Source organism: Anoxybacillus kestanbolensis (assembly GCF_001996285.1).
Lineage (GTDB): Bacteria > Bacillota > Bacilli > Bacillales > Anoxybacillaceae > Anoxybacillus > Anoxybacillus kestanbolensis_A.
On the sequence record NZ_MQAD01000001.1, the window covers coordinates 1 to 55,603 of the forward strand.

Here is a 55,603-nt window from a genome sequence, read left to right on the forward strand (position 1 = left end):
ATGCAATAAGATGTAAAGATAATCACGAAAGAAGTGGGATCTCAAATATATTTTATCAAAATTTTTAATATATTTTTACGATTGGATGAAAAAACAGAACCATATCACGCAACGACAAAAAATGCAGAAATGTGGTACGATAAAAAAGAACAACGTCGTAAAAGGATGGGAGAACATGCAAGAGTTAAAACTTCACAGCCAACATTTAAACGAAGAACTGGCGCTACCTGTGTACTGTTCAAAACCTGTTACACCGCTTTATAAACATCTCGTCATCATCGCACAAGATGGTCAAGATTATTTTATGTTTGGAAAAATCGGGCGCGTCATTGACGAGCTTGGCGTGCGCGCTGTCGTGATCGGCGTGCCGTATCGCGATGTGTCAGATCGCTATGAAAAATATCATCCGAACGGAAAAAAACGCGAAGCGTACATGCGCTTTCTCGCCAACGAACTCGTGCCACTCGTTGATGAACATTTTTCAACATATCAAATGGGATCCACTCGCATTCTCGTCGGTGATTCGCTTGCGGGAACCGTTTCGCTTCTTACTGCGATGACATACCCACATACGTTCGGAAAAGTCGTCATGCAGTCGCCGTATGTGAACGACGATGTGATGGCACATATACAATCCTTTTCAAATTGGCATTTGCTTGCGCTTTATCATTCCATCGGCATAAAAGAGACCGAAGTCAAAACGACAGACGGTGCTGTCCGTAATTTCATTGAACCAAATCGTGCGCTTGCTCACGTTCTTCAAACAAAACAAGTTCGCTATCATTACCACGAGTTTGACGGCGATCATTCATGGACATACTGGCAACCGGATTTACCGATCGGATTAAAAAAAGTTATTGAAATGTAACAGTATTTTCCGAAAATTTGTTATAATATATAAATATAATGACGAAAGGAGGAAATCGCATGAAATGTGGCATCGCGATTTTTCCATCAAAAAAAATTCAAGATTTTGCAAATTCGTATCGTAAACGGTACGACTCTCACTACGCCTTAATCCCACCGCATATCACGTTAAAGTATGCGTTTGAGGTGGAAGAGGACAAGCTCAATGAGCTCGTTCAACAACTTCGCAACGTCGCGCGCGAAACAGAGCCATTCACGTTGCGCGTCACGAAATTTAGTTCGTTTTATCCAGTCAACAATGTCATTTATTTAAAAGTGGAAAAAACAGAGCCGCTCATCAAACTACATGAAAAATTACATCGTCCACCGTTTATCGAACAAACGGACTATGCGTTCGTACCGCACATTACGATCGCACGCGATTTATCAAACGACGAATATTCCGACGTATTCGGACGCTTTAACATGCAGTCCGTCCATTTTGAAGAACAAGTCGACCGCTTCCATCTGTTATATCAGCTTGACAACGGATCTTGGTCGGCATACGAAACATTTCATCTCGGAAAGGAATAATCATATGTACGTCAAATACGGACAAGAGGAAACGCTTTGGCGCGACGCCCTGATCGTTCGCCGCGCCGTCTTTATTGACGAACAAGGGGTGTCGGAAGAAGAAGAGATTGACGCATTTGAACAAACGTCCATTCATTTCGTACTATACGACGATGACAAACCGATTGCGGCAGGACGCTTCCGAACGATTGACGACGTCGGTAAAATTGAACGCATTTGCGTCCTCCCTGCTTATCGCGGACGCGGCCTTGGCAAACGCATCATGGAAGCGATCGAGCAATACGCAACAAAGCACGTTACAAAAGTAAAATTAAACGCGCAAACCCACGCCGAACCGTTTTATAAACAGCTCGGCTACGAAACGGTATCCGACGTCTTTCTTGATGCCGGCATTCCTCATGTGACGATGGTAAAAACAATCGACATGCGATCATAACGGTCGCATGTTTTCTTTTTCCTTTGGCATACTAACAAAAGAAGCGACAGAAGAAAGGATTAGCGTGATGAACGAATTTGGACAAATTGCAGTCGAACTCATTGTCGGTTATATCGCCTTGTTTATTATGGCGAAAATACTCGGACGGACACAAATTACGCAAATTACACCATTTGACTTCATTTCCGCCCTCGTTCTCGGAGAGCTTGTCGGAAATGGACTATACGATGTAAATGTCGGACTTGCGCAAGTATTGTTCGCAATCGCTCTTTGGGGACTTTTAATTTACGCAACTGAAATGATTACGCAAAAGAAAAAAGAACTGCGTGAATTGCTCGAAGGAAAACCGGTAATCGTCATTTCGAAAGGAAAAATTTTATATGACGCATTGAAAAAAACGAAGCTTGATTTAAACCAACTGCAACATTTACTTCGCTCTCGCAACGTCTTTTCCATTCGCGAAGTCGAATACGCCATTTTAGAAACAGACGGAACCGTAAGCGTCATGAAAAAAGCCCCATACGAACAACCGACGCGCCAAGACCACAACATATCTGCATCTGAAGCGGTATTGCCTGTGACGGTCATTATCGACGGGGAAGTCATTTGGGACAATTTACGTGAAAACGGCTGGGACGAACAATGGCTGAAAAAACATATGCGCCATGCTGGCTTTGAAAACTATAGCGACATTTTATACGCCGAATGGCAAGACGGCAAAGGCATGCACGTACAATCATACTAACGCTTTTTTAAAGAACGATCTTGAGGTCGTTTTTTCTTTTGGGACGTTTGTTGTTTTTTCTCGTTTGTTGCTCGTTGTATGTTTGTGACGCGCGGAACATGAAGCGGGTTTGAACGAATCGGTGGGATGTGCATACAAATCGCCTCCTTTGTTTATATATTCGCCAACCAACAAAAAACTCCTTTTCTCTTATTGTATGTTTTGTTAACATAGACGTTGACGTTACACAAAGGAGTTCAAGCGATGAATAAGGCGCAATATAACGGCAAGTTGTTTGACATTCATACGTTACCAAGGGAAAAATATGAGCTCGTGTATGAACAAAGTTTACGCAACAAATGGACGTGCCCGATGTGCGGTGGAGTCGTTCGCTTTCATTTAGCGATTGAACATGCCCCGCACTTTTATCATGTGTCAAATGCTTGTATAAAAGAAGAACGAAAACAAGCGAACATCATCTCGATTCGCCCAACCGAACCGTTTCAAACGAAAGAAAAAAAACAAATGACCGTATGCGGTATCCCGCTCGATACAGAGCAATACGAAGCCGTTCAACACGTGGAAGGTCCACTTCTTGTGCTTGCGGGTGCTGGAAGCGGAAAAACGCGCACGTTAACGACGCGCGCTGCCGCCATGATCGCACATCATCGCATTCAATCGAAAAACATGATGATCGTCACCTTTACGACAAAAGCAGCAAAAGAGCTAGTCGACAGACTGCAGTCGTACAACCTTGACAACATCCCGACCGTCGGCACATTTCATAGCCTATTTTATCGCATGTTGCAACATGCCGATCCGTTCCGTTGGCGACACGAACGGCTCATTCGCGACTGGCAAAAAGAAAAGATGATGAAAGAAATCGGCCGCGACATCGGCATCGATGAACGTGATTTTCCGTACGACGAAGCGATGCAACGTATTTCATATTGGAAAAATACGCTGACGCCCCTTCACACCATCACCATTGAAAACGAATGGGACGAGCGCGTTGTGCAATTGTACAAACAATATGAAGCGAAAAAACAACAGCTCGAATTGTTTGATTTTGATGATATGTTATACGCGTGCTATGACATGTTACGGACGGACGAAAGACGATTGCGACAATATCACGAACGGTTTCATTACTTTTTAATCGACGAATTTCAAGACATTAACAGCGTGCAATACGAGACGATGAAACTACTTGCGTCCCACACGCATCATATTTGCGCCGTTGGCGATGATGACCAAGCGATTTATGCGTTTCGCGGCTCCGATTCATCGTTTATTCAGCAATTCCAACAAGACTTTCCGAACACGAAAATCGTCAAGCTTACCGAAAACTATCGTTCACCGCATCCGATCGTATCGTTCGCCAACCGTATCATTGCGAAAAGTCGCACGCGCATTCCGAAACAAATGAACGCTCAAACCGATAGCGTACATATGCCGACGTTGTTCTTTCCGTACGATGAAGAAGAAGAGGCAACGATGATCGCCTGTGACATCGAAGAACGAATGAAACAAGGTGTGCACCCAAGCGATATCGCCATTTTATGTCGCACGAACGCATCGGCGCGTGCCGTCTTCGAACGGCTTTCACAACTGCACATCCCCGTCACGACAGACGGCGATTCGTTTTACAATCGTCGCATCGTGCGCTATTTGTTAAGCTTTTTTCAACTTGCGCTCGATCCAAACGACGAACAAGCAATGACCGACGTCGCCACCGTTTTGTTTTTAAAACAAACGATTATGAACGACTTAAAGGCGAACGCCATTTTACAAGACTGTTCGCTCGTTGAAGCGCTTGCTAAACTTGACGGCATTCCGCCGTTTCAAAAACAAAAATTACGCACAATCGCCCCGCTTTTCGCGAAAGTGAAAGAGATGAAGCCGTTTGACGCGATCGATTTCATCGAAAAAGAGATGGGCCTAGGCGAATTTTTAAAAAAGCGCGGCAACGAAGGTAACGCAATTGAAAAAGGATCCGACGACGTGCGCGATATGAAAGTCGTCGCGCGGAAATTTAAAACGATTCAAGCGTTTCTATCTCACGTCAAACGCGTTCAAGCATACGTCAATAAAACGTGCGACGATGGCGTTCAACTCATGACGATTCATCGCTCAAAAGGGCTAGAATTTCCAATCGTCTATATCATCGGGGCAGTCGACGGGCTATTGCCGCATGACTATGCGCTTGAAGCATACCGAAATGGCGATGTCGCTCCGCTTGAAGAAGAACGTCGCCTTCTATACGTTGCGATCACGCGCGCGAAACAACGTCTTTTTATTTCCGTTCCGTCCATGCGCCGATTAAAAAAAGCAAACGCCTCGCGCTTGCTTTCCTTTCTTCAAACAAAAGCGAAAGGCCTCGTCTAAGGCTTTTCGCTTTTTTCTTATTTTTTATTTAACATGTTGGCAATCGTATTAAAATCGATCTGTTTTCCGTTATTGACGATCGATTGCACAATTTTATCTTCCAATTCTTTCGGTACGTTACGATTCGCAATTTGAGCGACGCGCTTGACGATGCCGCGCACCGTTTTTTCATCTTTAAAGTTCGCATGTTGCAACGAATTGGCGAGCGCAAAAATATCTTGCATATTCACACCCGTTTTCTTTTCAATGTTTTTAAAAAAATGTTGATCCATCTTCGCTACCTCCTTCACTTTTCTTTTTCAGCATATGAAAAACATAAAAAAAACGTTCCAAAGGTATGCCCTTTGGAACGTCTCTTCTTAGTGAACGAACGCTGCACCAACGATAATCAACAAGATGAACAACACAACGATCAACACGAATGTTGAACCGTATCCGCCGCCGTAGCCGTAGCCACCGTAACCATATCCGCAATATCCGTAACCCATAAGACTGCACCTCCTTCAACGTTGTCGCTTACATCATATGCATCGAAATGGATTTGGTATGGGCGCTCCTATAAAAATTCCCCTCCTTGCCGAAACATGCGGGCGAACTGCTTTTCTTTTTTCGCAAAAAACGCTTCCGCATCGCCCATATTTGCTTGAAACTGTTGAAATAGCGCCCCATTTATTTTTTCAAGTTTGTTTAGCGTCATCTCCATCTCTTTTCCCCATGTGTCAAACGCTTTCATTAATGCATCGTGCTTTTGGTGTTTGGCGCGCGTATACGATTGCAGTTCTTTTTCCAATCGATCCATCGCTTTCCCCCCTTGCTTTTTCATACGTAACGAACGTAAAAATGTGCTAAAATAAAAGACGAAATCAAAAGAAAGGACGTGTCATATGGAACGACTACAAGATGCACAACAATTTGAACAAGCGATCGCCTCAAGCACGCCCGTTGTCGTAAAGTTTTTTACAACATGGTGCCCAGATTGCGTGCGCATGGATCAATTTATCGGCGAAGTGATCGCTAGTTATCCACAATTTACATGGTATGACATCAATCGCGACGATGTGCCAGACATCGCCGAAACGTACAACGTTATGGGCATTCCAAGCTTGCTTGTATTCCAAAACGGCGAAAAAATCGCCCACTTGCATAGCGCCAATGCAAAAACACGCGAACAAGTCGAGGAGTTTCTGCAAACAATCAGCTAATTTAGCTGATTGTTTGCACATATAAATCAAAAAATTACGTTGAAGGGGATAACGAACACCAAAAAAGCCACGTACGTGTCGTGGCTTCACATAAGAAACGGCTGCAGTTTTTGAATAAGCTGTTGCATTTGTTTTGCTTGTTGTTCATACATTTGCTTTGCGTCATCGTCATTCGTTTGCAAGGCGAATAGTTCAAAGTCCGCTTCTGCTTTTTTCATCGAGGCGAGCAATAGTTGCTTTTGTTGCGGTGCTGGTACTTGAATGCGGTCGTCATATAAATCGACGGTCAGCTGGCCGTACGAATCGACTTGCGCTAAAAAGACGTTTTCGATAGCGACGCCCATTTGATCGAGCTGTTTTTTTAACCAGCCGCGGTTTAAGCGCGCAGTTGCGAGCGGTTCGTCTAAAATTTTGCCGTCCATAATGACCGTTTGGGGTTCTTTTTCTTCTGGCACATACGGTTTGATGTCTCCGAGCGTCAACGGCTGTTTGTCGCGTTTTAATAAAATACTTAAATCACCGTTCGCCTCAAGCGTCGCAAATTCCACATCGGCAACGCGAAACACATCTTTTTTCCGCAACTGCTCAAGCAATTCATCGGCTGTATATTTTTCTTTTTTCAAATTATCTTCTAAAATTTTGCCGTTTTTAATAAAGACGGTGGAATTGCCTTCAACGAAATCACGAAATTTTTTACTGCGTAGCGAAATGATCGAAATGGCGACAGGAAAAAGCGACCAAATTAAAATGCTCGTTATCCCTTCCGTTAAGCGAATGTCTAAATCCATCGACATCGACCCGGCAATATCTCCGATCGTAATGCCGGCGATATATTCAAAAAACGACAGCTTCGATAATTGTTTTTTTCCTAACAATTTTGTAATGACAAACAGTCCAATTAAAATGCAAATCGAGCGAATCGCAACTTCTAACCATGCTGGCATACTTACATCCCCTTATATTGCGGCTCTTCGCGCTCAAGCGTCGCGATGCGTCCTTTTAATGCCGCGATCATTTGTTCCGTCTGTAACATCGCTTCATGAAACGCTCGTTGCGCCTCCTCATTCGTTGACGTCAGCGCAAGCTCTTGCAACGTCGCATGAATCGCTTTCATGTTCGCTAAACTTTGTTTCACTTGTGAACCAATCGTCATGTCCCTCTATCCTTTCGGTTTAAATAATAATGCTCCGATAAAACCGAATACGATGGCTGCTGAAATGCCGGAGCTCGTCACTTCAAACATGCCCGTCAACACCCCGACAATGCCATGTTTTTCTGCCTCTTGCATCGCCCCGTGCACGAGCGCATTACCGAAACTTGTAATGGGAATCGTTGCCCCTGCACCTGCAAAATCAATAAGCGGCTCGTACAATCCAAATCCGTCTAAAATCGCACCAGCCACGACAAGTGCACTTAACGTATGCGCAGGCGTCAACTTAAACACATCAAACATCACTTGTCCGATGACACAAATGAGCCCTCCGACGACAAACGCCCAAAAAAACATCGCTATCATGAATGATCGCCTCCATATTCAATCGCCACTGCATGAGCAATACAAGGAATCGTTTCCCCTTGTTGAAACGTCAGCGGTGATAAAAGCGCTCCTGTCGCCACGACGAGCATGCGCTTTATCTCTCCTCGCTTCATACGATTCAACAAATGACCGTACACGACCGTCGCAGAACACCCCGCTCCGCTCCCTCCCGACAACACCGGCTGTCCTTCGCGATAAATGATTAACCCGCAATCTTGATATCGCTCTTCTTCAAGCTCCATTCCGTTTTTTCGCAACAAATCGAGCGAGACGGTGCGGCCGATTTTTCCTAAATCGCCTGTGACAATTAAATCGTAATACGACGCATCGACTTGCATATCGCGTAAATGCGCTTCAATCGTATCGACTGCGGCTGGCGCCATCGCCCCGCCCATATTAAACGGGTCGGTCAATCCCATATCGACGACGCGCCCAATCGTCGCCGATGTAATGCGTGGGCCATCTCCTTCACTTCCGACGAGCGCTACCCCTGCCCCGGTCACCGTCCATTGCGCCGTCGGTGGCTTTTGCCCACCGTATTCGGTCGGATAACGAAACTGCTTTTCGACGGCAGCGTTATGGCTTGCAGCACCTGTTAATATGTACTTCGCTCCGCCGTAATTGACGATAAATGCGCTTAACGCGAGTGCTTCCATCGATGTCGAACAAGCGCCAAATACACCTAAATACGGAGTGCTAAGCGTGCGTGCTGCAAAGCTTGACGGCGTCATTTGATTAATTAAATCGCCAGAAATAATGAATTGCACTTGTTCCTTTTCGATGCGCGCCTTTTTCATCGCTTGAAAAAACGCTTCTTCAAACAGCACTTTATGCGCTTTTTCATACGAATCTTCCCCAAGCCAAAGGTCTTCATGAAGCAAATCAAAATCATCGGCGATATTTCCGTTCGCTTCAAACGGGCCGCCGACTGCCGCGGTGGCGACGATGACCGGACGGTTTTCAAACACCCATGTGCGATGTCCTTTCATCATCCGAGCCCACCCCATTTCACCGCGATCGTTTTAATGAGCGCCACGACGAAAGCGGAAAACGTACCGAACAAAATGACTGAACCGGCAAGCTTAAACATATTTCCACCGACACCGAGCACAAACCCTTCCGTCCGATGTTCAATCGCAGCCGAAATGACGGCGTTTCCAAATCCGGTGACAGGCACCGCACTTCCCGCCCCGGCAAATTGCGCCAATCGGTCGTATACGCCAAAACCGGTTAACAACATCGCGATAAATACCATCGTCGCCACCGTCGGATTGCCGACCGTTTTTTCCGTAAAATCGAAAAAGTACATGTAAAAATAAGAAATCGCTTGGCCAATCGCACAAATCAAACCGCCAACAAAAAAGGCACGCACGCAATTTTTTAACACCGGTCGCTTCGTTTCCCGCGCTTGTTCAAATTGATGATACTCTTGTTGAACGGGCGTTAAATTTTTTCGCTTTTCGTTTGCCATCATCTCACCTCACGTTTGTTCTTCACTTAATTTTTGAATGATTGTTACTTCTTTTTCGATTTCTTTTTCGTTCATCTGTTTCGTTTCAATTTTTTCTTTTAACGCTTTCGTTTTCCAAAAAATTTTTAAATCGTGTGAGGCGATCACTTTTTCATCGAACGCATCGTTTAACATATTCCGTACATCTTTTTCAATTTGTTTCATGCGAAAGCGATGCAAATGTTTCACTTGATACGCGACAAGCAACCGTCCGTTCGCCTCAACCGCCACCGCATCTTTCACATCTTGCCGTTCCTTTAACATCTGTACGGCCTTTTCGGCGTGTTGTTGGTCGCTTCGTTTCGCGCTTCCGTTATGACTAACATTGGTCATATTTTCTAGTTGAAGCGACTGGTTTTTTTCTTTCTGTTCATCTGCACAACTCATAAGAAAAAAAACGGAAATGAGTACAAGCCATTTTTTCATAGCATTCACCTTTCTATGCATGTAACGAAAGGGCGCCCTTATTGGACACCCGCATTACTTACTGTTTATATTGTGGCTCTTCTTGTTCAATTTCTTGCAAGCGCGGTGCTACTAAATCGACGACCGCTTGCGTTTGTTGTGCCGCTTGTTGATACAATTGTTTTGCTTTTTCATTTTCTGTTTGCAGGGCAAACGTTTCAAAACTTGCCTGCGCTGATTTCAACCCCGCTAACGTTTGTTTCACAGAACTTGCAACAGTCATATAAAAACCTCCTTTGTTTTTTCTCATCACATAGCATGCGCTCATTCGAAAAAGTTATACAAAAAAAATAGCCCCCGAAGGAGCTAACATTTATCGCGAAATCCGTTTCCGAGCGACGGGTTATTGATGATTCCAGCCATGACTAAAATACTTAAAAAGGCGTTCCATAGTTGCTCATATTTTCCTAAATCAATATCGACTCCAAACGTTTGAAGCAAAAGCGCAATAAACGAACCGATCGCTAACCATAGTCCGTAATTTTTAAAACGCTCCATCATTTTCTCCCCCATGCTATTGTTTTAATTTCTTTCCACATCCACAACCGCCTGTTTTTTTTACAGGTGCTGGTGAAGATGTATATACTTTTGCAGCTTGTGATCCACCGAGAACAATTGGCTTTTTCTTTTCCATTGGCAAACCCTCCACAACATGTAAGATACAATAGCATATGAAAAAGATGGAGCAAGTGACTATGCCTTTTTCCTATTTCTCTTTTTCCGCAAACGAAAACGGAGTCGACAACGGTAATTTGGCATTTTTTAGCACTTGTTGCCGTTGAAGCGTATGCATAAACCACGAATCTGGCCGTTGTTGAAATAACTGTTTCGTTAATTGCTCAATTTGTTTTTTTAACTCCTCATTCTCTTTTTTTAACCGCTTCACTTCCTCGTACCGTTGTTCACTTAACGCCGCCAATTCTTTTAACAACACATTTTCCGCCCGCAAGACGTCTAACTCGTTTTGCATATGCCTCCCCCTCTCTACTACATAACAATTCAAACAGACGCTCATTTATGACAAAAAAATTCCGCACTTATCCCTGCACACTTACCTACCTTTCTCATACTATACAGTAGTCCCGACACATGCGACGGGAAAAACTGAAATTAGGAGGAACGAGACATGACGCATCATAAAGAGCGTAAAGAAAAAGTGTGTATTAAAACACGCAAAGTGTATGACTGGGTTACTCGTCAAGTCGATGTGCCGTTGCGTAGTTTTTCAAATGGGGATTTGGAAGCGATCTTTCCAGAAAGCAGATGTCCGCGCCAGGGGCAAACGGTTTGTGATTTCTTCGCGTCCAACGGCTTAAGCGCTGGCGATTTCTCGATTCGCTGCTTTTTAACAGACGATGAAGGCAATCGCATTGATCGCACAGTCGACAACAACGCGTTAATTTGCCAAGAAATTTTACAACCAAACGGACGTCAACCTGTTCACGTCACGCTTCCATCAGGCGATACAGTCACATTGCAAAAAGTGAAAGTGCTTGTGAAAGGTCACGTTGTTGTGCAAGTTGTCAATGCGAACGGCCACGTCGTTTGCGAATCTAGCCCAATCCCATTTGCGACAGCGCAAACGTTTATTTTATGCGCACCAGAAGGCACGACGCTCGATTGCCACATTTCGTTTTTCGAATGTGACGCTAGCTTAATTTGCACTGACAACTTCTCACAGCTTGATGTATCGATTACATTATGTTTAGAAGTGCAAATGGAAGCCGAGGTAAAACTTGAAGTCGAAGCACGCTACTGCCAGCCGCGCGAAGAAATTTTAGAAGCGACGCTTTGCCCAACAGACAAATTCCCACCGCAATGCCCTGAAGTATTCCCAGCACATTAATGAGTAAAGCAGGCTCACAGACAGCCTGCTTCTTTTATATGTTTAACATGTAGCTGATTACCGTATATGTGCAAGCAATCCAAAAGGAATAAGAACGATAGCACGTATTTTTCACTTCTTCTGAATACCTATTCCACATATACCCACTTCCATGTATATAAAAAAGAAAACTTGTGGCAATCACACCGACAAGAAACGTCCATTCCATATATGGCACGCCTGTTTTTTCACTTGCTGCATATGGAACAAAAAATAAAAATACGATTGTAGTCAAAATAGAAAACGATGTTCTCATTCAATCACACCTTTATTTTGGTATATATGACATATGATAAAATAAAATGAATATTGAAACAACAAAAGGAGAGGATGGCATAAAATGACGAAAAAAATATGGATCGTATTTTTCATTTGTTCGATGTTTATCGTTCAACCAAGCCATATGACTCCAAATGGTTGGCAAGGATGCCCAGAATGCTTATAGGGGGGAGGAGATGAACGACCAACATATTCAACTGCAACAAAAAGTGATTCATTATCGCTCAGAAGTCGCGAAATATAAACAACTATTGCAGCTCGTCGAAACCGAACTGAAGCGCGAGCAGCTGCGCAATCATTATTTGCAAAAACAGCTTGAACAAATGGATGAATGTGAACAAACGATCGAAAAGCTCGAACAACAGCTTCTGTTTTACGAAGTGGCGCTCGAACAAGAAAAAAAGCGAAAAAAAGAGGAAAAGACAGAGCGCGCCCACGCCTATTTTGCGTACGCGACGATGATTCCTGAAGAAAAAGACGAACATGTGACGGTCATCGGCGATTTCGTTGTCGAAAATATTGGTAATACACCGCTTAACGATCCGATCATTTGCCTTCGCCTTCGTCCTCCCGATCATGCGCAATTAAGTGGAAAGTTTTCCTTTCGACAACTGCAAGAAGAAGGCGGTTGGACGTTTGCGGTCGACAATTGGCGCCAAAAAATAAAAGAAGGAGAATATTGGTTAAAGCCAATCGATGAAACGACGCTTTTGCCAAACGAACAACTGCGCTTTCCGTCATTTGAATTACGCGTCATACAAACGGTTGTCGTCGAGGGGTTCGTTTATTTTCGCCAGCTGAAACAAGGGGTATCATCTTTCAATCATATCGTTATTAATAAATAAGCAGGCATCCGCCCGCTTTTTTATTTGCTTCATTTTTGGACAATCATTTCGATGACAGACGCGACACCTGCGATCGCTAAAATCGATACAAGTGGCATAAACATGGTTGGCGCATAAACTGTTCCGACGTACAACAGCGCCGCACACCACACCCCTGTACACCAATGACAACTTAACAGCTCCCCGATCCACTTTCTTATCCCTGTCCCTTTGATGACAATATACGTCTCTCCGTCTTGTTCGAACTCATCGTGAAACGGCGCGCGCAAAAACGACGTAATGCGGTCGTACACAAGTAAGCGCGTCAAACGAAATGAAGCAACACATAACAAAAAAAAGGGAAAAGCATCCATTCTCTCGCCTCCTCGCTTCACTTTATGTTCTCCATTCACAAAACATGTAGTGCTTTCGCCCATTCCCTTTTTTTCATTTCACATATAATGCAATGAGTCAATTCATAAAAAAGGGTGTGAAACTGTGTATAACATTTTTTTCAGCAACCGTCTTTTAGCGAAACACCGCCATATCCAACAAATGTGCGCGACACTTTCGACATTAAGCGAAGGAACAGAACTACATGTGCACACAAACAACGAGACGTACTATAACGTGAAGCTCGTGCAAGTCGACACATTGGCGAAAACATTAACAATCATTATTGACCCATTTTATAAAAAAGAAGGAACAGCGCTTACGCTCAACTGTCGTGACATCGTCGCAGTCGAGTTTCCGACCGAGGCGCTCGTCGCCGCAGGCAAAGAACAAACAACAACAATTGGAACGAAAAAAACAGAAGACGAAGACGAGTAAAGGAAGTGAACGTATGAACGTTTGTATCATTGGTGCCGGTTATGTCGGATTAACGACAGCTGCTGTTCTCGCAAAAATCGGGCATACCGTTCATTGTATTGATGAAAACGAACAAAAAATTGCCGCCTTACAACGCGGAGAAATCCCAATTTACGAGCCACGTTTAGCTGAGTTATTTACCGACCATCAAAGTCGGCTTTTTTTTCATCATGATGGACGAAAACATATACAAGAGGCAGACGTCATTTTTATTTGCGTCGGCACACCTCCAGATGTAAAAGGAAAACCAGACGTCTCCTACGTCAATCGCGCCATTGACATGCTTATCCCACATGTAAACGATCATCAAACGCTCGTCATGAAAAGCACCGTCCCGATCGGAACGAACGAACGGATATACGAACGATTAAAAAACGAAGGAAAACATGTACGCGTCGTCTCAAACCCTGAATTTTTACGGGAAGGCTCTGCCATTTACGACTCTTTCCATCCTGACCGTATCGTCATCGGCTTACGTGACGATGATGATCGTTCCCTTTCCATCATGCAAACGTTATATGCCGGCATTCATGCACCATATGTCGTGACAAGTTTAAGTGGCGCAGAAATGATAAAATATGCTGCCAACGCTTTTTTAGCGACGAAAATTTCCTTTATAAACGAAATGGCACGCCTTTGCGACACGTACGGTGTCGATGTTGTCGACGTCGCCAAAGGAATCGGACTTGACGGAAGAATCGGTCCGCACTTTTTACAAGCTGGGATCGGCTATGGGGGCTCTTGTTTTCCGAAAGATGTGACAGCTCTTATTCAAATGGCGTATGAACAAATGGTGCGACCGTACATGTTAGAAGCGACAAAAGCGGTAAACGACACGCAGATCAATTGGTACGTTCAAAAAATGAAACGAACGTTAGGAGAACTTGCTGGGAGACGCATTGCCGTCCTCGGCATCGCTTTTAAACCAAATACAGACGATATTCGCGAATCTCCCGCCGTTTTACTCATCACCAAACTGCACGCCCATGGCGCTGACGTCATTGCTCATGATCCAAAAGCTACACTTCCACTCGACGTCGCGGTTAAACAAGCAAAAACAATAGATGAAGCGGTTAAAAAGGCTGATGCGCTTATCGTTGCGACCGATTGGGATGCGTATAAACAGTTAAACTGGGAAGAAGTAAAACGAATGATGAACGGAAACGCCGTCATCGACGGACGAAATAGCTTGCCTCGTGAGGCGATCATAAACGCAGGACTACACTATATCGGGGTGGGGCGCAGATGAACATACTTGTTACAGGAGCAGCTGGCTTTATCGGTTCGCACGTATGCGAAGCGTTGTTACAGCACCATCACGTCATCGGCATCGACTGTTTCACCGGTCCGACGCCAAAACAATGGAAAGAAAAAACGATCGACATGTTAAAAAAACATGACCGTTTTACATGGCTCGAAGGCGATTTATTGTCGTTGCCGCTCGACGACATCGTCAAACAAGTCGATGTCATTTATCATTTTGCTGGCATGCCGGGCGTACGCACAAGCTGGGGAACGTCATTTGATTTATACACAACAAACAACGTATTAGCAACGCAACGGTTGCTTGAAGCGTGTAAACAACATCGACCAAAACAGTTCATTTATACGTCCACCTCATCCGTTTACGGAGAAAAACATGGGCGCGTGCATGAAAACATGACTCCGACTCCTCTTTCACCGTACGGCATCACGAAGCTTGCTGGCGAACATTTATGCCACGTATATGAATCGGAGTTTGGCGTGCCGATGACGATTTTACGTTATTTTACTGTATACGGTCCACGCCAGCGACCTGATATGGCATTTCATCGCTTTATTCGCCAAATGTTGTTTGATGAGCCAATCACGATTTTCGGAGACGGCACACAAACGCGCGATTTTACGTACATTTCCGACTGCGTCAATGGCACGCTTGCTGTACTTGGCAACGACAAAGCGATTGGCGAAACGTTCAATATCGGCGGGAAAGAACGAGCTTCGCTAAACGACGTCATCGCTATGCTCGAAGAGATGATCGGAAAACGAGCAAACAAACAATATATGAATAAAGCGATCGGCGAGCCGAAACATACGTGGGCGGACATTTCAAAAGCAGAAAACATGCTTGCCTACGCCCCGAACGTGCCGTTACGAGAAGGGTTGCGTCGTGAAGTCGAATATATTCGCTCGCTTTACAGGAGGTAGCTATGCACATCGCATTCATTTGTACAGAAAAATTGCCGTCGCCAGCCGTCAAAGGGGGCGCTATTCAACTGATGATTGATGGCATCGCTCCCATGTTTGCCGCTAAACATACGCTCACTATTTTTTCGATTACTGACCCTTCGCTTCCGATGTACGAAATACGTGATGGCATCGAATATGTGCGCGTACCAAAAGAACAATACGAACAACATATCGTCAACGAACTAAAAAAGCGCACGTTTGACGTCATTCACGTTTTTAACCGCCCCGTAAACGTGTTATTTTACAAACAAGCAGCACCAAATAGCCGCTTCGTCACCAGTTTGCATAACGATATGTTTTCGCCGATGAAAATGAAACGTGACGTTGCCGAACGAGTGATTGCGGAAGTAGATGCGATCACAACGGTAAGTGAATATATGAAACGAACCGTCACAAAACGATACGATGTCCGAGACGATCTCATTCACATCGTCTACTCAGGTGTCGATGCGACACGCTACACGCCACCATGGACGGAGGAAGGAAAACAAAGGCGCACCACCATGCGCCAACGTTTTGGAACAGAAGATGATGACGTCATTTTATTTATCGGGCGGTTAAGCAAAACAAAAGGCGTGCATGTGCTCATTGAAAGTATGAATCATGTATTAGCCGAACGTCCAAAGGCAAAGCTCGTCATCGTCGGAGGCAAATGGTTTAGCGACAATCGTCCAAACGAATATGTGCGCTTCCTTCATCAACTAGCGAAGCCTTACAACGATCGTATTCAATTTACAAGCTACATTCCGTCCGAATACATTCCACACATATTCACAATCGGTGATGTGTTCGTTTGCAGTTCGCAATGGCACGAGCCGCTTGCCCGCGTACATTACGAAGCGATGGCAGCGGGCGTGCCGATCGTGACGACAAACCGCGGCGGAAATAGCGAAGTGATCGAACATAACGTAAACGGGCTTGTTGTTGACGACTATGCATCACCAAAAGCGTTCGCACGCGCCATTAGCGAATTATTGCACGATAAAGAAAAAGCGCTCGCACTTGCTCACGAAGGACGAAAACGAGCGGAAACGACGTTTTCCTTCGCAAACACAGCCGAGCAACTTGAGCGTGTATATATTACGATTTGCCAATAAGCGATACCGATACGACATGTTCAATCGGGATCGTGATCGTTTTTTCTTCTTCACTTAATGTAAAAACGACTTTTTTCTTATCGCACGTTTGAATGATTCCTTCATACGTGCGATTTTTCGTTTTCAACTCACACGTCACCGGACGAAGTTCATTCGGGAGCGTCGCTAAAAATTCAATACGCTCAGCCGTATTCATCTCGCGAAAATTCGCAAATGACGGTGGCGGATACGATAGCTTTTCTTTTTTCGTCCGAAACGTCTGTTGCATATAACACGTTTTCGGCCCTAAATTCGGCTGAACGATATACAACAACGGCGCATTTTCCACACGCTTTTTCATTCCCACACCCCTCCTTTTTACGACTACTATATGCGCAAAAAGAAAGGGGCATGCCATAATACATAAAAAGCTGTTTGGTCGATGCCAAACAGCTTTCAAATTAGCGCGCTAAAATGTGGTAGCCAGAGTCGACGTGGATAATTTCTCCAGTCACGCCGCGCGATAAGTCGCTAAATAAAAATAAGGCTGTGTCGCCAACTTCTTCTTGTGTCGTTGTGCGACGTAGTGGTGCACGCTCTTCAATTTCTTTTAAAATCGAGTTAAAATCGCCGACACCTTTCGCAGATAACGTGCGAATTGGACCTGCGGAAATGGCGTTGACGCGAATGCCGTATTTCCCTAAGTCGTTCGCTAAATATTTCACGCTCGCTTCTAACGATGCTTTTGCCACACCCATGACGTTGTAGTTTTGCACGACGCGCTCGCCACCTAAATACGTTAATGTGACGATGCTGCCGCCTTCGGTCATTAGCTCTTTCGCCGCTTTCGCCACCGCTGTTAACGAATAGGCGCTAATGTTGTGCGCAAGTAAAAATCCTTCGCGATCGACGTTCATATACTCGCCTTCTAAATGTTCTTTATTCGCAAATGCGATACAATGCGCAAGACCGTGAATGACGCCCACTTGCTCTTTAATTTGCGCAAAGCATGAGGCAATTTCCTCATCTTTCGTTACATCGCAAGGCAATACAAGCGCTGTGTCATCTTCTAACGTCGCCACTAATTTTTTCACTTCATTTTCAAAACGCTCACCTGCATATGTAAAAATTAACCGCGCCCCTGCCGCATGAAGCGCACGCGCAATGCCCCAAGCGATGCTTCGTTTATTTGCCACACCCATCACGACATACGTCTTTCCTTGTAATGATAATTGCATATTCGTTCATCCCCTTAAATTTATGATTTGTTATTAGAACCTAGTATTAATATGATTATAACAAAAAATTCCCTACTTTCAAATAGGGAATTTTATAATAAATAGTCCATAAACATCTTCGCTAAACCGAAATAAATGAGAATGCTAATTAAATCGTTAATCGTCGTAATAAACGGACCAGATGCAACAGCCGGGTCGATGCGCAATTTATGCATAAAGAGCGGAATAAGCGCCCCTGCAACTGTCGCAACCGTCAACGTCGCAAATAACGCTAATCCGACGAGTACACCTAAGAAAAACTGTTGCTTCCATACGTACACAACAATCGTAATGACGACGCCGCAAGATAAACCGATAAGTAGCCCCGTTAGCGCTTCGCGTGCAAGCATGCGCCACTTTCCTTCTTTTTCGAAATCCCCCATCGCTAAACGGCGCACCGCGACCGCCAACGACTGCGTCCCTGTATTTCCAGACATGCCCGCAATAAGCGGAATAAACACCGCTAAAATCGCGACTTTTTGCAACGTGTCTTCAAAACGGCTAATTAAATTCGCCGTCATCATGCCTAAAAACAGTAAAATAATGAGCCACGGCAACCGCTTTTTCGCCGCTTCGAACGGAGTGTATTGAATATCGACATCCGGAACCCCCGCGAGTTTCGAATAGTCGTCTGTCGCTTCTTCCGAAATGACGTCGACAATGTCATCGACGGTAATAATCCCAAGCAAATGATTGTTCATATCGACGACAGGAAGCGCTAAAAAATCGTAGTTTTGCATTTTGCGCGCCACTTCTTCTTGATCTTCATCAACAAATACAGAAACGACCCGATCGTTCATGACATCACAAATCATCGCATCATCATCCGATGTCAACAGCTCGCGTAGCGACAATACCCCAACGAGCTGCCGTTGTTCATTGACGACATACAAATAATAAATCGTTTCCGCATTCGCTGCTTCTCTTTTTAAAATTTGCATCGCCGAACGCACCGTTTGATTGGCGTGAATGGCGATATATTCCGTTGTCATAATGCTTCCGGCCGTATATTCTTTATAATGAAGCAACCCTTGAATATCTTTCGCCGCTTCATCGTCCATAATCGTTAAATAATTCGCCACTTCTTTTTTATCTAGTTCATTTAATACGTCCGCCGCATTGTCGGCATACATGTGCGCGAGCATTTGCGCCACAAATAACGGATCCATTTCCGACAAATAAATTTTATATTCATCTTCTTCAATATCGAGGTGGTCAAAAATTTCCGCCATTTCCGCTGGCGACAAATATTCATACATGCGCTTTCTCACTTCTGGGCTTTGTTCAACGTAAAACTTCGCCCGATCATACGGATGCAATTTTAAAAACTGTTTTCGAAACGCTTCGATTTTTCCATCATATAACGCCTGCAACATAATACCCCTCCTCTCGACAAAAATCGCTTTTCTTATTATGCGCGAATCTTTGCCAACTTGCAAGCAACGATGTAAAATGAGAATGCACGATGAAACACAGGGGGAACGACGATGGAAAACGAAAAAACCGTTCAATCGAAAATAGATTATCATTTATTGTTCATTTTATTTTTAATTGCGATCGTCAGCGCCATTGCCATCGAAAGCGCGCGCGAGACGCTCCCCGCTAAACTGCAACATATTAACTTTGCGCAAAAGCAGCTCATGTGGTATGGCGTCGGAGTCGTCGTCATTGCGGTGACGATGCTTGTCGATTACGATCGACTGTTTAAAATCGCTTGGTATTTGTACGGCTTCGGGATGATTCTTTTACTTGGATTAGAATTAAACGTCCCGGGTACATTAACGATTAAAGGAGCAACGAGCTGGTACAGCCTGCCGGGCGGAAACTTTCAGCCGTCTGAGCTGATGAAAATTTTTATGATTATCGTCATTAGCCGGATTATCGTCAACCATCGTGAAAAATACCATGACCCGACGTTGCAAGACGATTTGAAACTGCTCGGAAAAATCGGGCTTTCGCTACTGCCGCCGCTTTTTTTACTTGCCCGTCAGCCTGATATGGGGATGTCAATGGTATTTATGGCGATCACCGGCTCGCTCATTCTCGTTTCCGGCATTCGTTTGCGCATTATCGCCGCTATCGTCGGTGTTGCTGTACTTGGCGCAACAGCGTTTATCGTGGCGTTTTTATATTTCCCAGACGTATTAAAAATTCAACAATATCAATTAAACCGTTTTTACGGCTGGTTGAATCCGTACGAATATTCAAGCGATCAAGGGTTTCAGCTTATTAAATCGCTACTGGCGATCGGATCTGGGGAATTATATGGAAAAGGATATAAAAACTTAGACGTCTATTTACCAGAGTCGCATACCGACTTTATTTTTAGCATTATCGGAGAACAATTCGGCTTTATTGGGGCAAGCATCGTCGTGTCGCTCTTTTTCTTGCTCATTTACCGCATGATTCAAATTGCGCTAGAATGCCACGACCCATTCGGCAGTTATTTATGCGCCGGCGTCATCGGCATGATTACGTTCCAAGTATTCCAAAATGTCGGCATGACGATCGGGTTACTACCGATTACCGGTCTTCCGCTTCCATTCGTCAGCTACGGAGGAAGCTCGCTTGCCACATACATGCTTGCAATCGGGCTCGTCTTAAACGTCCGTTCGCGCACACAAAAATTTATGTTTTCTGCTGAACAATGATAGCCGCTTGTATGCGGCTATTTTTGTAGAAAGGAGGAAAAATGTACGACATTATTGGCGATATTCATGGTTGTTTTCACGAATTCATGTTATTAACAAAAAAGCTTGGCTACGTTTGGGAACACGATATCCCGATTCATCCGAACGGACGAAAGCTTGCGTTCGTCGGCGATTTAGCCGATCGTGGTCCGCAGTCATTGCGCGTCATTGATACGGTCATCTCGCTCGTTCAACAAAACAAAGCGGTGTACGTCCCAGGCAATCATTGCGACAAATTGTATCGTTTTTTTCTCGGTCGAAATGTGCAAGTGACACACGGACTTGAAACGACGGTTGCCGAATGGGAACAAGCAGATGAAAAAACAAAAACACGCATTCGTACGCAGTTTATGACACTGTACGAACAAGCGCCCCTTTATGCCGTCTTAGATGAAGGAAAACTAATCGTTGCCCATGCTGGCATTCGCGCAGATTACATCGGAAAATTCCATCAAAAAGTAAAAACGTTCGTTTTATACGGCGATATTACAGGTGAAAAACATCCGGATGGCTCCCCTGTGCGCCGAGATTGGGCAAAACATTACCGAGGCGATGCGCTTATCGTATACGGACATACGCCCGTCAAAGAGCCGCGCTGGCTAAACAACACCGTCAACATCGACACCGGCTGCGTATTCGGCGGACAACTCACAGCGCTTCGCTATCCGGAAATGGAGACGGTTTCTGTTCCATCAACGATGCCGTATGTCGCTGAAAAGTTTCGCCCGTTTGATTAAAGCAAACGGGCGATGTCGTCAGGGAGCGGCGCATGAAACGTCATCGTTTTTTCAAAAAACGGATGAAAAAACGTCAGCTCACAACTATGTAGCGCTTGGCGGTCGATATGTTCCCGCAATCCCCCATATAAATCATCGCCAACGAGCGGATGACCGATATGAGAAAAATGAACGCGAATTTGATGCGTACGCCCCGTTTCTAATCGAATCGACACGTGCGTCATCTCATTTTTCTGTTGCAATACTTCATAATGCGTCACCGCCCGCTGACCGTCTAATCGCACTTCCCGCTCGATGATGCTGTCGCCTTTTCGTCCGATCGGCGCATCAATCGTTCCAACGAGCGGGGTGACATAACCGTGGCAAACCGCTTCGTACCGCCGTTTCACCCGCCCTTGCTTTTGTTGTTCGCTAAGTAAATGATGCACATGGCGATGCTTTGCGACAAGCACAAGCCCGGACGTATCGCGGTCAAGCCGTGTGACGACATGCACCGTCGTTTGTAACTGTTGTTGTTCGTAATGATACAATAACGCATTCGCAAGCGTCCCATGCGGATGTTCGCGCGACGGAATGGTTGACATGTGCGGAGGCTTATTGATGACGATCACATAATCATCTTCATACACGACCGCAAGCGGAATCGGCTCAGCGACCATATGTACCCCTTTTTGTTCTGGTGGAAACGAAACGCACACTTCATCGCCTGCTTTTAGCACGTAACGAACGGTCACAGGCACATCGTTCACTTCGATCCGTCCCCCTTGAAATTTAATATCGGTGAGCGCTGTTTTTGAAATATGTTGTTGTTTTAAAAATTCACGAACGAGCATCCCATCTTGTTGTTGTGTGACGATCCAACGAAGTTGAAACATACAAATCCCTTTCTACTGAATGAATGATTCGCGCACGCGCTTCCAAAACGGAAACGGACGGAAGCGAGCAAAGCGAATTTTTTCGTCGGCGACGCGGCATTGTATCGACTTCACATCTTTATGAAGTAGCGACAAATGGTCGATCGTAATTTGAAAATCAACGTCATTGACCGGCTTTAACATGCACGTATGATGCGCAGGCAAAATAAGCGGTGAGCCAATCGTACGAAACACGCGGTTGTTAATCGATGCCATTTCTGCGACTTGGATCGCTTCGAGCGATGGATGTAAAATCGCCCCGCCAAGCGCTTTATTGTATGCCGTACTTCCCGATGGCGTCGAAATGCATAACCCATCCCCGCGAAACGTTTCAAACAAATCCCCACGAATTTCAACGTCCATCACAAGCGTCCCTCCAACGCTTTTCACCGTACATTCATTGAGCGCTAAATATTTTGCTTCGCGTCCGCCGCGCACATATCGAATCGTCACTTCTAAAAGCGGGTATTCCACGATTTGATATGGCGTTTTTGCAATCGCAATGACGAGCTTTTCAATTTCATCTGGCACCCAATCGGCGTAAAAGCCTAAATGACCCGTATGCACCCCGACAAACGCCGTCTGTTCTAACCGGCTCCGATAGCGATGAAACGCATACAACAACGTCCCATCCCCGCCGACTGAAATGACGATATCCGGCTCGTCTTCATCATACGTTAAACGAAAATCGGTTAAATATGTACGAATTTTATACATACATTCGTTTGATATCGCATCCCCTTTTGATATGACCGCAAATTTCACGCGCCCCACCCCTCGTTATCTTTTACGTCTTGCTTACGCGAAAACGCCGCTTGCGCCTCTTGAATTTCAAAACGAATTTTCGACATTTCCTCGTCTAACAAATATGCGGCTTCTGCGGCGCGCTGCAATCGTTGGCGAATATCTTCTGGAAACTTGCCGCTATATTTGTAGTTTAACGAATGTTCAATCGTCGCCCAAAAGTTCATCGCAAGCGTGCGAATTTGAATTTCAACTAAAATGTTTTTCTCGCCATAAATCATTTGCACCGGATAACGAATAACGACATGATACGAACGATAACCGCTCTCCTTTTTTTGCGTAATGTAGTCGCGTTCCTCGACAATCGTAAAATCGTTGCGCTTGCGCAACAGTTCAACGACCGTTTGAATGTCATCGACAAACTGACACATCATACGCAAACCTGCAATATCTTGCATTTGTTCTTCTAGTTGATCGAGCGGAATATTTTTCTTTTGCGCCTTATCTAAAATGCTCGCAATCGGCTTCACTCTTCCGGTCACAAATTCGATTGGAGAATGCACCCCTTGCATTTCAAATTGAGCGCGCATCCCTTTTAACTTGACTTTTAACTCCTCGACCGCCTGTTTATACGGCGCTAAAAAAAATTCCCAATGTCTTTCCATTCAACCACCTACTTATGCGAAAAATGCCGTTACCGCCTGTTCCATTTCTTCACCGTAGTTTGCATTTCCTGCAATATTTTCGATTAAGTATGCCACTTCTTCATGAATGCCTTCTAACTCGATTGTTGCATCGTTTCCGACAAGAAACACCGGCTCGCTTGTACGAAGCGCTTCTTTAATCGCCCCCCATACTTCCTTTGGCATAATGACATAAACGAACGCATCCGCCGCTTCTAATATGTATGCGAACGCACATGCATCCGAATCAACAAGCATATGGCGTTTCGCTTGTAACCCTTGAAGCGACGCCTCACATAAAAAGTACCATCCGTTTTCTTTTTTTTCTGCTGTATGTACATATATTTTCATGTTTGTTCCTCCGTCATCCATGATGTCCGCCTTTATTTTACCACATTTCACCTAGCGATGTTCACTAGTTGCACTTTTTCGCGTACATGTTGATAATAAAAGTAGAATGATGTAAGGAGAAAAAACGATGAAGCACGAATTAGAAATTGAATTTAAAAATATGTTGACAGCCGACGAATTTTCCCGTTTCACGACAGCGTTTGCGGTGCGCGATGAGGAATGGGACGTGCAACAAAATTATTATTTTGACACGCCAGACTTTCAACTGAAACAACAAAAAAGCGCATTACGCATTCGTTTCAAAAACGGCTCATATACATTAACATTAAAACAGCCCTACGAAGACGGGCTGTTAGAAACGCATGAGCCGCTAACGTCTGAAACCGCGACAGCACTTATTTCGGGTGCGACATCACTTCAAGGCGACATCGCCAACATATTGCAGGCGCTTCATATCGATCCGACAGCGATCGTTTGTTTCGGATCGCTCACAACTCGGCGCGCGGAACGCCCGTATAAAAACGGCACGCTCGTTTTCGATTATAGCGAATATATGAACGTAGCTGACTATGAAGTCGAATACGAAGCGAACGAACGAGCAGAAGGGGAAAAAACGTTTACGCAACTGCTCGAATCGTTTCATATTCCAAAACGAAAAACGAAAAATAAAATTGAACGATTTTACGAAGCTAAATACGAAACGGAGCGATCGTCATGAACGTGCAACAATTGAAATTGCTTCTTGAACTGCAAGCGTTGCAACATTTACAAGGAAAAAAAGAAGCGCCAACAACATCGTTTCACGACTTATTTCGCGAGCTGTTAACGCCGGAGACGAACGAAGAAACGGAAGCAATGCGCCTATCGCTTCCGCTTATGACAAGCGAAGAAACGAAAGTGCCGACATATAAAGCGAGCACACCGCTTCATAAAGATACGATACATCAATGGATTGACGAAGCTGCAGCGAAATACGATGTCGATCCGAAACTCATTTATGCGGTCATTCGCCATGAATCGAATTTCAATCCGCAAGCAAAAAGCCGCGTCGGGGCGATGGGACTGATGCAGTTAATGCCGAGCACGGCGCGCATGTTAGGGGTACAAGACGCCTTCGATCCACAACAAAACATTGAAGGCGGGACAAAATATTTACGCCAACTTCTCGATCGGTACGACGGCAATATCGCCCTTGCGCTTGCGGCTTATAACGCCGGGCCGGGAAATGTCGATAAACATGGAGGCATTCCACCGTTTCGCGAAACGATGAACTACGTGAAAAAAGTAATGCAAACGTACTATGCCGCAAGTCACATCGTTTGAGATGAAACAAAGTCGTTGTTACAATATGTATATATCTCGGCAAAGGAGTTTTTCATATGTTTCAATCCCCTTATGAAGCGATTGGAGGCGAACAAGTTGTCTCAAAACTCGTTGATGCTTTTTATGAACGAGTCGCAAAGCATCCTGACTTGGCGCCTATTTTCCCGAACGATTTAACGGAAACCGCGCGAAAACAAAAACAATTTTTAACGCAATATTTAGGCGGCCCACCGCTTTATACAGCAGAACACGGACACCCGATGTTGCGCGCCCGTCATTTGCCGTTTCCAATTACACCAACGCGCGCAAAAGCATGGCTTGCGTGTATGCATGAAGCGATGGATGCGATCGGACTAAAAGGACCTGTTCGAGATGAATTGTATCAACGGCTCATGTTGACTGCCCAACATATGATTAATACACCAGATGACGAGCGAAAGGAGCATGAAGGTGAATGGTAAGCAAGAAGGAACGGCAAAGCAATTAGAGATTTACTTATTTGTCGATCCTCTTTGCCCAGACTGTTGGGCGCTTGAACCTGTTTTAAAAAAATTATGGATCGAATACGGACAATATTTTGCTTTGCGTCACGTCTTAACCGGTCAACTCGATCGGCTGAATGGCGTCAGTTATAAACGAATCGATCGGCATGCGTCGCGCGTCGGCATCGCCTGTGAAGACCGCGTGCTTCTTCAAACGCCGTTGCCGATCCCATACATTGCTTCGCTCGCTGTGAAAGCAGCCGAATTGCAAGGGCGTCAAGCGAGCATTCGCTTTTTGCGTCAACTACAAGAAATTGTATTTATTCAAGGCAAAACGATTACAGAAACAAACACACTCATTCAATGCGCCATCGATGCTGGTTTAGATGTGCAAGAGTTTATAAACGATTTATCTTCTCCAAGTGCCGTTAAAGCGCTACAATGCGATTTAAAAATTAGTGCAGAAATGGACGTTCGCGAAGTTCCAACGCTCGTCTTTTTTAACGAAAACATTGAAGATGAAGGCATTAAAATTTCAGGCTGTTATCCGTACGACGTATATGTCGATTTAATCCATGAAATGCTCGGATTTCATCCTCAACCATCTTCACTTCCACCAATTGAACAGTTTTTACATCATGCGCTATTCGTTACGACCGATGATATTGCGATGGTATACAACATCCCGCACAGCAAAGCGGAATGCGAATTAAAAAAGTTGCGTTTAAAGCAAAAAGTGGAGAAAATCGGCTCATTTTGGCGCTGGATCGGATAAAGAAAAAGGACTCGGGGGATGCCGAGTCCTTTTTCTTTGTCATAAAGACAACAAAGGGGATGGGAGAAATTTTTCACGGTCAAACAAAGGGGTATAAGTTTGTTTGATTGTGATTCACTTCACGTTTATATATTAACAAACTCCTCTATGTCTTGACAAGTGTTTTGTTTACTTGTTCACACATTTGTCATAATTATTTTCTCCCTCGCTTACTATGAATAAAAAGGGGGGATTCGATGTTCATTGTTCATATCGTTTGGATCGTCGTTGCGCTCATTATTCACTTTTTCGCACTGATGCGGCTCTTTCCGCTCATCATATCCATTCCGTTTTTATTTCTTTCTTTTTTCTCGTTTTTTACTTACCTCAACAACCGCCACCGTTTTCGCGGATTTCATTAAGAAAAGGCGACACGCAGTCGCCTTTTATAATAGTTGCTCAAGCTGTTGTAATTTTTGTTCGAACACTTGACACGCTTGTTCAATTGGCTCTGGAGACGTCATATCGACACCTGCTTTTTTCAACACTTCAATTGGATAATCGGAGCTTCCTGCTTTTAAAAATCCAATGTAACGTTCAACCGCAGGTGCGCCCTCTTCTAAAATTTGTTTGCTTAATGCAGTCGCAGCGCTAAAGCCTGTCGCATATTGATACACATAATAGTTGTAGTAAAAATGCGGAATGCGCGCCCATTCTAAGCCGATTTCTTCATCGATGACGACGCCATCCCCGAAATACGTTTTGTTTAGCTCATAATATTTTTCCGTCAATACTTTGGCGGTCAACGCTTCCCCGTTTTGTGCCATTTGATGAATCATATGTTCAAACTCCGCAAACATCGTTTGACGGAATACCGTCCCTCGGAACGTTTCTAAATAATGATTTAATAAATATAACTTTTTCTTCTCGTCATCGATCGTTTTTAATAAATAATCGTTCAACAACGCTTCGTTGCACGTCGATGCGACTTCCGCAACGAAAATCGAATAGTTTCCGTACGGATACGGCTGATATTTGCGCGTATAGTAACTATGCACCGAATGGCCAAACTCGTGGGCAAGCGTAAATAAGTTGTTCACATTATCTTGCCAGTTCATTAAAATGTACGGATTCGTTCCATATGAACCAGACGAGTATGCTCCACTTCGTTTGCCACGCGTTTCTTGCACGTCAACCCAACGGTTATCAAACCCTTCTTTCACGATCGAAATATATTCGTCACCTAGTGGCGTCAATCCTTTTAACAATATGTCTTTTGCTTCTTCATACGTCACTTTCATATCGACTTGTTTGACAAGCGGCGTATATAAATCGTACATATGCAACTCATCTAATCCGAGCACGCGCTTGCGCAATTGAACGTAACGATGCAAAAGTGGCAAATAGCGATGAATCGTTTCAATTAAGTTATCGTACACCGTTTCAGGAATTTGGTTTTTACTTAATGCCGCCTCGCGCGCTGAGCGATAGTTGCGAACGCGCGCAAAAAAGTTATTGCGCTTCACCGCTCCGCTTAACGTGCTCGCAAACGTATTTTCATATTTGCGATATGTATCGTATACCGCTTTAAACGCATCGTGGCGCACGCGGCGATCTTCACTTTCAAGAAAACGAATGTAACGACCGTGCGTCACTTCCACTTCTTCTCCGTTTTCATCTGTAATCGTCGGAAAACGCAAATCAGCATTATTTAACGCCCCGAACGTATTGCTTGATGCGTTCATCACTTCCGCCGCCTGTGCAAGCAACGCTTCTTCTTTTTCCGATAACACGTGCGGACGTTGGCGGTTCATTTCATCTAATTCATGCGCATACAAACGAAGCGGTTCGTATTGTTGTAAAAACGTGCGCAACACATCTTCATCCATCGCTAAAATTTCTGGCACGATAAACGCCGTCGCTTGACCTGCCTCCGCATACAACCCTTCTGCTCTCGTTTCCAATCCTTGATAAAGCGAATTAGCCGTATCTTCGTCATGGCGCATATGTGCGTACGCATATAATTTTCCTAGTCGCATGAACACATGGTCGCGATATTGTAACGCTTCGTATAACGTTTGAGCACTTTCTCCAAGCTTACCTTTATATTCCGAAAATTTCGGAAGAAGCGACATAATTTCTTCAAATTCTTTCTCCCATTGTTCATCCGTCGCAAAAATATCTTCAAGACGCCACGTATACTCTACCGGAACGTCTTTGCGTGTCGGCAACGTTTTTGCCATATCAATCACCTCTTACATCAAAATGTTTACTTATATATTATTCTCGTTTTGTGAAAAAATCCTCTTTTTTGCTTACAATTCGTCGCAATAGTTGCTCATCTCCACGAATCGCTTCTTCGACGTTGCGCGGAAGCGACCATGACCGAATGCGCTGAAACGTACTTTTTCCTACTTTTTTCAAAAATTGAAGCGAAACGAGCGCATGTAAATAATCCATAAGGGCATATGAATAATGACTTTTTGTCACAAGCGGCAAGCGGCGAATATGAATAAGATTTTGACGAATGAAATATCGCATTCGCTCATATAATTGATGAAACGAAAACGTCACATGAAGCGGAATACGCATCATCTCAAGCAACATATACGTTTGCCAAATAAATGGGGGCGTCTCAAACCAATACGCATGGCGAAGCGGAATGCCTGCCTCATGAGGAAATAGCGATGGGGTCATAGGCACATTATATACGATGCGGCAAAACGTTCGATTTGTGCGATAGTATAGGGGAGATAGCCGCCATTGCTTCTTTTTCATTTGCCATGCATGAAACAAAGCATCATGTTGTCGTTGTGGCGTCTGAAAAAAAGAAGAAAACGATATCGCATGAAGCGGAAACGTCGCCCATTCTCCGTATGCGAGCGTGGAAGAGAGCGGAATAAGATGATGAAGAAACGATACTTCTCGGCGCTCAGCACAATAAAACGGGATGACTTCTTGATCGTTGAAAAATAGCCATGAAAATGAGGACAGTTGAAAAAACAAACTGCGGCGTTTGACATGAGATGTATGAAGTAACCAAATCGGGACAATATGTGCGTTCTTGTATGCATTCGTTCGTTTCGCGAATAAAGAGAATGGAATGATGGAACATTGATATTCGATCGCGTACATGTGTTGCATATGTCGAACAAATACATCTGGACGTTGCTGAATGTGCCGCAAATACTTCTCGACTTCTACTTCTTCTACTTCGATTTTTTCATTTGTCAACCATTCATACAATTGTTGTTTCCCTTGTAAATGAGCAAATGTCTCCCGCTCTGTTTCAATCGTACATTTCGTTTCATGCGCAAAATGCGGCATACGTTTTGTCCCTATTTTCAACTGAACTCGTTCTAAACAAACAGGACAAAAAAACGCCTGCGTCGTTCGCAATACATGTAGCTGCTCGATCGTCCAATCGTCTAACAACGAACATGTTTCTCCATTTTTCAATAATGCGACAAACATATAACCTCTCCTTTCTCCACACATTTTTTTCATCAACATCGTCTTTTTTCCTGCAACAAATACAAAAAATAGGGGAACAACTAAATTTATTGAATTAGGCGTTTTTTATTTCCCTTCTTTCACATTTTGTCATACAATAGAAGTACAAGATGTAGGAGGATGGGCGAACGCTCGGGGAGACATTCCCTTCCTGACTGAATAATCGTAGAAGGGAGCTGAGGAACATGGAAATCGAACGCATCAATGAATATACGTTGAAACTATATATATCGTACGGAGATATTGAAGAACGCGGCTTCGATCGTGAAGAAATTTGGTACAATCGCGAACGGAGCGAAGAATTATTTTGGGAAATGATGGACGAAATCCATCAAGAAGCAGAAATTTATTTAGAAGGACCGCTTTGGATTCAAGTGCATGCTCTTGAAAAAGGGTTAGAAGTGTTCGTCACAAAAGCGCAAATTTCAAAAGACGGCAGCAGACTCGAATTGCCAATTGTCGATGAACGATTCAGAGACTTACCGGTTGATGAAAAAATCGAACATATATTAGACCAACATTTTAACATTATAAAAGCATCATCATCAGAACCTGATAATCCGCTCCAATTCGTCATCCGCTTCAAAACGATTGAAGACGTCATTGCTCTTGCGCACCGTCGCGATTTTTCAACATTACACAACAAACTATTCGCATTTGAAAATCACTACTACTTGTACGTCGAATTTACAGAAGAAGATACCGATCGCGACATTGACAATATGTTAAGCATATTGCTTGAATACGGGCAAGATTCGCAAATGACGATTCATCGTCTCGAAGAATACGGAAAAATCGTCATCGCAGAACAAGCATTAACGATGATCGCCAAACACTTTCCAAACTCATAACGCCGATTTCAATTGATTGAAATCGGCTTTTTTCTCGCGAGGTCAGGTGAACAACAAATGAGAAACGCTTTAAAAGTTGTGCTATTTATACTTGCTTTCGTCGGCTTTTTAGTAGTGACAAAAGATTATTGGGAAGGCTGGCTACTCGGAACGTTCAGCTTATTTGTCACCTTGTCAGTGATTTTTATTTCGTTTGTCATCTTTTTAGAAAATCGCCATCCAACGAAAACGCTCACATGGCTCGTTTTATTCAGCAGCTTTCCGCTCGTTGGTTTTATTCTTTATTTTTTACTCGGCCAAAACTATCGCAAAAAACGACTATTTCGAAAAAAGGCGTTGCTTGATGAACAAACGTTTCGCAAACTAGAGCGCAACGAGACGCATGACGCGCAAACATTATATATGAAACCGCATCAACAGCCGTTGCTACAACTAGCGAGACGCATGACGAAAGAATCGATTTCAACTGCGACAAAAACACGTGTGTTGACGAACGGAGAAGAAACGTTTACAACCATTTTTAAAGAGTTAGAAAAAGCCGAGCATCACATTCATCTTGAATATTATATTGTCCGCGATGACGACATCGGTCAGCGCTTAAAACAAATATTAATGAACAAGGCGAAAAAAGGGGTACACGTTCGCTTTTTATACGATGCGGTCGGAAGCTGGCAGCTATCGAAAACGTACATACAGGAGATGCGTGAAGCTGGCGTCGATATCATCCCTTTCTCCCCTGTGCGCTTGCCGTTTTTAAACAATAAAATTAACTTCCGCAACCATCGTAAAATTATCGTCGTTGATGGAAAAGTCGGTTTTGTTGGCGGGTTAAATATTGGGGACGAATATTTAGGGAAAAACGAATATTTCGGCTTTTGGCGCGATACGCATTTATTCGTATACGGCGAAGCAGTACGTACGCTACAACTTATTTTTTTACAAGATTGGTATTACATGACCGGTCAACAGCTATTAACGCTGAACTACTTAAGTGCACCGACAGTTGAGGATGAAGCACTTGGAGGCGTTCAGCTTGTCGCCGGCGGACCGGATACGAAATGGGAAGTCATTAAACATTTATTTTTCGCGATGATTACATCGGCACAGCGCTCGATTTGGATCGCCTCGCCGTATTTTATTCCAGATGAAGACATTTTAACGGCATTAAAAGTGGCGGCATTAAGCGGAATTGACGTGCGGCTTCTTGTCCCAAAGCGACCGGATAAAAAAATTGTATTTTACGCGTCACGCTCTTATTTTCCCGAACTACTGGAAGCAGGAGCGACCATTTACGAATACGAAAAAGGATTTATGCACAGCAAAATTATCGTTGTAGATGGAGAACTCGCTTCCATCGGCACAGCGAATATGGATATGCGCAGCTTTCATTTAAATTTTGAGGTAAATGCGTTTTTATATCAAACGCCAAGCGTGCAAACGTTAGTCGATGATTTTATAAACGACTTCGAGCATTCATCAAAAATTGATATCAATCAATTCAAATGCCGACCGCTTTGGATGCGGCTCGCCGAGTCGACTGCTCGCCTCCTTTCGCCGCTATTGTAAAAAGGCTTAGCGTTTATGCTAAGCCTTTACTGTTGACGAGTTGTTGTGCCTGACGCAATTGATACGTCCGCACTTTTCTCGGTAAAAAGCGGCGAATTTCATCTTCGTTGTAACCAACTTGCAGGCGCTTCTCGTCCATGATAATCGGACGGCGCAAAAGCCCTGGATGTTGGCGAATAATTTCATATAAATCTTGTAGCGGCAACGAATCGAGTTGAATATTTAACTTTTGAAAAATTTTCGATCTCGTTGAAATAATTTCGTCCGTTCCGTTTTCTGTCATGCGCAAAATGCCTTTAATTTCTTCAATCGTTAACGGTTCAGCGAAAATATTGCGCTCTTTATACGGAATGTGATGCTCTTCTAACCACGCTTTTGCTTTTCGGCAAGACGTACAACTCGGCGATGAATACACGATCACCATATATCAATCACTCCCTTAAACATGGGTTGCTTTGCTAGCTTCTGTATTAAAACACATCTTATTTTAAAATGACTTTAAAAAACTTTACAACGTACATTATACAACAAAAAAGTTTAGAAAGATACACCTTTTTTCAATTTTACCCAACATATTATACGGTTGTCCGATCAAAATGGTTTCATTTTTCGTTGCGTTCATTTGCAATTTTCTCTACAATAAAAGTACAGATGGCAAACAAAGGGGGAAGTGACAATGGCGCAATTTTTTATTGACTTTACGATTGTCGCTATTTTAGTGATTGGAATAACTGCGCTCATGGGCGTCATTTTAAACGGCATCGGGGAAAACGTATTTGGCGGACGAAAAAAGCGGCTACATACAGCGATGAGCGAACATGTGCAAACAGGATGGAAAATGGTCGGCGGCAAAAAAGCTTCGAGATAATCTCGGAGCTTTTTTTAAAAACGAAATAGTCAAATAAATCAAAATATTGTATAATACTTTAGTGCATCAAACGAAAAAAGCTAATCTCTCGAAAGCCGAGAGATTAGCTGTACATCGCCTTATATGTTTCGTACTCTGCTTCAGAGCAGTAAACGAAATGGCCTGGCGTAATTTCGCGCATGCGCACATCTTCGCCTTCTTTATAGTTATGTTGTGTCGGGTCGTAAATAATCCGTTTTCGTGTCCGCTCTGTTTCTGGATCTGGATGTGGAATCGCAGAAAGGAGCGATTTTGTATACGGATGAATCGGATTGCGATACAGTTCTTCTGCATCAGCAAGCTCAACCATTTTTCCGAAATACATAACACCGATGCGATCGCTAATGTATTTCACCATCGACAAGTCGTGCGCGATAAATAAATACGTTAACCCTTTTTCACGCTGCAGCTTTTTCATTAAGTTGACGACTTGCGCTTGAATCGATACGTCTAACGCCGAGATTGGCTCGTCCGCGATAATAAACTCCGGCTCAACAGCGAGCGCGCGCGCAATGCCGATTCGTTGGCGCTGACCACCCGAAAACTCATGCGGATAGCGATTCGCATGTTCACGATTTAACCCGACTGTTTCAAGAAGCTCATATACGCGATTCATGCGCTCTTCTCGCGACGACGCTAAGCCGTGAATATCGATGCCTTCCGCAATAATATCCGCAACCGTCATACGTGGATTTAATGACGCATACGGATCTTGGAAAATCATTTGCATTTTCCGTTTTAATTCTTTCGCTTCTTTCGCCGATTTTTTTCGATGGACGCTCAACCCGTTAAACAACACTTCGCCACCTGTTGCTTCATATAGCCCGATAATTGTACGGCCTGTCGTTGACTTTCCACATCCTGATTCCCCTACAAGACCGAGCGTTTCACCTTTATAAATATCGAACGTCACATCGTCAACAGCCTTTACGATTTGACCTTTGCCGACTTTAAAATATTGTTTTAAGTTTTTCACTTCAACGAGTTTTTGTTTTTCGCTCATTGCTTATTCCCTCCTTTGTTGTTCGTTAGTGTAACGAATTTTTTCATCCGTTCACGAACGACTTTCGGAGGTTCAACTTTCGGTGCATTCGGATGAAGCAACCACGTTGCCGCATAGTGCGTATCAGATACTTGAAACATTGGCGGCTCCATTTCATAGTCAATTTTTAACGCGTACGCATTACGAGGCGCGAACGCATCGCCTTTTGGCGGATTTAATAAGTCTGGTGGCGTTCCTGGAATGGAGTACAATTCTTCATCTCCGTGCTCTAAGCTTGGCATCGACGCAAGTAGCCCCCACGTATACGGATGTTTCGGATTGTAGAAAATTTCATCGACCGTTCCTTTTTCAACAATTTTTCCTGCATACATGACCGCCACACGATCCGCCACGTTAGCAACTACACCTAAATCATGTGTAATGAATATAATCGATGTGCCTGTCTTTTTTTGAATGTCTTTAATGAGCTCTAAAATTTGCGCTTGAATCGTCACGTCCAGCGCTGTCGTTGGCTCATCGGCAATTAACACTTTCGGATTGCATGCAAGCGCAATTGCAATAACGACGCGTTGGCGCATACCGCCTGATAATTGATGCGGATATTGTTTAAAGCGAAGCGCTGGCTCTTTAATGCCGACAAGATCAAGCAATTCAATGGCGCGCGCTTTCGCCTCCGCTTTTGTCATTTGTTGATGTTTTAACAATACTTCTGTAATTTGTTTTCCGATCGTCATCGTCGGGTTTAACGCGGTCATCGGATCTTGGAAAATCATCGAGATTTCCGCACCGCGCACACGTTGCATTTCTTTTTCCGATAGTTTCGTCAAATCGCGACCTTCTAACAAAATTTGTCCTTGTTTAATTCGCGCAGGAGGAACCGGTAGTAAACGCATAAGCGCTTTTGATGTCACCGATTTTCCTGATCCGGACTCCCCAACAATCGCCAACGTCTCTCCTTTGTACAAATCAAACGATACACCTCGTACAGCTTGTACTTCTCCACCGTACACATCAAACGAAATGTGCAAATCTTTTACTTCGAGCACTTTTTCCATTGTTCCACCTCCTCTATTTACGCATTTTTGGATCAAGCGCATCGCGCAATCCGTCTGCTAATAAGTTAAAGCTTAAAATGAGCAAGCTAATAACAAACGCTGGAATCATCATTAAGTGTGGATATGTTTGAATTGACTTATAACCGTCGTTAACAAGTGAACCGAGCGATGCTTCTGGTGGACGAATACCAAGTCCAATAAAGCTTAAAAACGCTTCTGTGAAAATGGCGCTCGGAATTGTAAACATCGTCGTAATAATAATCGGTCCAACAACGTTCGGTAATAAATGTTTAGCGATAATGCGCGAATCGGATGCACCGAGCGTGCGAGCGGCTAACACATATTCCATATTTTTTAACTTTAAAATTTGTCCGCGCACAATACGCGCCATCGTCACCCAACCTGTAATAACCATCGCCATTGTAATCGAAATAATTCCCGGTTCGAACACGAGAATAAACAAGATAACAACGATTAAGTTCGGGATACCGACTAATACTTCAATAATGCGCTGCATCACATTGTCGACGCGCCCACCGTAAAAACCGGACACACCACCGTAAATAATTCCAATTAACAAGTCAATGGTTGCAGCTAACACCCCGATATATAACGAAATACGGGCACCATACCACGTACGTGTCCATAAATCGCGACCGAGGTCATCGGTTCCAAACCAATAGTACTCTTTTACACCACGCTTTTCATATACGTTAATGCCGTTCATATCTTTTCCGTTAAACGGAAGCCAATCAATATGTTCTAACACCGGTATACGCGGTGGTAATTTCGCATGACTTAAATTTTGTTGTTTGTACGTACGATCGCTCATGATCGGTGCAAAAATAGCCATCAACGTAATGGCAATAATCATGATTAGTCCGAAAACAGCACCTTTATTTTTTCTTAATCGAAGCCAAGCGTCTTGTAAAAACGTTAAGCTTGGACGATTAATTTTTTCCATATCACCTTGACGCTCTGTCGCTAACTCAAACAACTCAGGAGATAGTTGCTTTTCTGTCATTATTTTTTCCCTCCCGCCAAACGAATTCGCGGATCAATTAAGCCGTAAAGCACGTCCACAATAAAAATAACAAAAATAAATAACGCACTATAGAAAATAGTCGTTCCCATAATGACCGGATAGTCATTTAAGTTAATGGAACGAACGAACTGTTCCCCTAAACCAGGGACAGCAAAAATTTGCTCAATGACAAGTGTTCCTGTCATTAAGTTAACAGCCATCGGACCAAGAATTGTAATAATCGGAATCATTGCATTTCGCAATCCGTGTTTAAAAATGACGCCAAAGCCGCTAATTCCTTTTGCACGCGCGGTTAAAATGTAGTCGGAACCGAGCACTTCTAACATTTCTGTACGCATAAAGCGCGCGATGCTTGCAATAACGAATACCGATAATGCTAATGTTGGCATAATGGTATACTCAAAACCTTCCCAAAACGCTACAGGAAGAAGTTTCAATTTTACACCGATATAATATTGTAATAATCCACCGAATACAAATGATGGAATAGAAATCCCTAAAACAGCCAATATAGTAGCCGTATAGTCAATCGCTGTATTATGACGAACAGCTGCAATGACACCGAGTAAAATACCGACAACTGTTCCAAGTACAAGCGCTTGAAAACCGAGTTGTGCCGATGGCCCAATGCGATCACCAATAAGCTGTGTGACTGGGCGGTTATCATATTGGAAAGAAACGCCTAAATCTCCTTTAACTAAGTTGCCTAAATAGCGAACGTATTGCACAGGAACTGGATCATTTAAACCATACTTTTCTAAAATGATTTTTTGTTGTTCTGGTGATAGCTTCTCTTGATTTTGGAGGGGGGAACCTGGGAGAAGCTTCATTAAAAAGAACGTGGCTGTTGCAATAATAAATAGGGTAATAACCATATAAATAAGACGTTGCAACGTATATCGTGCCATATCGCACACCTCCTTAAAAATTAAAAACTTTTTGAAATTTTACTGATTAGCAGGCAAAAGGAGAGTATATGCTTTCGCACATATACTCTCCTTTCTTTTTCGATTACTCGATATAAGCCCACTTATAGCTATTGTCTGGACCGAATGGATGATCAACGATACCTTTCACGTATTCACGCTCTAGGTATGCTGCACCACGTTGATACATTGGAGCGATAACTGCTTCATCTAACAAGATTTTCTCAGCTTTGACCATCGCATCCCAGCGAGCTTGCAAGTCAGAAAGAAGCGTTGTTTTCGCATCTTGTACAAGTTTGTCGTACTCCGCATTTGACCAACCTGTTTGGTTATGAGCACCGTTTGTGACAAACATATCGATGAATGTCATTGGGTCTTGGTAGTCTGGACCCCAACCTGCAAATGATAATTCATATTGCATTTTGCTTTCAAGATCAAGTTTTTGCTTAAATGGTTGTTGCTTAATGTTAATTGTTAAACCAGGTAAGTTTGTTTCAAGTTGCTCTTTTAAGAACTCACCGATTTTCTTCGCGCTTTCAGAGTCGTAGTTTAACAACTCAAGCGTAACTTTGTCTTTGCCAAGCTCTTTTTTCGCTTGTTCCCAATATTTTTTCGCTTCTTCTGCATTAAACGTTAATAAATCGCCATTTTCTTCACGGAAGTCTTTTCCGTTCGGACCTTTAACGAATCCTTCTGGAACGAAGTAGTTCGCTGCTTTAGAACCGTTATTTAAAATCGTCGCAACCATCGCTTCTTTATCGAAGCCCATCGCAATCGCTTTACGAGCGTTGACGTTTTTCAACACTTCGTTCTTTTGGTTCATGCGAATGAAGAATAATACAGGCTCTGATTTTGTTTTGAAGTTTTTGTCGCTGCTATATTTGTCAACAAACTCTGCGCTTAAACCGACGCGGTCAGCTTTGTTTGTTTCGTATAAGTTTACACCTGTCGCTACATCTTTTACGATGTTGAAGTTAATTGTTTCAAGTTTTACAGTTTGTGCATCCCAATATTGCTCGTTTTTCTTTAATTGGAAGCTTTGCTCATGTTTCCACTCGCTTAATACGAACGGACCGTTGTAAATTGTTGTGTTTGCTTCAAGACCGTATTTGTCCCCTTGCTCTTTCACATACTTTTCATTTTGTGGATAGAACGTCGGGAATGTTAATAAGCTTAAGAAGTATGGAACTGGGTTTTTCAATTCAACTTGTAACGTTTTTTCGTCAATTGCTTTTACGCCTAATTGGTCAACAGGCACTTTTCCTGTGTTTACTTCTTCAGCGTTTTTAATGTCGTACATAATGTATGCATACTCAGCACCTGTGTTTGGATCAAGCGCTTTTCTCCATGCATATACGAAATCGTTTGCCGTTACAGGCTCACCATTTGACCATTTCGCATCGCGAAGTTTGAATGTGTACACTTTTCCATCTTCGCTTACTTCATAGCTTTCAGCCATCCCTGGCGTTGGCTCGTTGTTTTGGTCTAAACGATATAACCCTTCAAATACGTTGTTCATGACGCGGAATGATACGGCATCAGTCGCTAACGTAGTGTCTAGTGAAGGAATTTCCGAACTTTCTAACAAGTTCAATACTTGCTCTTTTGCTGGTGTTTCTTGTTTTCCTTCATCTGAAGGTTTCGGTTCTTCCGCGTTGTTGTCGCCACATGCTGCTAGCACCATGGAAGCAACAAGAAGAAGAGCGAAAAAGACAGATAGCTTTTTCTTCATACGAGTTTCCCCCTCATCTTTTTATTGTATTTATTTCCATCTTCTGATTTATCAGAAGATTTGAAACACAAGGAAATTATATAACGAATTAATATATTTGAAAAGATTTTTTTCGGAACTTTTTTTAAATTTTCTAACATTTTAAATAAATGCGAGGTTTGTTCACAAATTTGATAAAATCAGCTTGATGACTATTTTATTTGTTTTCTGGACATTTGTAAATAGAAAATTTACACTTTTTTTAGTATAATACTTCACAGCGATTGAGCGTGAAAGGTGGATAGATCGTGAAAAAAGCAGTCATGACAAGCTTTTTCGTATTTTTGATCGCGCTAACGGTTGCACTTTTTTCTGAAACGAAGTGGTTAACATTTATTAATGTTTCTTTTTACATCGCCCAACCACTCGTTATTATTGGCGGATTTCGGTTCATATATGAAAAAGGATTTTTCGATGTCACTATCTCTAGTTTTAAACGATTGTTTCGTTCCCCTGTTGAACGATACATGGCTGATGAACAACGCGACGACGCGTCAAAAAAACAATGGGGAGCGACGCTTTTTTTTGCTGGGCTGGTCGTCACAGGCGCAACGCTCATTTTTTCATACATGAATTGACAATCGAAGTGGAAACTCATATAATGTTTTCAAAAACCGATGCGATGACGAAGAATAGTACATATGACGAGGCGTTCAGAGAGCTTGTGGACGGTGCGAACAAGCCGCTAGTTGTATGGAATGGGCTTTCGAGCATTCAAGCTGAACAAAAAGTAGGCTTGGACGTTTGCCTTACGTTACAAAGGTGCCATGCATGCGCATGGGCAAAGTGATTGTCGTATCGGCAATAACTAGGGTGGCACCACGGTTCTATCGTCCCTAAAGATGATAGGACTTTTTTTATTGTTAAGAAAAGCGCAAAGCGCCCCAATTTCGCCTAAAGGCAGCCCGCTTCCTGCGGGCAACGGCGAAATGTCGCCATCCTTGGCTCCGCGAAGAGCGCACAAGCCCCACCGAGGAGGCTTAGCCGCCAAAAGAAGGGGCGGAGCGACTCGAGCCGATGGCGCTTGGAGCTAGACAGTCCTTAGCTCCCAAACTTTATATTTTCTTAACTCACTAAAAAAACGAAAAGGAGTGATTCGATGAAGACGATTTTTTCAGGTATTCAACCGAGCGGCGTCATTACGCTCGGCAACTATATCGGGGCGATGAAGCAATTTGTTGAATTGCAAGACGATTACAACTGCTACTTTTGTATCGTTGATCAACATGCGATTACCGTTCCGCAAGATCGGCTCGCGCTTCGGAAAAACATTCGCAGTTTAGCGGCCTTTTATTTAGCGGTTGGCATCGATCCGAACAAATCAACGTTGTTTATTCAATCAGAAGTGCCTGCGCATGCGCAAGCGGGTTGGATTTTGCAATGCATCGCCTACATTGGCGAATTAGAGCGGATGACGCAATTTAAAGATAAATCAGCTGGAAAAGAAGCGGTCAGCGCTGGGTTGTTAACGTATCCGCCGCTTATGGCAGCCGACATTTTACTTTACTCGACAGACATCGTTCCTGTCGGTGAAGACCAAAAACAACATATTGAGCTCACACGCGATTTAGCGGAGCGATTTAATAAACGATATGGGGACATTTTCACGATCCCGGAGGCGCGCATTCCGAAAATCGGAGCACGCATTATGTCGCTCACCGATCCGATGAAAAAAATGAGCAAATCCGATCCAAACCAAAAATCGTACATTACACTACTTGACGATGCGAAAACGATCGAGAAAAAAGTAAAAAGCGCCGTCACAGACTCAGAAGGCATCATTCGTTACGATAAAGAAAAGAAGCCGGGCGTATCGAACTTATTGACGATTTACTCCATTTTAGCGAACGAATCGATTGAGCAATTAGAAGAGCGCTACGCAGGAAAGGGATACGGAGAATTTAAAGCGGACGTCGCTCAAGTGATCATTGACGCATTGACACCAATCCAAGAAAAATATTATGAGCTTATGGAAAGCTCAAAACTAGATGACATTTTAGACGAAGGAGCAGAAAAAGCAAACCGCGTCGCAAATAAAATGTTGAAGAAAATGGAAAACGCCATCGGTTTAGGAAGAAAAAGACGATAAAAAACTCAGCTCCATAAGGGCTGAGTTTTTTAATTCACTTTCGGTTCTTGTTCCATTTCCCACAGTTTTTCAAAAAACGGTTGTCCTTTCACAAGCCGTTCGCACAAATGAACGTGCCGCTCCGACCATCCATGTTTCGCTTCTTCGTACAAGCCGTTCCACGCTTCTTCGAACGACATTTGTTGAATGTATGCATACTTTTCTGGCGCCCATTCCGTATACCAATAACGCACTTCGGCAACATTTTTCGTTCCGTATAGTTGATCAAGCGCCATAAATAACAGTTGTTTCAATTGTCGCTCTTTACGTGTCAATCCGCTCATGAGCGCAGGATGAGGCGATAAAATGTGATATTCTTTTTCACTTTGTTGAAATGGATATGTGCGCACTTCTTGTTCTTTCATCATCTCATACACGAGCTGTTCTTGGCGTGGAATGAGGCGGCTTTTTCGAATCGGAATATGATAACCAATCGTATCAATGGCGATAATGCCGTAACCATCCGTGGCGATAAAACAATAATCAAGTTGAATGCGTTCGTGGTTTTTGCGCACGTACGCTTTTTGATATACGTCTTCAAGCAACGGTTTCGGAATTTCGGCCAAGCTGTTTTCTAAGTAGTGAAACAATGGTGCACTCACTTTCAACACTGGCACTTGATCTAACAGTTCAATCGCATCATCTTTTCTCCACTCATAAAAGTGGCAAACGTTATAGCCGTTTTCTTCTCCTTCAAACCAATTTACCCAAACATCGTGAAGATACAACATGCATAACCCCTCACTTCGAACGATTTGTTCACAGTATGGTCAGAGGTCGTTCATTTTATTCCATTTCACCCTAAATTTAACCATCATCACGAAATGGGAAAAAAATGCTTAGCCACGTCATGAATAAGCCAATCGGTAAAAAATAACACTCCACTTTTGTGCTAATAAATAACAAATATTCTTTCCAGTCTGAACGTGAGGCGATAATGTTTAAATACGCAATCATCGTCGTCCCACCGATCACCGACATCCCGAACCCAAGCAAATAAAAAAAGAAACGCATACATTAGCCCCCTTGTCCACTACTATATGTATGAACAAGCGACATAACGATGCGTTACATAAAAAAAATTTGTTCAGATGTCATAGTGAGTAACTCCGTCATCGTCTTTTTCGCTAGCGCTCGTCTCACCACTTCATATCCAACTGCGTAACCAAGCATGCGTGGATACAACATCGAACCATACAACAAGGCACGATAACGAGCATCGTCCAGACGAAGAGACAAGTTGGGCACGAGCCATTTTTTCATAAATTGCTCGAGTTGTTCTTTCGTATAATATGTCGTCCATTTGGCGACATAGTCGCTTCCAAGCCGCTCCCTCACCGCATGTTCGGCTAATCCTTCCATCACGATGCGATCAAGAAGCGTATAGTCCCGTTCATCTTTCGGGTCAGCATGTAAACGACAGACATGATTGTATTCGTGAATGAGGAGGGCGTAAATATGTTCGTTCGAGACATGAGGAAGTAAAAATAAAAACAGTTGATCGAAAAAAGCGACGCCTGACTTTCCGCCAAATTCATGTTGGAGTGAACGATTTGTGGCATCTGCGGGGAAAATATAAATCGGCACATCCGGGCCATCCCACTCTTTTTTTAGCTCCATAAACTTTTTAGCGACAAACGCCCATACATTTTTTTCAGCGAGCTGTTTCATGATCTCCTGTTGATTGCGCCGTGCCATGCCATGTGCGAATAAATGGCGCTGTACGTCTTCGTTTATTTTTTTACGCCATTTGTCATGTTCAAACCAGTTTTTTGTGTTAATCACTCCCATGATACTCCCCCCCTTTCGTTATCGCATTGTACGAAAAACGAAAGGAAAATGTGAAAAGGATGAGGAAAGCCTCATCCTTCATATTTTTTGAAAATGATCGTCGCATTATGGCCACCAAAACCGAGCGAGTTGCTTAATACAGCACGCACATTTTGTTTGCGGGCAACGTTTGGTACGTAATCTAAATCGCATTCTGGATCTGGTGTTTCATAGTTAATCGTTGGCGGAATAACGCCATCGTAAATGGATAACACGGAGAAAATCGCTTCAACAGCCCCTGCTGCCCCGAGCAAATGCCCTGTCATCGATTTCGTCGAGCTGACCGCTAGTTTATACGCATGTTCACCAAATACTTCTTTAATCGCCATCGTTTCGTATTTATCGTTATACTCTGTGCTCGTTCCATGTGCGTTAATGTAATCGATGTCTTCTGGTCGCATGTTCGCATCATGAAGCGCTTGGCGCATCGCGCGGACGCCGCCTTCTCCGCCCGGTGCTGGCGCGGTAATATGATACGCATCGCCTGTCGCACCGTAGCCGACAATTTCTGCATAAATGCGTGCACCACGTTTTAACGCATGTTCGAGTTCTTCTAAAATAATAATGCCTGCCCCTTCGCCCATAATAAATCCGTCACGATGTTGATCGAACGGACGGCATGCTGTGTTCGGATCAGGGTTAAACGAGAGCGCTTTTGCGGCGCTAAATCCTGCAAACGCCATATGTGTAATCGGCGCCTCTGTTCCGCCTGTAATCATCACATCGGCATCGCCACGTTCAATTACTTTGAACGCATCGCCAATCGAGTTCGTTCCTGTGGCGCAGGCGGTCACCGTACATGAGTTTATTCCTTTCGCCCCAAGCATAATCGACACTTGTCCGGCCGCCATATCTGGAATCATCATCGGAACGAAAAACGGGCTGACGCGACGATATCCTTTTTCTAAAAACGTCTTCAATTGTTCTTCGTACGTTTCCATCCCGCCGATACCTGAACCGATCCATACGCCGACGCGCGCAGCGTTATCCTCCGTAATTTGTAAATTTGCATCTTTTACTGCCATCATCGAAGCGGCGACCGCATATTGCGTGAAACGGTCCATTTTGCGCGCTTCTTTTTTATCAATAAATTGTTCGACTTGAAAATCTTTCACTTCTGCCGCCACTTTCGCAGGAAAATCGTCCGCATTTAACCGTGTAAGCGGACCGATGCCCGATTGTCCTGCCACGATGTTTTTCCATGTCGTTTCCACATCATGTCCTAACGGTGTGACAGCCCCTAATCCCGTGACGACGACTCGTCTTTTTTCCATCACACATCACTCCTTTGTTTCATCATACATCGTTATTTGCCCCAACGCAACGCAATAGCGCCCCACGTTAATCCACCGCCAAAGCCGACCATAATGATGAGATCATCATCTTGAATGCGTCCAGCTTCTACTTCTTCAACGAGCGAAATCGGAATCGATGCAGCGGACGTATTTCCGTATTTATTGACCGTAATCGACATGCGATCGATTGGGAGCTCTAACCGTTCGCGCGCCGCTTCCATAATGCGAATATTCGCTTGATGCGGAATTAAAAAGTCAACATCTGCTTTCGTCAATCCTGCTTTTTCTAATACGCGAATGCACGACTCGCCCATTTGACGCACCGCAAACTTAAACACTTCTCGTCCGTTCATCACAACAAAATCGTCTTGATATAAATATTTTCCGCCTGTACCGTCCGCTCCTAGCTCAAACGACACGATGCCACGACCTTCAGACACTTTTCCCATCACGACAGCGCCTGCGCCGTCTCCAAACAACACCGCTGTGTTACGATCCGTCCAATCAACAATTTTTGATAATTTTTCCACACCTACAACAAGCACATATTTGTACGTATTCGTTTCGATAAATTGCTTCGCGGTCACCATCGCATACATAAATCCTGCGCATGCCGCGCTCACATCAAGCGCCGCCGCACGCACCGCCCCAAGCTTTTCTTGCAACATACATGCGACAGATGGAAAAGCGCGATCTGGCGTCACCGTCGCTACTAAAATGAGATCAATTTGTTCTGGCGAAATGCCCGCATCATCAAGCGCGCGCTTTGCTGCGATATAGCCCATATCGGACGTATCGATATCGTCTGACGCAATGCGCCGCTCTTCAATGCCTGTGCGCGTCCGAATCCATTCATCGGACGTATCCATACGTTGTTCTAATTCTTTATTCGTCACAATACGTTCCGGCAAATATCGTCCAATTCCAATAATTCCTGCACTCACGGAAATATCGTCTCCTTTTATTATCAAACTTTATTACTTGGTACTAATTTTACTTTCTTTTTTCGTTTCGTGCAATAAAAAAATGAGGTGCTTACTCGACACCTCATTTACTCATTCGGCAATTTTCCCGTTGCTTTATATCGCGTAATCGCTTTTTTTATTTTTTGCTGAAACGATTCCTCGACAAGTGGGCTAAACGTGCCGAGTTCGATGACACCGTCTTGAAAGTCGACATATGTCGTCCCAGCTTTTAACTTTCCATCTATAAATTTTTTCGCAACGAGTTCGTACAGTTCGTCGACATGTTGGACGGTGCTTGTCAGCACTGTTCGTTCCCCTAAATCTGATTGGTCTGTTACATATCCGATCGCATAAAGCCCATATTCTTTCATTTTTTCAATAATCGGCACGCTAAATTTATCGCCAGCGGGATATATGACATCTACGCCATCTGCGATCATCCGCTCAGCAATCGCCAGAGCTGTATTTATGTCATCCCAATTTTGCACATATTCAACGTCGACATGGGCATTTTCGTTTTCATATAACGCTCCTTCGAAAAAACCGTCCACTTCCGGCTGCCATTCAAATGCGGCAATCACGCCAATGTTATTCGTTTTCGTCATATGTCCTGCGACCATGCCTCCAAAAAAGCCCATCGCATGTCCTTGGAAATTGAAGCTTGTGACGTTTTTCTTTTTCGCCTCTCCGTTAAAAAATACAAAATGAATATCTGGATATTTGTCCGCAAGATCATGAAAATATTGTCCATACTCGCTCCCGTGTCCGAAAATTAATGTGACACCTTTTTCGTGGAATTGTTTTACCGCATGTGCCGTAGCGGCCTTCGAGTTGACCCCTTCGCGATAAAACACGTCCGCTCCAAACTTCGCTTGAATACGAAGCAACCCTTTATATCCTTTCGTTCCCCACACTTGATCGTCGATCGTATCCGAAACGAGCAAACCAACCTTTTGTACATGTCCCGATGATAATTGAGCAGGAGCGCAAGAAGATAATATAACAAGTAGTGCAAAAATCAAATATGTATATCGCCACATCAACATGCAACACTCCTTTTTCTGTTTCATTTTTTATTTTACTTGCTTTCTTTCTGATCGGTAAAGAAAAAATCCCCACGGGTATGGGGACTATACGTCATCATATCGTGCATAAAATGCATGAATCGCTTGGGCAAACGTATATTTTTTTTCCGGCAAGTGATAGGACACAGGAACACCGTATGTTTGCGCATATGATCGTGCATGAATCGTTGGTGGATATGGATTTATGCCTGATACTTGCCAAATTTTCATCGGCACAATCGGCGGATAAAGTGGTGGAAGCCATCGTTCAACTTCTTCTTGCCCATACGCTTCCTTGAGTTGACGCAACAACCGTTTATAAAAAAATTTATGTTCTTTTTCATATTGCAGTTGCGCCTGTAAATGTAAACAAGGATTTAATAGCGCAATTGCACGTATTTGATCATGCAAATCGTTCATTAATTGCAAAGCGACAAGCGCCCCCATTCCTTCCGCCAACACATAAATGCGTTCATTTAAAATTTCTGTTTTTAGCACATAATAAATTAGCTGCTTCGCTAGTTTCACCGCTTTTGGACTTCCCCAATTGGCACCGTACAAATGCGAATAAAAAATCGTATATCCATGTTGTAATAAATCGTGCAACAACTTGTTTTTTCCAACATGTTGCATCCATAAGCTCGTTTTATCGTCGACAAAGTGAGAAACGTCCCCTAAAAGAAGCAAACCAAATCCGTTCGGTCGATCTGGAACATGAATTGCACACCATTGCTCGCTAAATTGGAAAAATCGTTGCTTATCTGTCATAATCGTCCACCTTAAGCACATCATTGTACAATATATCGTATGCGATTTTCTTTTGCGTGTACTAGGCGTTATAATTTTTCGTTTTCGCACATCCATCATTTATGTTAAGATAAAAAAAGAGTGCAAAGGAGGGAGTTATATGCGCATTTTTTGGACGTTTTTTTGGACGTTTTTATTAGTCAACATGTTGACATACGTCGTTAGCTCCATGATCGGTGTGGCGTACCATTTCGCAACCGGTACAACATTGGCAGTCATTGCAACCGTTCTCATTTTGTTAATCGCGCAACTTATTCCAAACGACCCTGTCCATCATTAAAAAAAGGATAAACGGCATCTGTCCGTTTATCCTTTTTTTACAACTAATTGATCACCTTCGACATCGATCGTCACCGCGTTATAGTCTCCGATATGCCCAGCGACAATTTCACGCGCAAGCTTCGTTTCGATATGTTTTTGAATAAACCGTTTGAGCGGGCGAGCACCATATACATGATCAAACCCATGTGTCGCAATGTACGTTTTCGCTTCGTCCGTTAACGTGACTGTGATGTGACGCTCCGCTAACCGTTCTTCTAATTGTTTGATAAACTTCTCTACAATGCCTTTTACTTCACGTACAGTTAACGGCTTAAATAAGACAATATCGTCGATGCGGTTTAAAAACTCTGGTCTAAAATGCGCACGTAACTGTTTCAACACTTGTTCGCGCGCTTCTTCGTTTACCTCCCCGTGCGCATCGACCGCTTCTAACAACGTGTGCGAGCCAATATTGGACGTCATAATGACGACTGTATTTTTAAAGTCAACCGTTCTTCCTTGCGAATCCGTCATGCGACCGTCGTCTAACATTTGCAGTAAAATGTTAAACACTTCTGGATGCGCTTTTTCAATTTCATCAAGCAAAATAACCGAATATGGCTTTCTGCGCACCGCTTCGGTTAGTTGTCCCCCTTCTTCGTATCCAACATATCCTGGGGGCGCTCCGATTAAACGAGATACTGCATGTTTTTCCATATATTCCGACATATCGATACGAATCATTTGTTGTTCGCTATCAAACAACGCTTCCGCTAACGCTTTCGCCAATTCTGTTTTTCCGACACCTGTCGGACCGAGGAAAAGAAATGAACCGATCGGACGATTTGGGTCTTTCATGCCTGCACGCGCGCGCAACACCGCATCACTCACTAGCTCAACAGCTTCGTCTTGTCCGATAACGCGTTCATGTAAAATATTTGAAAGCCGCAATAACTTTTCTCGCTCGCCTTCCACGAGTTTTGTCATCGGAATGCCCGTCCATTTTGACACGATTGTCGCGATTTCTTCTTCCGTTACTTCTTCACGTAGCAAGCGTTGTTCGTTTTCACTTTGTTCCAATTGTTTCAATTGCTTTTCAAGCTGTGGAATGCGTCCGTGACGAAGTTCTGCTGCTTTATTTAAATCGTAATTGTTTTCTGCTTCTTCTAACTCACGCTTTGCTTTTTCTAACTGTTCACGCAACGTGCGCACGTGTTGAATCGCTTCTTTTTCTTTTTCCCATTGCGCTTTCATCGCGTTTGCTTTTTCGCGCAAATTTGCCAGCTCTTGCGATAGCGCCTGTAAGCGTTGTTTGCTCGCTTCGTCTTGTTCTTTTTTAAGCGCTGCTTCTTCAATTTCCAATTGCATCATTTTTCGCATTACTTCATCAAGTTCCGTTGGCATCGAGTCGATCTCTGTGCGAATCATCGCGCACGCTTCGTCAACGAGGTCAATCGCTTTATCAGGTAAAAAGCGATCAGAAATGTAACGATCTGATAACGTTGCCGCCGCCACAAGCGCCCCATCGTGAATGTTGACACCATGATGAATTTCAAATCGCTCTTTTAATCCGCGTAAAATTGAAATTGTATCTTCGACCGTCGGCTCTTCGACGAGCACTTGTTGGAAACGACGTTCGAGCGCTGGATCTTTTTCAATATATTGACGATATTCATCAAGCGTCGTCGCTCCGATACAATGCAATTCCCCGCGCGCAAGCATCGGCTTTAACATGTTACCAGCATCGAGCGCACCGTCTGCTCGCCCTGCACCAACAATCGTATGCAGTTCGTCAATAAATAAAATGATACGACCTTCGCTTTTCTTTATTTCATTTAATACCGCTTTTAACCGCTCTTCAAACTCTCCGCGAAACTTGGCTCCGGCAATAAGCGCACTCATATCGAGTGCAAAAATCGTTTTATCTTTCAATCCTTCTGGCACGTCTTTTCGGACGATGCGCTGCGCGAGTCCTTCGACAATTGCCGTTTTTCCGACGCCCGGCTCCCCAATTAAAACCGGATTGTTTTTCGTCTTGCGCGATAAAATGCGAATGACGCGGCGAATTTCGCTATCTCGGCCGATGACCGGATCTATTTTTCCCGCTTTTACTTCTGCGACTAAATCGCGACCGTATTTTTGCAACGCTTCGTATGTAGCTTCCGGATTTGGACTAACCACGCGTTGATTCCCCCTTATTCCCATAATCGTTTGTAGTAGCTTTTCTCGGTCAATACCGTAGCGCGACAATATTTGTTTCGCTTCTTTATCGTCAACGAGCGTAAGCAACAAATGTTCAACCGATACATATTCATCTCTCATTTGTTTCGCTTCTTGTTCTGCCCGCACAAGCCATTGTTGTAAACGATTTGTTACATATATTTTTCCCGCCTCTGAACTCGAAATGACTTGCGGTTTTTTATTCAGCTGTTTTTTCCATTCATCTAACAGCGCCGCAACAGGAACGGACATTTTCTCGCATATGCGCCGTGCAAGCCCATCTTCTTGTTCAAAAAGCGCGATGCATACGTGTTCGACGTCGACTTCTTGATGTTGATTTTCCGTTGCTAGCGTTTGTGCACGCCCGAACGCCTCTTGCACTTTTTCCGTCATTTCCATCGTTCTCACCCCTTTGACTTTGACTTTATTTGACCTTTATCTATTACGTATTATAACGAGAAAGCCACCCTTATGCAAGGATGGCTTACGGTTTTGGAAAGTACGTCCAAATACGATTATGATTTGACGTCTCAGGGAAACGGTCACCTGCTTTTAGCTTTAATTTTTTCGGATTTTTTACTTGATCCCCTGTTTCACCAATTTCAATATATATCCCGTTGTTAGGTGCTTTTTGCCCTGGGCGAAAATGTCGACTTTGTCCCATCCGTATCCCTCCTCATCGTCTCATCATTTTATAATATGTCCGTTTGGCTTCGGAAACATGATGAGAAATAACGGATGGGCATCCAAATGCTACAGCAACGAAACGAGTAATGCTTTTTGTGCATGAAGACGATTGCTTGCCTGTTGGAAAATGTACGACTGTTTTCCATCGATGACACCTTCCGTCACTTCTTCTCCACGATGGGCTGGCAGGCAATGTAAAAACATAAAATCTTGTTTCGCTCGTTGGACGAGTGCTTCATTCACTTGAAACGGTGCAAATATGTGCATCCGTTCGTTCGCTTCTGCTTCTTGCCCCATGCTTGCCCATACATCAGTGTATACGACATCCGCGTCAGCAATCGCCTCGTACGGATCGTTTGTGACAACGATCGTCGCTCCGCTTTCGTTTGCGATCTGCTTCGCTTCTTTAACAATCGCTTCTTTCGGCTCATATCCTTTCGGTGAAGCGACCACACAATGCATGCCGACTTTTGCAGCAGCCAGCATTAATGCGTGTGCCATATTGTTTCCATCGCCAATGTAGGCTAGCTTTAGTCCTTGTAGTTTTCCTTTTACTTCATAAATCGTCAATAAATCAGCAAGCGCTTGACACGGGTGATCGTCATCAGTTAACCCGTTAATAACTGGAATCGTCGCATAATGAGCAAGTTCCGCGACTTTTTCATGCTCAAATGTGCGAATCATAATGGCGTCGACATATTCGGACAATACGCGCGCCGTATCGGCAATCGTTTCTCCGCGCCCAATTTGCAAATCGCGACTGCTTAAATGAAGCGCATGTCCGCCTAATTGCACCATACCTACTTCGAACGAGACGCGCGTTCTCGTTGACGGCTTTTCAAAAATCATTGCCAACGTTTTGCCGCTTAACGGCGTATACCGCTCCCCGTTTTGTTGTTTTTCTTTTAATTCAACAGCTAAATGAAGCAAATATTCAATTTCTTCTTTTGAATAATCCGCTAACGTTAAAAAATCTTTTCCTTTTAATTGAATGGTTGCTGTCATGTTCATTTTCTCACCACTTCACTTATTGTTTTTAACCAATCTTGAATCGAACAAACGGAAAAATCTTTACTTGACCATGCTTGTAAAAACAATTTCGCTGTTTCTTCTTCCGTTAACACGAGCACATGGCGAGCGAGCGCTTGTTTTCTTCGCCCCGCACTTTGTTCATCACGCATAAAGCTAACAAACGCAAGCGCCTCTTTTTTCGCGACCCATTGTTCAAACGGCTCATCTGTTACAATCGTTACTCCTTGTTGTTGCGCTTGTTCAATAAAGGACTTCGCATCCGCTGGCGCATCGACGTATATTTCATGCGCCTCTTTTTTCTTCACGAGATATGGATAAAACGCTTTATATGCTGCTTCTTCGATCGTTTTGGCGATGCTAATGCCTTCGCCTGTCGATTTCATTTCTGGCCCAACGAGCGGGTCGACACCCGGCAGTTTGTATGTCGAAAACACCGGATATTTTAAGACAACATACGGGATACAAACCGTTTGTTTGACGTCTTCCGACAAATATTTCCCAAGCAATACGTTTGTCGCATGTTGAACCATCGGTACCCCTGTCACTTTACTAACAACTGGAACGGTACGACTTGCCCGCGGATTCACTTCTAATACGTACACTTCGCCGTCTCGTACGATAAACTGAACGTTCATTAATCCTTTAAAATAAAGCTTTTTTGTGATTCGTTTCGTATAGTCGATCATTTTTTCTTTTTCTTCTTTCGTAAACGATTGAGCAGGCAACAATGCATAACTATCGCCCGAATGCACCCCCGTTTTTTCGACATGTTCAATGATCGTCGGAACAAACGCGTCATATCCGTCACAAATCGCATCAAGCTCGCCTTCTTTTGCGCGCACATATTCGTCAATTAATACAGGATAAACGATGCCTTGCTCTACAAGGGCAGAAAGCTGTTGTTTATCGTGAACAATATGCATCCCTCTCCCGCCAATGACATACGATGGGCGAAGCAAAAGTGGATATCCAATTTCTTCTACTTTTCTCCATAATTCCGTTTCATCGTTTGCCGTCGCCCCTTTCACGTGTGGGATGTCAAGCGATTGAAGCAACGTATAAAAACGCTCCCGATCTTCCAACTGATCGATCGTATCGCTATTCATTCCAATGATGGAAACGCCATACGCTTCAAGTTTGCTTGCTAAATTAATGGCCGTTTGCCCACCAAATTGCACGATGACCGCTTTGACGTTTTCCGCTTCCACCACATTTAATACGTCTTCGACGGTGAGCGGTTCAAAATATAAACGATCCGCTACCGTAAAATCGGTACTTACCGTTTCAGGATTGTTGTTGATTAAAATCGCTTCATAACCCGCTTGTTGCAAAGCGTACACACAATGAACAGAACTGTAATCAAACTCGATCCCTTGCCCAATACGAATCGGTCCTGAACCGAGAATAAGCATTTTCGGTTTGTCGCTCGTTTGCACTTCACTTTCGCCAAAATATGTTGAATAATAGTATGATGTTTCAGCTGAAAATTCTGCTGCACACGTATCGACCATTTTATAAGCTGGAACAATGCCATACGTTTTTCTTTTTTCGCGCACATCTTTTTCAGCGACGTTCCATATATGAGCTAAATACGCGTCAGAAAATCCTTTTTCTTTTAACGTCCGAAACGTTTGTTCATCAATCAAATGAAGCGTCGTTTCTTTCGCTCGTTGTTCAAGCGCAATAAGCTGAGCGAAACGCGTTAAAAAATACAAATCGATTTTCGTCCATTCATATATTTGCTCCGTTGACATGCCGCGCCGAAGCAGCTCTAAGATCGCAAAAAAGCGCCGATCGTCTCCCGTTTTTACGATGTCAATTAACATCTTCGTCGGCTGTTTTGCCATTGTTGGTGAATATAAGCCAATATGGTCTAACTCAAGCGAATGAAGTGCCTTTTGCAACGCTCGCTCGAAATTGCGATCAATCGCCATTACTTCTCCTGTTGCTTTCATTTGCGTCCCGAGACGACGATCGGCAAACGAAAATTTATCAAACGGAAAGCGCGGAAATTTGACAACGACGTAATCGAGTGCAGGCTCAAAGCTCGCATACGTATGTCCCGTCACCGGATTAATAAGCTCGGCTAGCGTATAGCCGACCGCCAATTTCGCCGCCATTCTAGCGATCGGATAACCGGTCGCTTTCGATGCGAGCGCAGACGATCGACTCACACGCGGATTGACTTCAATTAAATAATACTTTTTACTTTTCGGATCGAGCGCAAATTGAATGTTGCATCCACCGACAACGCCAAGCGCCGAAATAATTTTAATCGCAGCGGAACGCAACATATGATATTCGACATCCGTCAACGTTTGCGACGGGGCAACAACGATCGAATCGCCCGTATGAATACCGACAGGATCAATATTTTCCATATTACAAATCGTAATGCACGTATTCGTATGGTCGCGCATCACTTCATATTCAATTTCTTTAAACCCCGCGACGCTCCGTTCCACTAAACATTGCGTAATCGGGCTTTCCTGCAATCCTTTTGTGACAATGTCAACAAGCTCATCCATCGTTTCGGCAATGCCGCCGCCTGTTCCACCGAGCGTATATGCCGGACGGACGATGATCGGAAACCCGATTTGTTTTGCGAATTGCACCGCTTCTTCAACTGTCGTTACAATTTCGCTTTCTGGCACCGGTTCATTTAATTCATACATTAACGCTCGAAACGCTTCGCGGTCTTCACCACGTTGAATCGATTCAATCGGTGTACCGAGCAAGCGAACGTTATATTTTTGTAAAATACCACGTTCATGGAGCGCAAAAGCCAAATTCAGTCCGGTTTGCCCGCCAAGCGTAGCCAACAGCCCATCGGGTCGCTCTTTTGCGATAATTTTTTCCATACTTTCAACGGTCAGCGGCTCAAAATATACCGCATCCGCATGCACTTCATCGGTCATAATTGTCGCAGGATTGTTGTTTGCTAAAATGACGCGGTATCCTTCTTCTTTCAATGCTAAACAACCTTGCGTTCCTGAATAGTCAAACTCCGCTGCCTGCCCGATGACGATCGGCCCTGAACCGATGACAAGAATCGAGCGAAGCGTTGTATCTTTAGGCATACACTTTCTCCTTTCTTGCTGCTTTCATCATGTCGACAAATTCTGCAAAAATAAATTGCGTATCATTCGGTCCTGGATGCGCTTCAGGATGGTATTGCACACATAAAATCGGTTTCGTTTCATGGACAACGCCTTCGACCGAACCGTCGTTCACGTTAATAAACCGAACAGAGAGCGGCGTATGAGCTAAACTTTCTGCTTTCACGACATAGCCATGATTTTGTGACGTCATCAACACTTTTTTCGTTTTCGCATCATATACCGGCTGATTCGCCCCACGATGCCCAAACGGCAATTTTTCCGTATCCCCCCCGTAAGCGAGCGACACGAGCTGATGTCCTAAACAAATCGCAAGCGTCGGATACCGTTCAATGACAGCTAAAATATTGGGCAGCTCACGCGACAACTGTTTCGGATCCCCCGGTCCGTTCGATAACAACACCCCGTCAGCATCGAGTTGCTCAACCGTTTGGAACGGCGTATTGTACGGAACGACGGTGACACGACACCCATGATCGATTAACGACTGAACGATTGATTTTTTGTAGCCAAAATCAAATAAAACAACATGCATATGACCGTCTCCGTACGTTTGTACATCCGATGTACTGACGAGTGGAACAGGCGCTCGTTCCTCCATTTGCACGCTCGCCTGTCGGCTCGTTGAAATGACAGCAGGCATCGCCCCATGTTCACGAATTTGTTTCACAACCGCTCGCGTATCCACATGCGTAAGAAGGGGGACGTTCCATTTTTGCAAATATTGCTTGAGGCTAT

At 43.8% G+C, this 55,603-nt stretch carries 67 protein-coding genes and 1 other annotated feature (1 of these 68 cut by a window edge); of the genes, 25 read left to right on the forward strand and 42 right to left on the reverse strand.

From position 1 onward, the window contains the following. Positions 1-175 precede the first annotated feature (175 nt). The 4 genes from BO219_RS00005 to BO219_RS00020 all read left to right on the forward strand — a co-directional run bounded on the left by BO219_RS00005 (position 176) and on the right by BO219_RS00020 (position 2,621). Positions 176-868 (forward strand): alpha/beta hydrolase-fold protein, encoded by a 693-nt coding sequence (locus BO219_RS00005; RefSeq protein ID WP_006322856.1) that lies wholly within the window; start codon positions 176-178, stop codon positions 866-868. Positions 869-927: 59 nt separating this feature from the next. Beyond that, on the forward strand, positions 928-1,440 hold the full coding sequence (locus tag BO219_RS00010; RefSeq protein WP_021094697.1) for a YjcG family protein: 513 nt from the start codon (positions 928-930) through the stop codon (positions 1,438-1,440). A gap of 4 nt (positions 1,441-1,444) precedes the next feature. Further along, complete coding sequence (locus BO219_RS00015) at positions 1,445-1,876, forward strand: GNAT family N-acetyltransferase (RefSeq protein WP_077427582.1); 432 nt, start codon at positions 1,445-1,447, stop codon at positions 1,874-1,876. Positions 1,877-1,943: 67 nt separating this feature from the next. Continuing rightward, a complete protein-coding gene (locus BO219_RS00020) occupies positions 1,944-2,621 on the forward strand; it encodes a DUF421 domain-containing protein (protein WP_077427584.1) in 678 nt (225 codons plus the stop codon). Here BO219_RS00020 and BO219_RS14595 read toward each other — a convergent pair. Then, positions 2,618-2,755: a hypothetical protein gene (locus tag BO219_RS14595; RefSeq protein WP_006322849.1), complete on the reverse strand. Its 138-nt coding sequence runs from the start codon at positions 2,753-2,755 to the stop codon at positions 2,618-2,620. The genes BO219_RS00020 and BO219_RS14595 overlap by 4 nt on opposite strands. A 109-nt stretch (positions 2,756-2,864) precedes the next feature. Between BO219_RS14595 and BO219_RS00025 the strand changes: the two genes are divergently transcribed. Next, positions 2,865-4,988: an ATP-dependent helicase gene (locus tag BO219_RS00025; protein ID WP_198936600.1), complete on the forward strand. Its 2,124-nt coding sequence runs from the start codon at positions 2,865-2,867 to the stop codon at positions 4,986-4,988. A gap of 17 nt (positions 4,989-5,005) precedes the next feature. Here the strand turns inward: BO219_RS00025 and spoVIF are convergent, their stop codons facing one another. From spoVIF to BO219_RS00040, 3 genes are all read right to left on the reverse strand, one after another. After that, a complete protein-coding gene (gene spoVIF, locus BO219_RS00030) occupies positions 5,006-5,260 on the reverse strand; it encodes a sporulation-specific transcription regulator SpoVIF (protein WP_006322845.1) in 255 nt (84 codons plus the stop codon). 87 nt (positions 5,261-5,347) lie between these two features. Continuing rightward, positions 5,348-5,476 carry a YjcZ family sporulation protein gene (locus tag BO219_RS00035; protein WP_006322839.1) on the reverse strand — a complete coding sequence of 43 codons (129 nt, stop codon included), beginning with the start codon at positions 5,474-5,476 and terminating at the stop codon, positions 5,348-5,350. 68 nt (positions 5,477-5,544) lie between these two features. Then, positions 5,545-5,787, reverse strand: a complete 243-nt coding sequence (locus tag BO219_RS00040) for a hypothetical protein (RefSeq protein WP_077427588.1) — start codon at positions 5,785-5,787, stop codon at positions 5,545-5,547. Positions 5,788-5,872: 85 nt separating this feature from the next. Here BO219_RS00040 and BO219_RS00045 point away from each other — a divergent pair, with 85 nt between their 5' ends. After that, on the forward strand, positions 5,873-6,190 hold the full coding sequence (locus tag BO219_RS00045) for a thioredoxin family protein (RefSeq protein WP_035065045.1): 318 nt from the start codon (positions 5,873-5,875) through the stop codon (positions 6,188-6,190). A gap of 86 nt (positions 6,191-6,276) precedes the next feature. Here BO219_RS00045 and BO219_RS00050 read toward each other — a convergent pair whose 3' ends face one another. The 9 genes from BO219_RS00050 to BO219_RS00090 all read right to left on the reverse strand — a co-directional run bounded on the left by BO219_RS00050 (position 6,277) and on the right by BO219_RS00090 (position 10,672). Beyond that, complete coding sequence (locus tag BO219_RS00050; protein ID WP_077427590.1) at positions 6,277-7,134, reverse strand: DUF421 domain-containing protein; 858 nt, start codon at positions 7,132-7,134, stop codon at positions 6,277-6,279. A 2-nt stretch (positions 7,135-7,136) separates the two neighbouring features. Then, positions 7,137-7,343: a DUF1657 domain-containing protein gene (locus BO219_RS00055; RefSeq protein WP_035065036.1), complete on the reverse strand. Its 207-nt coding sequence runs from the start codon at positions 7,341-7,343 to the stop codon at positions 7,137-7,139. Positions 7,344-7,349: 6 nt separating this feature from the next. Continuing rightward, the gene (gene spoVAE / locus BO219_RS00060; protein ID WP_035065033.1) at positions 7,350-7,706 is read right to left on the reverse strand and encodes a stage V sporulation protein AE; all 357 of its coding nucleotides are present in this window, start codon (positions 7,704-7,706) and stop codon (positions 7,350-7,352) included. After that, positions 7,703-8,719, reverse strand: a complete 1,017-nt coding sequence (gene spoVAD / locus BO219_RS00065) for a stage V sporulation protein AD (RefSeq protein WP_035065030.1) — start codon at positions 8,717-8,719, stop codon at positions 7,703-7,705. Before spoVAD ends, spoVAE begins: the two co-directional genes overlap by 4 nt. Continuing rightward, positions 8,716-9,198, reverse strand: a complete 483-nt coding sequence (spoVAC, locus tag BO219_RS00070; RefSeq protein WP_035065028.1) for a stage V sporulation protein AC — start codon at positions 9,196-9,198, stop codon at positions 8,716-8,718. Before spoVAC ends, spoVAD begins: the two co-directional genes overlap by 4 nt. A 9-nt stretch (positions 9,199-9,207) precedes the next feature. Next, entirely contained in the window at positions 9,208-9,663 is a 456-nt protein-coding gene (locus tag BO219_RS00075) for a YhcN/YlaJ family sporulation lipoprotein (protein WP_035065025.1), read from the reverse strand. A gap of 58 nt (positions 9,664-9,721) precedes the next feature. Further along, positions 9,722-9,925, reverse strand: coding sequence for a DUF1657 domain-containing protein (locus tag BO219_RS00080; RefSeq protein WP_035065022.1), 204 nt, complete (start codon positions 9,923-9,925; stop codon positions 9,722-9,724). A gap of 83 nt (positions 9,926-10,008) precedes the next feature. Next, the gene (locus BO219_RS00085) at positions 10,009-10,200 is read right to left on the reverse strand and encodes a phage holin family protein (RefSeq protein WP_077427592.1); all 192 of its coding nucleotides are present in this window, start codon (positions 10,198-10,200) and stop codon (positions 10,009-10,011) included. A 208-nt stretch (positions 10,201-10,408) separates the two neighbouring features. Continuing rightward, complete coding sequence (locus BO219_RS00090; RefSeq protein WP_077427594.1) at positions 10,409-10,672, reverse strand: spore coat protein regulator protein YlbO; 264 nt, start codon at positions 10,670-10,672, stop codon at positions 10,409-10,411. Positions 10,673-10,828: 156 nt separating this feature from the next. Here BO219_RS00090 and BO219_RS00095 point away from each other — a divergent pair, with 156 nt between their 5' ends. Continuing rightward, positions 10,829-11,548, forward strand: coding sequence for a BMQ_0737 family morphogenetic spore coat protein (locus tag BO219_RS00095; protein ID WP_077427596.1), 720 nt, complete (start codon positions 10,829-10,831; stop codon positions 11,546-11,548). A gap of 34 nt (positions 11,549-11,582) precedes the next feature. On the opposite strand, the gene BO219_RS00100 is transcribed toward BO219_RS00095, so the two are convergent. Beyond that, entirely contained in the window at positions 11,583-11,843 is a 261-nt protein-coding gene (locus tag BO219_RS00100) for a hypothetical protein (RefSeq protein WP_035065011.1), read from the reverse strand. Between the two features lie 199 nt (positions 11,844-12,042). Here BO219_RS00100 and BO219_RS00105 point away from each other — a divergent pair, with 199 nt between their 5' ends. Further along, positions 12,043-12,711: a hypothetical protein gene (locus tag BO219_RS00105; protein WP_077427598.1), complete on the forward strand. Its 669-nt coding sequence runs from the start codon at positions 12,043-12,045 to the stop codon at positions 12,709-12,711. A 29-nt stretch (positions 12,712-12,740) separates the two neighbouring features. Here the strand turns inward: BO219_RS00105 and BO219_RS00110 are convergent, their stop codons facing one another. Further along, entirely contained in the window at positions 12,741-13,064 is a 324-nt protein-coding gene (locus BO219_RS00110) for a DUF1360 domain-containing protein (RefSeq protein WP_077427600.1), read from the reverse strand. A gap of 124 nt (positions 13,065-13,188) precedes the next feature. On the opposite strand from BO219_RS00110, the gene BO219_RS00115 reads away from it, so the two are divergent. The 4 genes from BO219_RS00115 to BO219_RS00130 are packed head-to-tail and all read left to right on the forward strand — an operon-like array spanning position 13,189 to position 16,886. Beyond that, the gene (locus tag BO219_RS00115; RefSeq protein ID WP_035065003.1) at positions 13,189-13,521 is read left to right on the forward strand and encodes a hypothetical protein; all 333 of its coding nucleotides are present in this window, start codon (positions 13,189-13,191) and stop codon (positions 13,519-13,521) included. A 13-nt stretch (positions 13,522-13,534) separates the two neighbouring features. Further along, positions 13,535-14,809 (forward strand): UDP-glucose dehydrogenase family protein, encoded by a 1,275-nt coding sequence (locus tag BO219_RS00120; RefSeq protein ID WP_077427602.1) that lies wholly within the window; start codon positions 13,535-13,537, stop codon positions 14,807-14,809. Beyond that, positions 14,806-15,747 (forward strand): NAD-dependent epimerase/dehydratase family protein, encoded by a 942-nt coding sequence (locus BO219_RS00125; protein WP_077427604.1) that lies wholly within the window; start codon positions 14,806-14,808, stop codon positions 15,745-15,747. The genes BO219_RS00120 and BO219_RS00125 overlap by 4 nt, the downstream gene beginning before the upstream one ends. Positions 15,748-15,749: 2 nt before the next feature. Next, a complete protein-coding gene (locus BO219_RS00130; RefSeq protein ID WP_077427606.1) occupies positions 15,750-16,886 on the forward strand; it encodes a glycosyltransferase family 4 protein in 1,137 nt (378 codons plus the stop codon). Here the strand turns inward: BO219_RS00130 and BO219_RS00135 are convergent. From BO219_RS00135 to mgtE, 3 genes are all read right to left on the reverse strand, one after another. Beyond that, positions 16,870-17,226 carry a CotO family spore coat protein gene (locus BO219_RS00135; RefSeq protein WP_035064992.1) on the reverse strand — a complete coding sequence of 119 codons (357 nt, stop codon included), beginning with the start codon at positions 17,224-17,226 and terminating at the stop codon, positions 16,870-16,872. The genes BO219_RS00130 and BO219_RS00135 overlap by 17 nt on opposite strands. Positions 17,227-17,326: 100 nt before the next feature. Further along, positions 17,327-18,103, reverse strand: coding sequence for an enoyl-ACP reductase FabI (gene fabI / locus BO219_RS00140; protein ID WP_035064989.1), 777 nt, complete (start codon positions 18,101-18,103; stop codon positions 17,327-17,329). 92 nt (positions 18,104-18,195) lie between these two features. Further along, a complete protein-coding gene (gene mgtE, locus BO219_RS00145) occupies positions 18,196-19,518 on the reverse strand; it encodes a magnesium transporter (protein WP_077427608.1) in 1,323 nt (440 codons plus the stop codon). 111 nt (positions 19,519-19,629) lie between these two features. Here mgtE and BO219_RS00150 point away from each other — a divergent pair, with 111 nt between their 5' ends. Both BO219_RS00150 and prpE read left to right on the forward strand, forming a co-directional pair. Further along, positions 19,630-20,793, forward strand: coding sequence for an FtsW/RodA/SpoVE family cell cycle protein (locus tag BO219_RS00150; protein WP_077427610.1), 1,164 nt, complete (start codon positions 19,630-19,632; stop codon positions 20,791-20,793). Between the two features lie 41 nt (positions 20,794-20,834). Further along, positions 20,835-21,569, forward strand: a complete 735-nt coding sequence (prpE, locus tag BO219_RS00155; RefSeq protein WP_077427612.1) for a bis(5'-nucleosyl)-tetraphosphatase PrpE — start codon at positions 20,835-20,837, stop codon at positions 21,567-21,569. Here prpE and BO219_RS00160 read toward each other — a convergent pair. Genes BO219_RS00160 through BO219_RS00175 form a run of 4 tightly spaced genes read right to left on the reverse strand, consistent with a single transcriptional unit; the run spans position 21,566 to position 24,261 of the window. Then, positions 21,566-22,444 (reverse strand): RluA family pseudouridine synthase, encoded by an 879-nt coding sequence (locus BO219_RS00160; protein ID WP_077427614.1) that lies wholly within the window; start codon positions 22,442-22,444, stop codon positions 21,566-21,568. The genes prpE and BO219_RS00160 overlap by 4 nt on opposite strands. A 12-nt stretch (positions 22,445-22,456) precedes the next feature. Then, entirely contained in the window at positions 22,457-23,248 is a 792-nt protein-coding gene (locus tag BO219_RS00165; protein ID WP_006318785.1) for an NAD kinase, read from the reverse strand. Next, positions 23,245-23,892, reverse strand: a complete 648-nt coding sequence (gene yjbM, locus BO219_RS00170; RefSeq protein ID WP_077427616.1) for a GTP diphosphokinase — start codon at positions 23,890-23,892, stop codon at positions 23,245-23,247. Before yjbM ends, BO219_RS00165 begins: the two co-directional genes overlap by 4 nt. A gap of 12 nt (positions 23,893-23,904) precedes the next feature. Further along, positions 23,905-24,261: a UPF0738 family protein gene (locus BO219_RS00175; RefSeq protein ID WP_004891794.1), complete on the reverse strand. Its 357-nt coding sequence runs from the start codon at positions 24,259-24,261 to the stop codon at positions 23,905-23,907. 127 nt (positions 24,262-24,388) lie between these two features. On the opposite strand from BO219_RS00175, the gene BO219_RS00180 reads away from it, so the two are divergent. The 5 genes from BO219_RS00180 to BO219_RS14600 all read left to right on the forward strand — a co-directional run bounded on the left by BO219_RS00180 (position 24,389) and on the right by BO219_RS14600 (position 27,242). Continuing rightward, positions 24,389-24,979 (forward strand): CYTH domain-containing protein, encoded by a 591-nt coding sequence (locus BO219_RS00180; RefSeq protein WP_077427618.1) that lies wholly within the window; start codon positions 24,389-24,391, stop codon positions 24,977-24,979. Further along, positions 24,976-25,584: a lytic transglycosylase domain-containing protein gene (locus BO219_RS00185; protein ID WP_077427619.1), complete on the forward strand. Its 609-nt coding sequence runs from the start codon at positions 24,976-24,978 to the stop codon at positions 25,582-25,584. Before BO219_RS00180 ends, BO219_RS00185 begins: the two co-directional genes overlap by 4 nt. Positions 25,585-25,640: 56 nt before the next feature. Further along, positions 25,641-26,045 (forward strand): globin domain-containing protein, encoded by a 405-nt coding sequence (locus BO219_RS00190; protein WP_006318791.1) that lies wholly within the window; start codon positions 25,641-25,643, stop codon positions 26,043-26,045. Continuing rightward, a complete protein-coding gene (locus BO219_RS00195; protein WP_077427620.1) occupies positions 26,029-26,841 on the forward strand; it encodes a ClpXP adapter SpxH family protein in 813 nt (270 codons plus the stop codon). The genes BO219_RS00190 and BO219_RS00195 overlap by 17 nt, the downstream gene beginning before the upstream one ends. Before the next feature lie 236 nt (positions 26,842-27,077). Further along, positions 27,078-27,242, forward strand: a complete 165-nt coding sequence (locus BO219_RS14600; protein ID WP_164970090.1) for a hypothetical protein — start codon at positions 27,078-27,080, stop codon at positions 27,240-27,242. Between the two features lie 24 nt (positions 27,243-27,266). On the opposite strand, the gene pepF is transcribed toward BO219_RS14600, so the two are convergent. Further along, a complete protein-coding gene (gene pepF, locus BO219_RS00200; protein WP_077427621.1) occupies positions 27,267-29,063 on the reverse strand; it encodes an oligoendopeptidase F in 1,797 nt (598 codons plus the stop codon). Positions 29,064-29,100: 37 nt separating this feature from the next. After that, the gene (locus tag BO219_RS00205; protein WP_180316356.1) at positions 29,101-30,294 is read right to left on the reverse strand and encodes a competence protein CoiA; all 1,194 of its coding nucleotides are present in this window, start codon (positions 30,292-30,294) and stop codon (positions 29,101-29,103) included. Positions 30,295-30,518: 224 nt separating this feature from the next. Here BO219_RS00205 and mecA point away from each other — a divergent pair, with 224 nt between their 5' ends. Next, on the forward strand, positions 30,519-31,184 hold the full coding sequence (mecA, locus tag BO219_RS00210; RefSeq protein ID WP_077427623.1) for an adaptor protein MecA: 666 nt from the start codon (positions 30,519-30,521) through the stop codon (positions 31,182-31,184). Positions 31,185-31,241: 57 nt separating this feature from the next. Beyond that, on the forward strand, positions 31,242-32,750 hold the full coding sequence (cls, locus tag BO219_RS00215; protein ID WP_077427624.1) for a cardiolipin synthase: 1,509 nt from the start codon (positions 31,242-31,244) through the stop codon (positions 32,748-32,750). A 13-nt stretch (positions 32,751-32,763) separates the two neighbouring features. On the opposite strand, the gene spxA is transcribed toward cls, so the two are convergent. Next, positions 32,764-33,174, reverse strand: a complete 411-nt coding sequence (spxA, locus tag BO219_RS00220) for a transcriptional regulator SpxA (RefSeq protein ID WP_077427625.1) — start codon at positions 33,172-33,174, stop codon at positions 32,764-32,766. A 252-nt stretch (positions 33,175-33,426) separates the two neighbouring features. Between spxA and BO219_RS00225 the strand changes: the two genes are divergently transcribed. Next, positions 33,427-33,618, forward strand: a complete 192-nt coding sequence (locus BO219_RS00225) for a hypothetical protein (protein WP_042894256.1) — start codon at positions 33,427-33,429, stop codon at positions 33,616-33,618. A gap of 103 nt (positions 33,619-33,721) precedes the next feature. Here the strand turns inward: BO219_RS00225 and BO219_RS00230 are convergent, their stop codons facing one another. The 5 genes from BO219_RS00230 to BO219_RS00250 all read right to left on the reverse strand — a co-directional run bounded on the left by BO219_RS00230 (position 33,722) and on the right by BO219_RS00250 (position 39,418). Then, the gene (locus tag BO219_RS00230; RefSeq protein ID WP_077427626.1) at positions 33,722-34,660 is read right to left on the reverse strand and encodes an ABC transporter ATP-binding protein; all 939 of its coding nucleotides are present in this window, start codon (positions 34,658-34,660) and stop codon (positions 33,722-33,724) included. Continuing rightward, positions 34,657-35,715 (reverse strand): ABC transporter ATP-binding protein, encoded by a 1,059-nt coding sequence (locus BO219_RS00235; RefSeq protein ID WP_077427627.1) that lies wholly within the window; start codon positions 35,713-35,715, stop codon positions 34,657-34,659. The genes BO219_RS00230 and BO219_RS00235 overlap by 4 nt, the downstream gene beginning before the upstream one ends. 13 nt (positions 35,716-35,728) lie before the next feature. Beyond that, positions 35,729-36,739 (reverse strand): oligopeptide ABC transporter permease, encoded by a 1,011-nt coding sequence (gene opp3C, locus BO219_RS00240; protein WP_077427628.1) that lies wholly within the window; start codon positions 36,737-36,739, stop codon positions 35,729-35,731. Then, a complete protein-coding gene (gene opp3b, locus BO219_RS00245; RefSeq protein ID WP_077427629.1) occupies positions 36,739-37,668 on the reverse strand; it encodes an oligopeptide ABC transporter permease in 930 nt (309 codons plus the stop codon). The genes opp3C and opp3b overlap by 1 nt, the downstream gene beginning before the upstream one ends. 103 nt (positions 37,669-37,771) lie before the next feature. Then, the gene (locus BO219_RS00250; protein WP_077427630.1) at positions 37,772-39,418 is read right to left on the reverse strand and encodes a peptide ABC transporter substrate-binding protein; all 1,647 of its coding nucleotides are present in this window, start codon (positions 39,416-39,418) and stop codon (positions 37,772-37,774) included. 287 nt (positions 39,419-39,705) lie between these two features. Between BO219_RS00250 and BO219_RS00255 the strand changes: the two genes are divergently transcribed. Further along, positions 39,706-40,035 (forward strand): DUF3899 domain-containing protein, encoded by a 330-nt coding sequence (locus BO219_RS00255; RefSeq protein WP_077427631.1) that lies wholly within the window; start codon positions 39,706-39,708, stop codon positions 40,033-40,035. Positions 40,036-40,070: 35 nt separating this feature from the next. Further along, positions 40,071-40,298: a binding site (T-box leader), on the forward strand. Positions 40,299-40,556: 258 nt separating this feature from the next. Then, the gene (gene trpS / locus BO219_RS00265) at positions 40,557-41,546 is read left to right on the forward strand and encodes a tryptophan--tRNA ligase (RefSeq protein ID WP_077427632.1); all 990 of its coding nucleotides are present in this window, start codon (positions 40,557-40,559) and stop codon (positions 41,544-41,546) included. A gap of 29 nt (positions 41,547-41,575) precedes the next feature. On the opposite strand, the gene BO219_RS00270 is transcribed toward trpS, so the two are convergent. The 7 genes from BO219_RS00270 to BO219_RS00300 all read right to left on the reverse strand — a co-directional run bounded on the left by BO219_RS00270 (position 41,576) and on the right by BO219_RS00300 (position 47,507). Continuing rightward, the gene (locus BO219_RS00270) at positions 41,576-42,316 is read right to left on the reverse strand and encodes a YjbA family protein (protein ID WP_077427633.1); all 741 of its coding nucleotides are present in this window, start codon (positions 42,314-42,316) and stop codon (positions 41,576-41,578) included. 76 nt (positions 42,317-42,392) lie between these two features. After that, entirely contained in the window at positions 42,393-42,599 is a 207-nt protein-coding gene (locus BO219_RS00275; protein WP_077427635.1) for a YuzI family membrane protein, read from the reverse strand. 54 nt (positions 42,600-42,653) lie between these two features. Further along, complete coding sequence (locus tag BO219_RS00280; protein ID WP_077427637.1) at positions 42,654-43,376, reverse strand: DUF2268 domain-containing putative Zn-dependent protease; 723 nt, start codon at positions 43,374-43,376, stop codon at positions 42,654-42,656. 71 nt (positions 43,377-43,447) lie between these two features. Then, complete coding sequence (gene fabF, locus BO219_RS00285; RefSeq protein WP_077427639.1) at positions 43,448-44,689, reverse strand: beta-ketoacyl-ACP synthase II; 1,242 nt, start codon at positions 44,687-44,689, stop codon at positions 43,448-43,450. Between the two features lie 32 nt (positions 44,690-44,721). Continuing rightward, positions 44,722-45,654 carry a beta-ketoacyl-ACP synthase III gene (locus BO219_RS00290; RefSeq protein WP_006318848.1) on the reverse strand — a complete coding sequence of 311 codons (933 nt, stop codon included), beginning with the start codon at positions 45,652-45,654 and terminating at the stop codon, positions 44,722-44,724. Between the two features lie 107 nt (positions 45,655-45,761). After that, positions 45,762-46,715 carry a BMP family ABC transporter substrate-binding protein gene (locus BO219_RS00295; RefSeq protein ID WP_143271260.1) on the reverse strand — a complete coding sequence of 318 codons (954 nt, stop codon included), beginning with the start codon at positions 46,713-46,715 and terminating at the stop codon, positions 45,762-45,764. 90 nt (positions 46,716-46,805) lie between these two features. Beyond that, entirely contained in the window at positions 46,806-47,507 is a 702-nt protein-coding gene (locus BO219_RS00300) for a hypothetical protein (RefSeq protein ID WP_077427642.1), read from the reverse strand. A gap of 139 nt (positions 47,508-47,646) precedes the next feature. Here BO219_RS00300 and BO219_RS00305 point away from each other — a divergent pair, with 139 nt between their 5' ends. Next, on the forward strand, positions 47,647-47,826 hold the full coding sequence (locus tag BO219_RS00305; RefSeq protein WP_006318851.1) for a YjzD family protein: 180 nt from the start codon (positions 47,647-47,649) through the stop codon (positions 47,824-47,826). Between the two features lie 26 nt (positions 47,827-47,852). On the opposite strand, the gene clpB is transcribed toward BO219_RS00305, so the two are convergent. The 5 genes from clpB to BO219_RS00330 all read right to left on the reverse strand — a co-directional run. Next, positions 47,853-50,426, reverse strand: coding sequence for an ATP-dependent chaperone ClpB (clpB, locus tag BO219_RS00310; protein WP_077427644.1), 2,574 nt, complete (start codon positions 50,424-50,426; stop codon positions 47,853-47,855). Between the two features lie 85 nt (positions 50,427-50,511). Continuing rightward, positions 50,512-50,691 carry a YjzC family protein gene (locus BO219_RS00315; RefSeq protein ID WP_003395421.1) on the reverse strand — a complete coding sequence of 60 codons (180 nt, stop codon included), beginning with the start codon at positions 50,689-50,691 and terminating at the stop codon, positions 50,512-50,514. Positions 50,692-50,780: 89 nt separating this feature from the next. After that, a complete protein-coding gene (gene argF, locus BO219_RS00320) occupies positions 50,781-51,725 on the reverse strand; it encodes an ornithine carbamoyltransferase (protein ID WP_171699830.1) in 945 nt (314 codons plus the stop codon). After that, positions 51,722-54,826, reverse strand: a complete 3,105-nt coding sequence (locus BO219_RS00325; RefSeq protein WP_077427646.1) for a carbamoyl phosphate synthase large subunit — start codon at positions 54,824-54,826, stop codon at positions 51,722-51,724. Before BO219_RS00325 ends, argF begins: the two co-directional genes overlap by 4 nt. Beyond that, positions 54,819-55,603, reverse strand: partial view of a carbamoyl phosphate synthase small subunit gene (locus tag BO219_RS00330; RefSeq protein ID WP_077427648.1) — the 3' portion only. It continues 283 nt past the right edge of the window; 785 of the gene's 1,068 nt are visible here — the last part of the coding sequence; its start codon lies beyond the right edge, outside the window; it ends in the stop codon at positions 54,819-54,821. Before BO219_RS00330 ends, BO219_RS00325 begins: the two co-directional genes overlap by 8 nt.

Bases quoted from the DNA above. Each gene is read 5' to 3' on its own strand.
- BO219_RS00005 (WP_006322856.1), top strand. From the start codon at position 176: ATGCAAGAGTTAAAACTTCACAGCCAACATTTAAACGAAGAACTGGCG.
- BO219_RS00010 (WP_021094697.1), top strand. From the start codon at position 928: ATGAAATGTGGCATCGCGATTTTTCCATCAAAAAAAATTCAAGATTTT.
- BO219_RS00015 (WP_077427582.1), top strand. From the start codon at position 1,445: ATGTACGTCAAATACGGACAAGAGGAAACGCTTTGGCGCGACGCCCTG.
- BO219_RS00020 (WP_077427584.1), top strand. From the start codon at position 1,944: ATGAACGAATTTGGACAAATTGCAGTCGAACTCATTGTCGGTTATATC.
- BO219_RS14595 (WP_006322849.1), bottom strand. From the start codon at position 2,755: ATGCACATCCCACCGATTCGTTCAAACCCGCTTCATGTTCCGCGCGTC.
- BO219_RS00025 (WP_198936600.1), top strand. From the start codon at position 2,865: ATGAATAAGGCGCAATATAACGGCAAGTTGTTTGACATTCATACGTTA.
- spoVIF (WP_006322845.1), bottom strand. From the start codon at position 5,260: ATGGATCAACATTTTTTTAAAAACATTGAAAAGAAAACGGGTGTGAAT.
- BO219_RS00035 (WP_006322839.1), bottom strand. From the start codon at position 5,476: ATGGGTTACGGATATTGCGGATATGGTTACGGTGGCTACGGCTACGGC.
- BO219_RS00040 (WP_077427588.1), bottom strand. From the start codon at position 5,787: ATGGATCGATTGGAAAAAGAACTGCAATCGTATACGCGCGCCAAACAC.
- BO219_RS00045 (WP_035065045.1), top strand. From the start codon at position 5,873: ATGGAACGACTACAAGATGCACAACAATTTGAACAAGCGATCGCCTCA.
- BO219_RS00050 (WP_077427590.1), bottom strand. From the start codon at position 7,134: ATGCCAGCATGGTTAGAAGTTGCGATTCGCTCGATTTGCATTTTAATT.
- BO219_RS00055 (WP_035065036.1), bottom strand. From the start codon at position 7,343: ATGACGATTGGTTCACAAGTGAAACAAAGTTTAGCGAACATGAAAGCG.
- spoVAE (WP_035065033.1), bottom strand. From the start codon at position 7,706: ATGATAGCGATGTTTTTTTGGGCGTTTGTCGTCGGAGGGCTCATTTGT.
- spoVAD (WP_035065030.1), bottom strand. From the start codon at position 8,719: ATGATGAAAGGACATCGCACATGGGTGTTTGAAAACCGTCCGGTCATC.
- spoVAC (WP_035065028.1), bottom strand. From the start codon at position 9,198: ATGGCAAACGAAAAGCGAAAAAATTTAACGCCCGTTCAACAAGAGTAT.
- BO219_RS00075 (WP_035065025.1), bottom strand. From the start codon at position 9,663: ATGAAAAAATGGCTTGTACTCATTTCCGTTTTTTTTCTTATGAGTTGT.
- BO219_RS00080 (WP_035065022.1), bottom strand. From the start codon at position 9,925: ATGACTGTTGCAAGTTCTGTGAAACAAACGTTAGCGGGGTTGAAATCA.
- BO219_RS00085 (WP_077427592.1), bottom strand. From the start codon at position 10,200: ATGGAGCGTTTTAAAAATTACGGACTATGGTTAGCGATCGGTTCGTTT.
- BO219_RS00090 (WP_077427594.1), bottom strand. From the start codon at position 10,672: ATGCAAAACGAGTTAGACGTCTTGCGGGCGGAAAATGTGTTGTTAAAA.
- BO219_RS00095 (WP_077427596.1), top strand. From the start codon at position 10,829: ATGACGCATCATAAAGAGCGTAAAGAAAAAGTGTGTATTAAAACACGC.
- BO219_RS00100 (WP_035065011.1), bottom strand. From the start codon at position 11,843: ATGAGAACATCGTTTTCTATTTTGACTACAATCGTATTTTTATTTTTT.
- BO219_RS00105 (WP_077427598.1), top strand. From the start codon at position 12,043: ATGAACGACCAACATATTCAACTGCAACAAAAAGTGATTCATTATCGC.
- BO219_RS00110 (WP_077427600.1), bottom strand. From the start codon at position 13,064: ATGGATGCTTTTCCCTTTTTTTTGTTATGTGTTGCTTCATTTCGTTTG.
- BO219_RS00120 (WP_077427602.1), top strand. From the start codon at position 13,535: ATGAACGTTTGTATCATTGGTGCCGGTTATGTCGGATTAACGACAGCT.
- BO219_RS00125 (WP_077427604.1), top strand. From the start codon at position 14,806: ATGAACATACTTGTTACAGGAGCAGCTGGCTTTATCGGTTCGCACGTA.
- BO219_RS00130 (WP_077427606.1), top strand. From the start codon at position 15,750: ATGCACATCGCATTCATTTGTACAGAAAAATTGCCGTCGCCAGCCGTC.
- BO219_RS00135 (WP_035064992.1), bottom strand. From the start codon at position 17,226: ATGAAAAAGCGTGTGGAAAATGCGCCGTTGTTGTATATCGTTCAGCCG.
- fabI (WP_035064989.1), bottom strand. From the start codon at position 18,103: ATGCAATTATCATTACAAGGAAAGACGTATGTCGTGATGGGTGTGGCA.
- mgtE (WP_077427608.1), bottom strand. From the start codon at position 19,518: ATGTTGCAGGCGTTATATGATGGAAAAATCGAAGCGTTTCGAAAACAG.
- BO219_RS00150 (WP_077427610.1), top strand. From the start codon at position 19,630: ATGGAAAACGAAAAAACCGTTCAATCGAAAATAGATTATCATTTATTG.
- prpE (WP_077427612.1), top strand. From the start codon at position 20,835: ATGTACGACATTATTGGCGATATTCATGGTTGTTTTCACGAATTCATG.
- BO219_RS00160 (WP_077427614.1), bottom strand. From the start codon at position 22,444: ATGTTTCAACTTCGTTGGATCGTCACACAACAACAAGATGGGATGCTC.
- yjbM (WP_077427616.1), bottom strand. From the start codon at position 23,892: ATGGAAAGACATTGGGAATTTTTTTTAGCGCCGTATAAACAGGCGGTC.
- BO219_RS00175 (WP_004891794.1), bottom strand. From the start codon at position 24,261: ATGAAAATATATGTACATACAGCAGAAAAAAAAGAAAACGGATGGTAC.
- BO219_RS00180 (WP_077427618.1), top strand. From the start codon at position 24,389: ATGAAGCACGAATTAGAAATTGAATTTAAAAATATGTTGACAGCCGAC.
- BO219_RS00185 (WP_077427619.1), top strand. From the start codon at position 24,976: ATGAACGTGCAACAATTGAAATTGCTTCTTGAACTGCAAGCGTTGCAA.
- BO219_RS00190 (WP_006318791.1), top strand. From the start codon at position 25,641: ATGTTTCAATCCCCTTATGAAGCGATTGGAGGCGAACAAGTTGTCTCA.
- BO219_RS00195 (WP_077427620.1), top strand. From the start codon at position 26,029: ATGAAGGTGAATGGTAAGCAAGAAGGAACGGCAAAGCAATTAGAGATT.
- BO219_RS14600 (WP_164970090.1), top strand. From the start codon at position 27,078: ATGTTCATTGTTCATATCGTTTGGATCGTCGTTGCGCTCATTATTCAC.
- pepF (WP_077427621.1), bottom strand. From the start codon at position 29,063: ATGGCAAAAACGTTGCCGACACGCAAAGACGTTCCGGTAGAGTATACG.
- BO219_RS00205 (WP_180316356.1), bottom strand. From the start codon at position 30,294: ATGTTTGTCGCATTATTGAAAAATGGAGAAACATGTTCGTTGTTAGAC.
- mecA (WP_077427623.1), top strand. From the start codon at position 30,519: ATGGAAATCGAACGCATCAATGAATATACGTTGAAACTATATATATCG.
- cls (WP_077427624.1), top strand. From the start codon at position 31,242: ATGAGAAACGCTTTAAAAGTTGTGCTATTTATACTTGCTTTCGTCGGC.
- spxA (WP_077427625.1), bottom strand. From the start codon at position 33,174: ATGGTGATCGTGTATTCATCGCCGAGTTGTACGTCTTGCCGAAAAGCA.
- BO219_RS00225 (WP_042894256.1), top strand. From the start codon at position 33,427: ATGGCGCAATTTTTTATTGACTTTACGATTGTCGCTATTTTAGTGATT.
- BO219_RS00230 (WP_077427626.1), bottom strand. From the start codon at position 34,660: ATGAGCGAAAAACAAAAACTCGTTGAAGTGAAAAACTTAAAACAATAT.
- BO219_RS00235 (WP_077427627.1), bottom strand. From the start codon at position 35,715: ATGGAAAAAGTGCTCGAAGTAAAAGATTTGCACATTTCGTTTGATGTG.
- opp3C (WP_077427628.1), bottom strand. From the start codon at position 36,739: ATGACAGAAAAGCAACTATCTCCTGAGTTGTTTGAGTTAGCGACAGAG.
- opp3b (WP_077427629.1), bottom strand. From the start codon at position 37,668: ATGGCACGATATACGTTGCAACGTCTTATTTATATGGTTATTACCCTA.
- BO219_RS00250 (WP_077427630.1), bottom strand. From the start codon at position 39,418: ATGAAGAAAAAGCTATCTGTCTTTTTCGCTCTTCTTCTTGTTGCTTCC.
- trpS (WP_077427632.1), top strand. From the start codon at position 40,557: ATGAAGACGATTTTTTCAGGTATTCAACCGAGCGGCGTCATTACGCTC.
- BO219_RS00270 (WP_077427633.1), bottom strand. From the start codon at position 42,316: ATGTTGTATCTTCACGATGTTTGGGTAAATTGGTTTGAAGGAGAAGAA.
- BO219_RS00275 (WP_077427635.1), bottom strand. From the start codon at position 42,599: ATGCGTTTCTTTTTTTATTTGCTTGGGTTCGGGATGTCGGTGATCGGT.
- BO219_RS00280 (WP_077427637.1), bottom strand. From the start codon at position 43,376: ATGGGAGTGATTAACACAAAAAACTGGTTTGAACATGACAAATGGCGT.
- fabF (WP_077427639.1), bottom strand. From the start codon at position 44,689: ATGGAAAAAAGACGAGTCGTCGTCACGGGATTAGGGGCTGTCACACCG.
- BO219_RS00295 (WP_143271260.1), bottom strand. From the start codon at position 46,715: ATGTGGCGATATACATATTTGATTTTTGCACTACTTGTTATATTATCT.
- BO219_RS00300 (WP_077427642.1), bottom strand. From the start codon at position 47,507: ATGACAGATAAGCAACGATTTTTCCAATTTAGCGAGCAATGGTGTGCA.
- BO219_RS00305 (WP_006318851.1), top strand. From the start codon at position 47,647: ATGCGCATTTTTTGGACGTTTTTTTGGACGTTTTTATTAGTCAACATG.
- clpB (WP_077427644.1), bottom strand. From the start codon at position 50,426: ATGGAAATGACGGAAAAAGTGCAAGAGGCGTTCGGGCGTGCACAAACG.
- BO219_RS00315 (WP_003395421.1), bottom strand. From the start codon at position 50,691: ATGGGACAAAGTCGACATTTTCGCCCAGGGCAAAAAGCACCTAACAAC.
- argF (WP_171699830.1), bottom strand. From the start codon at position 51,725: ATGAACATGACAGCAACCATTCAATTAAAAGGAAAAGATTTTTTAACG.
- BO219_RS00325 (WP_077427646.1), bottom strand. From the start codon at position 54,826: ATGCCTAAAGATACAACGCTTCGCTCGATTCTTGTCATCGGTTCAGGG.